The 57,671-nt window shown below is 31.2% G+C and carries 49 protein-coding genes and 3 tRNA genes (2 of these 52 cut by a window edge); 36 read left to right on the forward strand and 16 right to left on the reverse strand.

Going from position 1 to position 57,671, the window contains the following annotated elements:
- Positions 1-40, forward strand: the 3' portion of a protein-coding gene (locus tag ACSIGE_RS06575) for a rhomboid family intramembrane serine protease (RefSeq protein ID WP_440881972.1). Its footprint begins 620 nt before the window's first position; the window shows 40 of its 660 coding nt (coding positions 621-660); its start codon lies off the left edge, out of view; the stop codon is at positions 38-40.
- A gap of 16 nt (positions 41-56) precedes the next feature.
- On the opposite strand, the gene ACSIGE_RS06580 is transcribed toward ACSIGE_RS06575, so the two are convergent.
- Positions 57-509, reverse strand: coding sequence for an Lrp/AsnC family transcriptional regulator (locus ACSIGE_RS06580; protein WP_440881973.1), 453 nt, complete (start codon positions 507-509; stop codon positions 57-59).
- Positions 510-671: 162 nt separating this feature from the next.
- On the opposite strand from ACSIGE_RS06580, the gene ACSIGE_RS06585 reads away from it, so the two are divergent.
- On the forward strand, positions 672-1,817 hold the full coding sequence (locus ACSIGE_RS06585; protein WP_440881974.1) for a histidine decarboxylase: 1,146 nt from the start codon (positions 672-674) through the stop codon (positions 1,815-1,817).
- 63 nt (positions 1,818-1,880) lie between these two features.
- On the opposite strand, the gene trxB is transcribed toward ACSIGE_RS06585, so the two are convergent.
- Positions 1,881-2,819 (reverse strand): thioredoxin-disulfide reductase, encoded by a 939-nt coding sequence (trxB, locus tag ACSIGE_RS06590; protein WP_440881975.1) that lies wholly within the window; start codon positions 2,817-2,819, stop codon positions 1,881-1,883.
- A gap of 155 nt (positions 2,820-2,974) precedes the next feature.
- On the opposite strand from trxB, the gene ACSIGE_RS06595 reads away from it, so the two are divergent.
- The 5 genes from ACSIGE_RS06595 to ACSIGE_RS06615 all read left to right on the forward strand — a co-directional run bounded on the left by ACSIGE_RS06595 (position 2,975) and on the right by ACSIGE_RS06615 (position 6,114).
- Positions 2,975-3,049 (forward strand) — tRNA-Pro (locus ACSIGE_RS06595).
- Between the two features lie 173 nt (positions 3,050-3,222).
- On the forward strand, positions 3,223-4,245 hold the full coding sequence (locus ACSIGE_RS06600; RefSeq protein ID WP_440881976.1) for a phytase: 1,023 nt from the start codon (positions 3,223-3,225) through the stop codon (positions 4,243-4,245).
- A gap of 110 nt (positions 4,246-4,355) precedes the next feature.
- Positions 4,356-4,970: a DUF4230 domain-containing protein gene (locus ACSIGE_RS06605; RefSeq protein WP_440881977.1), complete on the forward strand. Its 615-nt coding sequence runs from the start codon at positions 4,356-4,358 to the stop codon at positions 4,968-4,970.
- 227 nt (positions 4,971-5,197) lie between these two features.
- The gene (locus ACSIGE_RS06610) at positions 5,198-5,563 is read left to right on the forward strand and encodes an MmcQ/YjbR family DNA-binding protein (protein ID WP_440881978.1); all 366 of its coding nucleotides are present in this window, start codon (positions 5,198-5,200) and stop codon (positions 5,561-5,563) included.
- Between the two features lie 2 nt (positions 5,564-5,565).
- Positions 5,566-6,114, forward strand: coding sequence for a 5-formyltetrahydrofolate cyclo-ligase (locus ACSIGE_RS06615; RefSeq protein WP_440881979.1), 549 nt, complete (start codon positions 5,566-5,568; stop codon positions 6,112-6,114).
- 54 nt (positions 6,115-6,168) lie between these two features.
- Here the strand turns inward: ACSIGE_RS06615 and rho are convergent, their stop codons facing one another.
- Entirely contained in the window at positions 6,169-7,875 is a 1,707-nt protein-coding gene (gene rho, locus ACSIGE_RS06620; RefSeq protein WP_440881980.1) for a transcription termination factor Rho, read from the reverse strand.
- A 199-nt stretch (positions 7,876-8,074) separates the two neighbouring features.
- Here rho and ACSIGE_RS06625 point away from each other — a divergent pair, with 199 nt between their 5' ends.
- The 5 genes from ACSIGE_RS06625 to ACSIGE_RS06645 all read left to right on the forward strand — a co-directional run bounded on the left by ACSIGE_RS06625 (position 8,075) and on the right by ACSIGE_RS06645 (position 12,288).
- Entirely contained in the window at positions 8,075-8,503 is a 429-nt protein-coding gene (locus ACSIGE_RS06625; protein ID WP_440881981.1) for a DUF4293 domain-containing protein, read from the forward strand.
- A gap of 316 nt (positions 8,504-8,819) precedes the next feature.
- Positions 8,820-9,473, forward strand: coding sequence for a response regulator (locus ACSIGE_RS06630; protein WP_440881982.1), 654 nt, complete (start codon positions 8,820-8,822; stop codon positions 9,471-9,473).
- Between the two features lie 268 nt (positions 9,474-9,741).
- A complete protein-coding gene (locus ACSIGE_RS06635) occupies positions 9,742-10,434 on the forward strand; it encodes a hypothetical protein (protein ID WP_440881983.1) in 693 nt (230 codons plus the stop codon).
- 4 nt (positions 10,435-10,438) lie between these two features.
- Positions 10,439-10,783 carry a hypothetical protein gene (locus ACSIGE_RS06640; protein WP_440881984.1) on the forward strand — a complete coding sequence of 115 codons (345 nt, stop codon included), beginning with the start codon at positions 10,439-10,441 and terminating at the stop codon, positions 10,781-10,783.
- A gap of 14 nt (positions 10,784-10,797) precedes the next feature.
- Complete coding sequence (locus tag ACSIGE_RS06645; protein ID WP_440881985.1) at positions 10,798-12,288, forward strand: tetratricopeptide repeat-containing sensor histidine kinase; 1,491 nt, start codon at positions 10,798-10,800, stop codon at positions 12,286-12,288.
- Here the strand turns inward: ACSIGE_RS06645 and ACSIGE_RS06650 are convergent.
- Entirely contained in the window at positions 12,263-12,760 is a 498-nt protein-coding gene (locus ACSIGE_RS06650) for a metallophosphoesterase family protein (RefSeq protein ID WP_440881986.1), read from the reverse strand. The two genes, ACSIGE_RS06645 and ACSIGE_RS06650, sit on opposite strands and share 26 nt — an antisense overlap.
- A gap of 181 nt (positions 12,761-12,941) precedes the next feature.
- On the opposite strand from ACSIGE_RS06650, the gene truA reads away from it, so the two are divergent.
- The 3 genes from truA to ACSIGE_RS06665 all read left to right on the forward strand — a co-directional run bounded on the left by truA (position 12,942) and on the right by ACSIGE_RS06665 (position 16,029).
- Positions 12,942-13,685: a tRNA pseudouridine(38-40) synthase TruA gene (gene truA, locus ACSIGE_RS06655; protein ID WP_440881987.1), complete on the forward strand. Its 744-nt coding sequence runs from the start codon at positions 12,942-12,944 to the stop codon at positions 13,683-13,685.
- Positions 13,678-15,441: an ABC transporter ATP-binding protein gene (locus tag ACSIGE_RS06660; RefSeq protein WP_440881988.1), complete on the forward strand. Its 1,764-nt coding sequence runs from the start codon at positions 13,678-13,680 to the stop codon at positions 15,439-15,441. Before truA ends, ACSIGE_RS06660 begins: the two co-directional genes overlap by 8 nt.
- 120 nt (positions 15,442-15,561) lie before the next feature.
- Positions 15,562-16,029, forward strand: coding sequence for a hypothetical protein (locus ACSIGE_RS06665; protein ID WP_440881989.1), 468 nt, complete (start codon positions 15,562-15,564; stop codon positions 16,027-16,029).
- A gap of 39 nt (positions 16,030-16,068) precedes the next feature.
- Here the strand turns inward: ACSIGE_RS06665 and cdaA are convergent, their stop codons facing one another.
- Both cdaA and folP read right to left on the reverse strand, forming a co-directional pair.
- On the reverse strand, positions 16,069-16,845 hold the full coding sequence (gene cdaA / locus ACSIGE_RS06670) for a diadenylate cyclase CdaA (protein WP_440881990.1): 777 nt from the start codon (positions 16,843-16,845) through the stop codon (positions 16,069-16,071).
- Between the two features lie 159 nt (positions 16,846-17,004).
- Complete coding sequence (gene folP / locus ACSIGE_RS06675) at positions 17,005-17,823, reverse strand: dihydropteroate synthase (RefSeq protein ID WP_440881991.1); 819 nt, start codon at positions 17,821-17,823, stop codon at positions 17,005-17,007.
- Positions 17,824-18,260: 437 nt separating this feature from the next.
- Here folP and ACSIGE_RS06680 point away from each other — a divergent pair, with 437 nt between their 5' ends.
- The 4 genes from ACSIGE_RS06680 to ACSIGE_RS06695 all read left to right on the forward strand — a co-directional run bounded on the left by ACSIGE_RS06680 (position 18,261) and on the right by ACSIGE_RS06695 (position 21,092).
- Positions 18,261-18,806 carry a DUF1599 domain-containing protein gene (locus ACSIGE_RS06680; RefSeq protein WP_440881992.1) on the forward strand — a complete coding sequence of 182 codons (546 nt, stop codon included), beginning with the start codon at positions 18,261-18,263 and terminating at the stop codon, positions 18,804-18,806.
- 18 nt (positions 18,807-18,824) lie between these two features.
- Complete coding sequence (locus tag ACSIGE_RS06685) at positions 18,825-19,796, forward strand: DoxX family protein (protein WP_440881993.1); 972 nt, start codon at positions 18,825-18,827, stop codon at positions 19,794-19,796.
- 215 nt (positions 19,797-20,011) lie between these two features.
- Entirely contained in the window at positions 20,012-20,383 is a 372-nt protein-coding gene (gene crcB / locus ACSIGE_RS06690; protein ID WP_440881994.1) for a fluoride efflux transporter CrcB, read from the forward strand.
- A 1-nt stretch (position 20,384) separates the two neighbouring features.
- Positions 20,385-21,092 (forward strand): crotonase/enoyl-CoA hydratase family protein, encoded by a 708-nt coding sequence (locus ACSIGE_RS06695; protein WP_440881995.1) that lies wholly within the window; start codon positions 20,385-20,387, stop codon positions 21,090-21,092.
- 24 nt (positions 21,093-21,116) lie between these two features.
- Here the strand turns inward: ACSIGE_RS06695 and ACSIGE_RS06700 are convergent, their stop codons facing one another.
- Positions 21,117-21,731 carry a DUF1684 domain-containing protein gene (locus ACSIGE_RS06700; protein WP_440881996.1) on the reverse strand — a complete coding sequence of 205 codons (615 nt, stop codon included), beginning with the start codon at positions 21,729-21,731 and terminating at the stop codon, positions 21,117-21,119.
- Between the two features lie 386 nt (positions 21,732-22,117).
- Between ACSIGE_RS06700 and ACSIGE_RS06705 the strand changes: the two genes are divergently transcribed.
- On the forward strand, positions 22,118-22,348 hold the full coding sequence (locus tag ACSIGE_RS06705; protein WP_440881997.1) for a hypothetical protein: 231 nt from the start codon (positions 22,118-22,120) through the stop codon (positions 22,346-22,348).
- 135 nt (positions 22,349-22,483) lie between these two features.
- Positions 22,484-22,558: transfer RNA gene (locus tag ACSIGE_RS06710), tRNA-Pro, on the forward strand.
- Positions 22,559-23,015: 457 nt separating this feature from the next.
- Here the strand turns inward: ACSIGE_RS06710 and ACSIGE_RS06715 are convergent.
- The 6 genes from ACSIGE_RS06715 to ACSIGE_RS06740 all read right to left on the reverse strand — a co-directional run bounded on the left by ACSIGE_RS06715 (position 23,016) and on the right by ACSIGE_RS06740 (position 34,304).
- Positions 23,016-24,323 carry a M20 metallopeptidase family protein gene (locus ACSIGE_RS06715; protein WP_440881998.1) on the reverse strand — a complete coding sequence of 436 codons (1,308 nt, stop codon included), beginning with the start codon at positions 24,321-24,323 and terminating at the stop codon, positions 23,016-23,018.
- 69 nt (positions 24,324-24,392) lie between these two features.
- Positions 24,393-24,983 carry a Crp/Fnr family transcriptional regulator gene (locus tag ACSIGE_RS06720; RefSeq protein WP_440881999.1) on the reverse strand — a complete coding sequence of 197 codons (591 nt, stop codon included), beginning with the start codon at positions 24,981-24,983 and terminating at the stop codon, positions 24,393-24,395.
- 368 nt (positions 24,984-25,351) lie between these two features.
- On the reverse strand, positions 25,352-27,433 hold the full coding sequence (locus tag ACSIGE_RS06725) for a beta-N-acetylhexosaminidase (RefSeq protein ID WP_440882000.1): 2,082 nt from the start codon (positions 27,431-27,433) through the stop codon (positions 25,352-25,354).
- Positions 27,434-27,563: 130 nt separating this feature from the next.
- Positions 27,564-29,480, reverse strand: a complete 1,917-nt coding sequence (nagB, locus tag ACSIGE_RS06730) for a glucosamine-6-phosphate deaminase (protein ID WP_440882001.1) — start codon at positions 29,478-29,480, stop codon at positions 27,564-27,566.
- A 152-nt stretch (positions 29,481-29,632) separates the two neighbouring features.
- Positions 29,633-31,210: a RagB/SusD family nutrient uptake outer membrane protein gene (locus ACSIGE_RS06735; RefSeq protein ID WP_440882002.1), complete on the reverse strand. Its 1,578-nt coding sequence runs from the start codon at positions 31,208-31,210 to the stop codon at positions 29,633-29,635.
- A 13-nt stretch (positions 31,211-31,223) separates the two neighbouring features.
- Positions 31,224-34,304, reverse strand: a complete 3,081-nt coding sequence (locus ACSIGE_RS06740; protein WP_440882003.1) for a TonB-dependent receptor domain-containing protein — start codon at positions 34,302-34,304, stop codon at positions 31,224-31,226.
- 669 nt (positions 34,305-34,973) lie between these two features.
- On the opposite strand from ACSIGE_RS06740, the gene ACSIGE_RS06745 reads away from it, so the two are divergent.
- From ACSIGE_RS06745 to ACSIGE_RS06815, 15 genes are all read left to right on the forward strand, one after another.
- Positions 34,974-35,723 carry a sensor histidine kinase gene (locus tag ACSIGE_RS06745; protein ID WP_440882004.1) on the forward strand — a complete coding sequence of 250 codons (750 nt, stop codon included), beginning with the start codon at positions 34,974-34,976 and terminating at the stop codon, positions 35,721-35,723.
- 5 nt (positions 35,724-35,728) lie between these two features.
- Complete coding sequence (locus tag ACSIGE_RS06750) at positions 35,729-36,442, forward strand: LytR/AlgR family response regulator transcription factor (protein WP_440882005.1); 714 nt, start codon at positions 35,729-35,731, stop codon at positions 36,440-36,442.
- A gap of 157 nt (positions 36,443-36,599) precedes the next feature.
- Positions 36,600-37,931 (forward strand): sugar MFS transporter, encoded by a 1,332-nt coding sequence (locus ACSIGE_RS06755; protein WP_440882006.1) that lies wholly within the window; start codon positions 36,600-36,602, stop codon positions 37,929-37,931.
- A gap of 10 nt (positions 37,932-37,941) precedes the next feature.
- A complete protein-coding gene (locus ACSIGE_RS06760; protein WP_440882007.1) occupies positions 37,942-39,033 on the forward strand; it encodes an acyltransferase family protein in 1,092 nt (363 codons plus the stop codon).
- A 260-nt stretch (positions 39,034-39,293) separates the two neighbouring features.
- Positions 39,294-39,367 (forward strand) — tRNA-Thr (locus ACSIGE_RS06765).
- A gap of 95 nt (positions 39,368-39,462) precedes the next feature.
- Positions 39,463-40,065, forward strand: coding sequence for a uridine kinase (gene udk, locus ACSIGE_RS06770; protein ID WP_440882190.1), 603 nt, complete (start codon positions 39,463-39,465; stop codon positions 40,063-40,065).
- Positions 40,065-40,385 (forward strand): FtsB family cell division protein, encoded by a 321-nt coding sequence (locus ACSIGE_RS06775; protein ID WP_440882008.1) that lies wholly within the window; start codon positions 40,065-40,067, stop codon positions 40,383-40,385. The genes udk and ACSIGE_RS06775 overlap by 1 nt, the downstream gene beginning before the upstream one ends.
- The gene (locus ACSIGE_RS06780; RefSeq protein WP_440882009.1) at positions 40,382-41,734 is read left to right on the forward strand and encodes a methylmalonyl-CoA mutase subunit beta; all 1,353 of its coding nucleotides are present in this window, start codon (positions 40,382-40,384) and stop codon (positions 41,732-41,734) included. Before ACSIGE_RS06775 ends, ACSIGE_RS06780 begins: the two co-directional genes overlap by 4 nt.
- 1 nt (position 41,735) lies before the next feature.
- The gene (scpA, locus tag ACSIGE_RS06785; RefSeq protein ID WP_440882010.1) at positions 41,736-43,799 is read left to right on the forward strand and encodes a methylmalonyl-CoA mutase; all 2,064 of its coding nucleotides are present in this window, start codon (positions 41,736-41,738) and stop codon (positions 43,797-43,799) included.
- Between the two features lie 1,062 nt (positions 43,800-44,861).
- Positions 44,862-45,740 (forward strand): archaetidylserine decarboxylase, encoded by an 879-nt coding sequence (gene asd, locus ACSIGE_RS06790; RefSeq protein WP_440882011.1) that lies wholly within the window; start codon positions 44,862-44,864, stop codon positions 45,738-45,740.
- Between the two features lie 199 nt (positions 45,741-45,939).
- Positions 45,940-49,089: a cytochrome c biogenesis protein CcsA gene (gene ccsA, locus ACSIGE_RS06795; RefSeq protein ID WP_440882012.1), complete on the forward strand. Its 3,150-nt coding sequence runs from the start codon at positions 45,940-45,942 to the stop codon at positions 49,087-49,089.
- Positions 49,090-49,143: 54 nt separating this feature from the next.
- A complete protein-coding gene (locus tag ACSIGE_RS06800; RefSeq protein ID WP_440882013.1) occupies positions 49,144-49,659 on the forward strand; it encodes a DUF2892 domain-containing protein in 516 nt (171 codons plus the stop codon).
- A 62-nt stretch (positions 49,660-49,721) separates the two neighbouring features.
- Positions 49,722-51,626, forward strand: coding sequence for a polysaccharide biosynthesis protein (locus ACSIGE_RS06805; RefSeq protein ID WP_440882014.1), 1,905 nt, complete (start codon positions 49,722-49,724; stop codon positions 51,624-51,626).
- A gap of 28 nt (positions 51,627-51,654) precedes the next feature.
- Positions 51,655-52,422 carry a polysaccharide biosynthesis/export family protein gene (locus ACSIGE_RS06810; protein ID WP_440882015.1) on the forward strand — a complete coding sequence of 256 codons (768 nt, stop codon included), beginning with the start codon at positions 51,655-51,657 and terminating at the stop codon, positions 52,420-52,422.
- Positions 52,423-52,428: 6 nt separating this feature from the next.
- Entirely contained in the window at positions 52,429-54,777 is a 2,349-nt protein-coding gene (locus tag ACSIGE_RS06815; RefSeq protein ID WP_440882016.1) for a GumC family protein, read from the forward strand.
- 55 nt (positions 54,778-54,832) lie between these two features.
- Here ACSIGE_RS06815 and ACSIGE_RS06820 read toward each other — a convergent pair whose 3' ends face one another.
- The 3 genes from ACSIGE_RS06820 to gldJ form a co-directional block, all read right to left on the reverse strand.
- On the reverse strand, positions 54,833-55,570 hold the full coding sequence (locus tag ACSIGE_RS06820; RefSeq protein ID WP_440882017.1) for a tyrosine-protein phosphatase: 738 nt from the start codon (positions 55,568-55,570) through the stop codon (positions 54,833-54,835).
- A gap of 27 nt (positions 55,571-55,597) precedes the next feature.
- Positions 55,598-56,845, reverse strand: a complete 1,248-nt coding sequence (locus ACSIGE_RS06825; protein WP_440882018.1) for a UDP-N-acetylmuramoyl-tripeptide--D-alanyl-D-alanine ligase — start codon at positions 56,843-56,845, stop codon at positions 55,598-55,600.
- A 74-nt stretch (positions 56,846-56,919) separates the two neighbouring features.
- Positions 56,920-57,671 carry the end of a gliding motility lipoprotein GldJ gene (gene gldJ, locus ACSIGE_RS06830; protein ID WP_440882019.1) on the reverse strand. The gene runs 955 nt beyond the window's last position, so the window shows 752 of its 1,707 coding nt (coding positions 956-1,707); its start codon lies beyond the right edge, outside the window — the gene reads right to left on this strand; the stop codon is at positions 56,920-56,922.

Consider the following 57,671-nt stretch of genomic DNA (forward strand, 5'->3'; position numbering starts at 1 on the left):
TTTCTTATTCATAATCTTGAAAAAAAACAATCTATTTTGATAAAATAGTACTCATATCACAAAGTGTATACCGTAGTATTTTTATTCGAATCCATCACAAACGAACTATGAATTGTAGAAATTCCATCAACAGTAGCCAGTTTTTCATTAATAAATACTTGAAAACTACCCATATTATCTACTGCTACTTTCAATAAAAAATCAAAATTACCTGAAACATGGTGGCATTCCATAACTTCATCTAAAAAATACATATGCTTTTTGAAAACTTCAATCATTTCTTTTTGATGTTTATGTAAAGTGATTTGACAATAAGCTATTATTTCCTTACCTACTAGTTTTCTATCCAAAATAGCGACGTATTTTTTTATGACGCCTTTTTGTTCCAATCGTTTGATTCTCTCATAAGTTGGTGTTACTGTTAAACCTATTTTCGAAGCGACTTCTTTCGTATTTTGCTTTCCGTTCTCCTGTAAAGCTCTCAAAATTTCTATATCTAACTGATCCATAAAGAACTATTTTCTAAATATACTATATCTAAATATCCTAAAAAGTTAAAAAACCTTTTAAATCAACAAAATAGTAAATATTTTCTAAAATTATATCAATTTTCAGTTAACTATTTCAAAATCTGTATTTTTACAGTGATATTTAATTAAATTAAATTGAGCATGAATACTAAAAAAGAACTCTCCAATCATTTAAACGACTTACTAAATAACATACAAAATGCAAGAGATACGTTTTTGGGTTATCCTGTATCTAAAGATTTTGATTATTCAGCACTATATGATTTTTTGAAGTATCCTATTAATAATCTTGGAGATCCTTTTGAAGACAGTACCTACAAAGTACAGACTCATGAAATTGAAAGAGAAGTAGTCAATTTCTTTGCAAAACTATTTCGAGCAAACCCAAAAGATTACTGGGGCTATGTTACAAATGGAGGTTCGGAAAGCAATCTATATGGTTTGTATATTGCAAGAGAAATGTATCCAAAAGCGATGGTGTACTACTCAGAATCAACACACTATAGTGTTAAGAAAAACATTCATTTATTAAACATACCTAGTATTGTCATTCGTTCACAAGAAAATGGAGAAATAGACTATAACGACTTAGAAGAAACACTTCGTTTTAATCGCCATAAACCCGCTATTATCTTAACCACTTATGGTACCACTATGAAAGAAGCTAAAGACGATGTTTCTAAAGTAAAAGATATTTTAAAAAAATTAGCCATTCAAGATCATTACATTCATTGTGATGGTGCTTTAGCAGGATCATTTGGCCCTTTTTTGGAGCCCTATATTCCATTTGATTTTATAGACGGAGCAGATAGTATTGCTATAAGTGGGCATAAATTTATTGGATCGCCAATTCCAGCGGGAGTAATAATTACAAGACGTTCTCTTCGTGATCGAGTTTCCAAAGGAATATCCTATATTGGTTCTTTAGATACAACCATTACAGGTTCTAGGAACGGACACAGTCCTTTATTTTTGTGGTATGCTATTCAACAAATGGGTATAGAAGGCCTTAGAGCCAGATACCAGGATAGCTTAGAAGTTGCAGAATATTGTAAACAAGAACTTTGTAAAATTGGTATAACTGCATGGAGTAACCCTGGTGCTATTACAGTTGTTCTCCCTAAAATGCCAGAATCTATTAAAAACAAATGGCAATTAGCTACAGAGGGAGAAATTACACACATCATATGTATGCCAAATGTTAGTAAGCATCAAATTGATGAATTTATAAAAGATGTTACCTCTATATCAGAGGAAAAGATGGAAGAAGAATTTATTTATTTTTAATAAAAAAATAGAAACAAGTATTGTATAATATTTGTTTCTATTTTTTTTTAAAAAACAACTTATTTATTCCAGGCCTCCTAAATATCGTTCCGCATCTAAAGCTGCCATACAGCCAGTTCCTGCTGCTGTCACAGCTTGACGATACTCTTTATCCTGAACATCTCCAGCGGCAAATATTCCTGGTAAATTTGTTTTTGTTGACTTTCCTTTGGTTATCAAATAACCTGTTTCATCCATTTCTAAAACATTCTTAAATAATTGTGTATTGGGCGTATGGCCAATTGCTATAAAAACGCCTGTTACAGAAATTTCCGTTTTTTCTCCAGTCTTATTATTAATTGCTCTTACACCTTCAACAACCTTATCTCCTAAAACTTCTTCAATTTCTGTATTAAACAATACTTCTATATTTTCAGTTTTATTAACTCTATGCTGCATTGCTTTAGAAGCTCTCATATAATCCTTACGAACCAACATTGTAACCTTAGTACATATGTTAGATAAATAAGTAGCTTCCTCTGCAGCTGTATCACCTGCTCCTACCACAACGACATCTTGTCCTTTATAAAAGAAACCATCACAAGTAGCACATGCCGACACACCGCCTCCCATAAGTCTTTGCTCGCATGGTAAACCTAGATATTTTGCAGTAGCTCCTGTTGAAATAATAACAGTGTTAGCCTCTATTTCTACAGACTCATCAACAACAACTTTATGTATACCCCCTTCCTCTTTTGAAAAATCAACTTTTGTCACCATTCCGAAACGTACATCGGTACCAAATCGTTCTGCTTGCCCTTTTAAATCTTCCATCATAGCTGTTCCGTCTGTACCATTTGGATAGCCTGGAAAATTATCTACTTCTGTTGTCGTTGTTAACTGACCTCCCATTTGTAATCCAGTATACATAACTGGTTTCATATCTGCCCTCGCGGCGTAAATAGCCGCTGTATATCCTGCTGGTCCAGAACCTATTATTAAACATTTAATTTTTTCTGCCATTTCTTTCTTATATATTTATAATTACAAATTTAGTTCTTTTTATTTTTCTTACACCCTCCAAAGATATGTTTTGACTATTGGTCAATAGCTAATAAAAATATTATATTTTTTTAGTTAGTTTTCTTTTTTTTATATATTTGCCATCCGCAATTAATCGGGGTGTAGCGTAGCCCGGTCATCGCGCCTGCTTTGGGAGCAGGAGGTCGCAGGTTCGAATCCTGCCACCCCGACATTTAAAGGCAAAAGAAAAATTTTCTATTGCCTTTTTTGCTATTTAAATACCTCATCTTTAAAATAATTCTATTTATTAAATTGAGAACTACTTCAACATTATTAAGAAGTAAACATCATAAAAAAAACAAATAATCGTTAATTAAACATAACATTCTATTTAAAGATACTCATGAAAATATTTAAAGTACAAATTCTAGTCACTTTTATCATATTAACTACATATAATTGTAAAAAAACAAACCATACAAAGAAAGTACTTCCTGATATAAGAACCGAGAAAACACTAAACGACACTGACGACCCAGCTATTTGGATCAATAAAACCAATGCGGAAAATAGTATTATTTTTGGCACAGACAAGAATGCAAATGGCGCTATATATGCCTTTGATTTAGAAGGGAAAATAATCACTAATAAATGTATAAGAAACATTAAACGCCCAAACAATATTGATGTTGCTTATAATTTTAAATTAAATGATAGCATTTCAAAAGATATTATTGCTTTTACAGAAAGAGAACTAAATCAAATAAGAATTTTTACTGTACCTGATATGAAATCAATTGATAATGGTGGATTTAAAGTTTTCAGAGATGAGAGAAAACCTGGATATAATCTTCCTATGGGAATTGCTCTTTACAAATCTTTTGGTAATAAAAAATTATACGCGATCATTAGTAGAAAAAATGGTCCTAAAGAAAAGTACCTATACCAATATGAAATCTACGCTGAAAATGGAAGTGTAAAACATAAACTTGTTAGGAAATTTGGTAAATTTAGTGGTAAAAAGGAAATAGAATCTATAGCTGTTGATGAAGAATTAGGATACGTATACTACTCTGATGAAAAACATGGTGTTCGAAAATATCATGCAGATCCTGAAAAAGGAAATAAAGAAATCGCTGTTTTTGGTGGTGAATTATTCAAAGAGGATATAGAAGGGATTGCTATCGCTAAAATGAATAATAAAAATGGATACATTATTATCTCGAATCAGCAACAGAACTCATTTAATATATTTGATAGGAAAACAAATACCTTTATTAAAAAAATAGACTTAACAACAACTAGAACTGATGGTTGTGAAATAACTACCACTCCCTTGGGCGATAAATTCCCAAACGGGCTATTTGTTGCCATGAACGATGATAAAGATTTTTACTTTTACGATCTAAAAAAATTAATCCCTTAGATTATATTTCTTCAAAGATTACTTAAGGCCAACTTATTTTTACAAGTTGGCCTTATTTGCTTTTTAAGTAGATACTAGAATATTCCGTTAGTTTTAGTAAATTCGTATCTATGGAATTACTTTTTTTAGGTCTAGCCGGAGGTGCTATTATATCGTATTTTGTTTTTAAGAAGTTCACCTACAGAACCAACAAAAACCTAACGGAAAAACAATCTATTGTCTTACTAGATAAAATAAAAAAGGTTTCCAAATTAATTACAGTAGAAGGAGAATTTGCAGAAATCTATCATCATCAAAACTCGAAAGAAAAATTTCTTGGACTTTTTACCAGTAAGAAGAAAGCAATCATTATTATCAATGCCAAAGTACATATTGGATTTGATTTCCGAAAAATTAAAATGAAAGCAGACAACAGTACAAAAACCATTCTACTCTCTGAATTTCCAAAACCAGAAATATTTTCTATTGAACCAAATATTAAATTTTATGACATTCAAAATGGCCTATTAAATAAATTTAGTTCGGAAGACTTAACCGCTGTAAATGAAGAAGCGAAAGAACATATTATTCAAAAAGTCCCCGAAAGCAATTTAATGCAAACTGCCAACCAAGAGGCAATGGACGCCATATTACTTATGCATAATTTAGTGGAAACTATAGGGTGGCGTTTAGACTATTCTGCTCTGAAATTACCGAACGGACACCAATCACTTCTAGACCAATAAAATACTTCCTAAAGCAAAAATTAAATTATCCATCCTTGCTATTACCTTTATAGTATAGTTATGCAATAGACCATTTCACCAGGCTAAAAATAGTGGAATTAAAATTGGATATGTATAATATTAGCCAAGAGTTGGCTTTTTTTTGTTGTATAAATCATAAAATATTTTTTACTTTTATCTTCCTTAATACCCTTTACTTTACTACTGATTAAATCCTTAAAAAAACGATGAACATTGAACAACTCCACCAATATTGTATTTCCAAAAAAGGAGCAACCGAACATTTTCCCTTTGACGAAGTCACCCTCGCATTTAAAGTAATGGGAAAAATGTTTGCATTGGTAGGATTACAAAAATGGGAAAATGGAGAACAAAAAATAAATCTCAAATGCGATCCAGAATGGTCGGAAGAATTAAGAGCTAACTACGACAGTATTTCTCCTGGATATCATATGAATAAAAAACACTGGAATACCATTACGGTTAATGCAGATGTTACGGACGCATTACTTTGTGAATTGATCGATCATTCTTACGATATTGTAATACAAAAGTTAACCAAAAAACTAAAACAAGAATTGAATTCACTTTAACTATGAACAAAAAAGAAGCTCGTCGATTATTCAAACAGAAGAGAAAAGCACTTACAACCAATATAATTGACACCTACTTAGATTCTATTTATGCGCAGGTATTTCAAATAGATTTTTCCAGATTTCAAAACATTCATATTTTTCTTCCGATTGCAAGACAGAAAGAAATAAATACGTTCCCTATTATTTCATACATACAAAACCTAGGAAAAAGAGTAATCATAAGTAAAAGCAATTTTGAAAATAACACCTTAGAACATTTTATTTTAACCAAAGACACCAAACTGGTAGAGAACACCTATGGCATTCCAGAGCCTGTAGCAGCAGAAAAGTTTGATGTAAAAAATATAGATCTTGTTTTTGTACCACTTCTTATATCTGATGAAATGAATTACAGAGTAGGATATGGAAAAGGCTTCTATGACCGTTTTTTAGCTTCTTGTAAAAAAGACGTGTATACCATTGGTTTAAATTTCTTTCCTCCAATTCCTACCATTACCGATATAAATAAGTTCGATGTTCCTTTACATAGCATCATTTTTTCCAAATAAAAAATCCCGCCTTTCTTAAAGCAGGATTTTCTTATATATTTTATATACTATTTATTATCCGTTCATAGAAATCAAAAACTCTTCGTTATTAATCGAAGTTTTGATTCTTTGCTGAATAAACTCCATAGCTTCAATAGGATTCATATCTGCTAAGTATTTACGCAACACCCACATACGCTGCACTGTCTTCTCGTCTAACAGTAAATCATCACGACGCGTACTTGATTTAATCAAGTCTATTGCTGGGTAAATTCTTCTATTTGCAATATTACGTTCTAACTGTAATTCCATATTACCAGTTCCTTTGAACTCCTCAAAGATCACCTCATCCATCTTCGATCCTGTTTCCGTAAGTGCTGTTGCAATAATAGTTAGAGAACCTCCATTTTCTATATTTCTTGCTGCCCCAAAGAATCTTTTTGGCTTGTGTAAGGCATTCGCATCAATACCACCGGATAAGATTTTTCCGGATGCTGGTGCTACCGTATTATACGCTCTTGCCAAACGCGTGATAGAATCTAATAAGATCACTACATCATGCCCACACTCTACCAAACGCTTCGCTTTTTCCAATACAATATTAGCTACTCGTACGTGTTTGTCTGCTGGTTCATCAAATGTAGATGCTACCACCTCACCTCGAACGCTTCTCTGCATATCGGTAACTTCCTCCGGTCTTTCATCGATCAATAAAACAATTTGATATACTTCTGGATGATTAGCAGCAATAGCATTCGCAACATCCTTTAATAACATGGTTTTACCTGTTTTCGGTTGCGCTACAATCATACCACGCTGTCCTTTACCTATTGGTGAAAACAAATCAATAATTCTTGTCGACAACGAGCTACCTTTTTGCGCTAAATTGAATTTCTCATTCGCAAAAAGAGGAGTTAAATGCTCAAAAGATACTCTATCTCTGACAATATTCGGACTTAAACCATTTATTTTTGAAACTCGAATTAGAGGAAAATATTTTTCTCCTTCTTTTGGTGGACGCACATTTCCTCGAACGGTATCACCTGTCTTTAAACCAAATAATTTAATCTGTGATTGTGATACATAAATATCATCCGGTGATGATAAATAATTATAGTCAGACGATCGCAGAAAACCGTACCCATCTGGCATCATTTCTAATACTCCTTCACTTTCAATAATACCATCAAACTCAAAATCAGGATCTCTATATTTGTTACCACTTTTGTACTGGTTTTTACTCTTATTTTGATGTTGATGATGTTTGTTTTTGTTGTGATTTTGAGTGTTATTTTGGTTATTTACCCCCTGATGATTCTTACTTCCCCGTCTATTATTATTATTACTACTGGAATTATTATTTTGATTTTTCTTATCATCTGCAACAACAACACTCTTCTTGACAACTTCTTCTGAACTGTTTTTAGGTGTTTTTACAGGCTGAATTTCTTTCTTTTTAGTTTTAATAAGTTTGGTCTCTTTAGGAAGCACTTTCTTATCACTAACAGTCTCTTCTACAGGTTCTAAAGTGGTTTCATTCTCTTTTTTTGAGATTCTCCTTCTCCTTGGCTTATTGTCATTTGCATCGACTACTTTTGATACTTTCTTTTCAGCTGGCTTTTTTTCTTCTTTCTTATTGTTTACGGCCTCTGCTTGAGCATCTAAAATTTTATAAACTAAATCTAATTTTTTCAACTGACTGATTCTAGTCAATCCAATAGTTTTAGCAATCGACTGTAAGTCAGTTAATTTCTTAGCTTTTAATTCCGAAATTTCGAACATTCGTTAAAATATTAGGTTAAAAATTCCCACTTCTAAAGAATTTAAAATTACTTGTTTGTCTTTCTTGATTGTATTGTTATTTGAAGTGTATAACAGTTAAAAATGCGGTAACTTATCGACACAAATATATACAAATATTTTAACTTGTTATATTTCTTTTTAAAAAAAGAAATATTATTTTTGTAGCGAAATAAATTTTATGATTCAAAGATTACAAACTATATATTTATTAATTGCCACTATTCTTTCAGCTTTATCTCCTATTTTTTTAAAGAGATTTGAAGCAGGTAAAGTTAACCATGCGCGAACTCTACTAGAGAATCAAAGTTTTACTGAAAGTTTAGTCCCCATACTATTTTTAGTATCCGCATTAATTATGTGTATTACTATTTTTCTGTTTAAAAACAGAAAACACCAAATTTTGTTATGTCAAATCTCTATAATGATAAACATTTTTTTATTAGGATTATTGATTTATTTATCACAAATATTATCTGGAGAACTTAACGGTTCTAAGAAAGATATTGGGATGTTCATTCCTCTTTTTGTTATTTTGCTTTTATACTTAGCAAAAAAAGCCATTAAAAAGGATGAAGATCTTGTAAAATCTGTTGATAGATTGCGATAAACCTAACATCTTAGTATATTTAGTGCAAAAAACCGAAAGTTTCCACTTTCGGTTTTTAGTTTTATTAAAGTTAATGTTTAAATATAATCCGCTTTAAGGAAATAATTGATCTTTTTATATTAAATTTACCCAAGAAGACCCTTTATTTAAAAAAAAAACGCAGCTTAAAAAGCTATACATTAAAACCTTATAATGTTAATTTAAGAGACAAATAAGGGTTATCCCTAAAGGGTTTAGTACAAACCCTTAACCTTATCTAGGGATTATGAGTATTGCAAATGAGCTGATTATCAAATAAATTTGTAAAAGCAAACAAATGAGTACAAAGATTAAAGTTCATATAGCCGACGATCACAAAATTCTTATAGAAGGAGTGATGGCTCTTATAAATATAGAGGATGATATTGAAGTAGAAGGCTTCTCTCTCACAGGTAAAGAAGTTATTAATTGGTCTGCCACGAATACTGCGGATGTTTTAATACTTGACATAAATATGCCAGAAATGGATGGTATTGATGTTTTAAAAGTATTTAAGCAACGAGATGTGAGGATTCGCACCATAATACTTTCGAGTTTAAGCGATCCTAAATTAGTACAAGAAATGATAGCCTTAGGTGCTAATGGTTTTTTAGAAAAAAGCTGTGCAAGTGAGTATATTGTGGATGCAATTAGAGCTGTAAACAAAGGATTACAATATTTCAACGAAGACATAAAAAGTAAACTATTTAATCTTTATGTAGCAAGCTCTAAAAGAAACATGGATAAGGATGATTCTCACAAAGATTTAACTGAACGAGAAATAGAAGTTTTAAAGCTAATTGCACAAGAAAAAAGTTCATCCGAAATAGCTGATACATTAAGTATTAGTGTTAAAACTGTCGAATCGTATCGAAGAAATCTATATAAAAAATTAAAAGTAAAAAACGTAGTAGGTTTAGCGATGTATGCGGTTAGGAATAAAATAGTATAGTCCTTTCATTCATATTATCTTTACCCCCAAAGATAATATAGACACTATAACTCCCCTAATTAATTACATCGCTAAGAGCTACAAGTAAAATATTAAATGGTGATGTACGCGTTATTAAAATAACATAGTTTAGAGAACCCCTTCATTTTGTTTTCTTTATCCCCTAATTATGAGAAACGTCCCCCGTATCTCCATCTGTCTACACTAAGTACATCACCTTTTAAAAATATTTCTCATCTATTCTTAAATTATTTAAAATGCCAAAATCATGAAAAAACTTGTTTTATTTTTCCTTTCTTTTAGTACTCTAATTTTAATTTCTTGTTCTTCTAACGAATCAGAAATCATATCAAATACATCACCGAATATTAATAAAGATAAATCTTCTAAAGTACAATCTTATACTATCGATAGAAATCCGGACGGATCCTATTTTATTAATTTCGATACTCCAAAAAACACCAAAATTGATACTTATAAAAATCCTGACAACACTAACGAAATTGTAATATCACAAACACATCACCTAAACAACAATAAAAAGGGTAAAACTCAATTTTTAATAGACGATGAACTACTAAAAATAAACATACTTGAGGCTACGAATAAAAAAAATTCTTATATTACAATCGAAGATGATTTTTACAACAAAAATAAATCTGATAAACCAAAATTCTTAAATGATTATAGTTTGACGAAAAATACGGATGGTAGTTTTACGTTAAACTTTGAAGTAAAGGATAATGTTATCGCTGATTTTATATACAACGAGAAAAATAAAACTCATGAAGTTCATTTAAAATCAGGCAAGTCAAAAAATAAGTATTTCTCAAGAAATATTAATGTATCCGATAAAAAAATTCTAAAAATAGATTTTGTTAATCATAAATACAACAAAAAAAGTAAACGCATTCATATTAATAAAAAGCCTAGGCAAATAATTGAGGAAGTTTTCATATAAATAAATGGAAAAAAAAATATTTATAACTTTTATATTGATCTTGTTTACGTTGTTTATTACTTATAACAAGATTGGTCTTACAAAAACTAGAACCGCTTCAAATGCGGTTCTTTCTAATAACATCAAAATCAAAGATTCTACCCCTATTGGTATAGATTCTATAAAAAAACTACTTAATTCTAAAAAATATTCAAACGCACTCAAACATACGCTTTTAGCACTAGACCATAGCAAGCAAGAAAAGAATTTAGAATTATCATATAAACTCAATAATATTATAGGCGACATTTTTAGGGAAATTCGCAGCTATGAAAAAGCCTTATCTTATTATAATAAGGCCCTGATATAAATAAAAAAATTAAATTGACACGTGATCAATTTACAGAGAACGGGAATCTAACACACCATATTAACACTAATTACCTAAACATTTTATTAAAAAAAGGAGCAGCTCATCATTCATTAGACCATATTGACAGTGCTAAATACTTTTATAAAAAACTAATTAAAAGCTCTTTAGAAAACAACAAAGTACTTTATTTAAAATCTAAAGCCTATAACAATCTCTCTAATTTATTTTATTATTACCCAAAAGGGAGAGATTATAAGAAAGCTGAAGAATATGCTCTAAAAGCAATTAATATTAAAGAAAAATTAGGAGATAAAGCCTCTCAAGCTGCCTCAATAGCTAGTCTTGCTAGTATATATATCGAACAAGAACAATATGAGAAGGCAAGGAAGTTCTACCTAAAAGCAATTAATTTAATTGAAAATAATAACGATCTAAAATCTTTGAGATTTAAAGAGGTATTTTTTGAAAATCTATCATGGGCTATGTACAATCAAAAAAACTACAAGGCTTATGACTATTTAGATAAATCTATTAATCTTCGTGATAGCCTCAAAGACACAGAAATAAAAGAGATCTTGTTAAGCATAGAAAGTAAGCATAAAGAGAATTTGGAAAAACAAAAAATTTCGTTGGTCAAAAACCAGACAACTCTTTTAAAACAAAGAAAAACAGTTACGACTTATCTTTTTGCTGCCATTACCCTTTTAACACTAGTCATATCTGCTGTTGTTATCTACAATATTCGTTTGCGTCAACGTAATCTAAAATTAAAACTTGAACAAAGTAAATTAGTTGAAAAACAAAAAATTGATCACTTAAAATCAGAAGCACAAGTAAAAATATTAAATGCAGCAATTGACGGAAAAGAAACAGAAAGAAAGCAAATAGCAGAAACATTGCATGATAGTGTAAGTGCATTATTGTCTTCTGCCAACATGCATTTACATGCATCAAAAAGACAGTTTAATGGTGAAATCCCCATTGAATTACACAAAGCACAAGAGATCATTCTAGAAGCATCACAAAAAGTACGAGATCTTTCACATAACTTAGTTTCTCCTGTTCTTCTAAAGTTTGGATTAGGATATGCTATTAAAGATATTGCCAAAAAATATTCAAATATAGAGCTTGAATTTCATGCTGAAATAACTAATATAAACCGTTATAATCAAGAATTTGAAATAAAACTATACAACGTAATACATGAACTTATAAATAATATTCTAAAACATAGTAGAGCTTCTAATGCTTATATTATACTCACTGATCAAAACAACTTTCTGTCGGTTCGTATTGAAGATGATGGAATTGGATTTGACTGTAAAGAACGTAATAGTAGTAGAAATAAAGGAGGATTAGGTCTAAATCAAGTCGAAGCAAGAATACAAATGATGAATGGAAACTTTCTTGTTGAATCAAGGCTGGATGAAGGATCTAAGATAACTTTTTCAGTACCCGTTCAAAATAACCTACAAACTAGTTTCGTTTACCCAACTCAATAATTTCTAAATTTTTAATTTGACCACCATCTAATTCAAATCGAAGCATTGTTCGTGTTTTATGAAAGCCATGTTTTCCAATTGCTCCTGGGTTTAAGTGTAATAAATTATATTCTTGGTCAAACTGGACTTTTAAAATATGAGAATGCCCACAAATAAACAGGTTTGGCCTAGAAGATGCTATTATTTCTTTTACCCTTGCCTTATATTTATTAGGATATCCCCCAATGTGAGTCATAAAGACCTTTACCCCTTCTAAAACAAAAATTATATCTTCGTGAAATTCTATTCTAACATCTTTATCATCAATATTTCCGTAAACAGCTCTTAAAGGTTTATTTTTTCGTATTTTTTCAGTTACCTCAATACTCCCAATATCCCCTGCATGCCACACCTCATCAGCTTTTTTTACATATTTTAAAATCTGTTCATCCATGAAACTGTGTGTATCTGACATTAATAATATTTTCTTCATTCAACACTTCTTTTTAAAATGATATCCCTGTATTTATATGCTACAAAACTACCCAAAATAGTGTAAATACGTTCTGCTATTTTTCATAAAATAAGTATGCTCCATAAAATTATAATAGAAAAAATTGTATTTATTTTTTCATTTTAAATTCCATAATTTTGCATATTAAACTATACAGCTATTGCGTTACTTTATTGAACTATCATACAATGGAAAAAATTATCATGGATGGCAGGTACAACCGCATTCTATTTCAATACAAGAAAAGCTAAATAAGGCTATTTCTACAATTCTCCAAGAACCTGTAAATGTAATAGGAGCTGGTCGAACAGATGCTGGTGTGCATGCATCACAAATGTATGCACATTTTGATACGAATAAAATACTGAAAGCTAACTTTTCTTTCAAGTTAAACGCACTATTACCAAATGACATTGTCATTCATAACACTACCTTGGTTAAAGATGACTCTCACGCTAGGTTTGATGCAATCAGTAGAAGTTATGAGTATAGAATATGGTTGGGCAGAAATCCGTTTTTATTAGATACAACTTGGCAGCTTCTATACACTGACATAAATATAAATGCAATGAACGATGCTGCAAAAATTTTATATCAATATGAAAATTTTCAGTGTTTTTCAAAAGTTAAAACTGATGTAAAAACATTTAACTGTAAAATAACGAGCGCTAATTGGGTTTTAACAGGGAATAGTCTTACATTTTATATATCGGCTGATAGATTTTTACGAAATATGGTAAGGGCCATTGTAGGAACTTTACTTGATATTGGTTTACAAAAAAAGCAATCTGAGGATATGAAAAAAATTATTGAAAGTAAAAATAGAGAGAATGCAGGTGCATCAGTTCCAGCAAAAGGCCTATTTTTAACAAATGTTTCATATAACTATAAACTAGGTGAGTAAAAATTCAGGAAAAGCATTTGATATTAGAATTTTTTCAAGGTTAATGAACTTTGCAAAAAATTATAAATTAAAATTTACTATTGCAGTATCATCAACTGTACTTTTGGCTGTAGCTGCTGCTGCTGACCCTTATATTTTAATTCATGCAATTAATGATTTCAGCAAAACAAAAAACCTTACCGAACTAATAAACAATTCGGTTCTCTTACTTATAATACTTTTAATTCAGGTAACCTTACAATTCTCTTTTATTTACTATGCCAACTGGGTTGGCCAGCATATTATTAGGGATATAAGAATCAAAGTTTTCCAAAAAATACTGGCTTTCAAAATGGGATACTTTGACAAAAACTCTGTTGGGAAATTAGTCACTAGAGTTGTATCAGATATTGAAACTATTGCTACCTTTTTTACTCAAGGTGTGTTTATGATAGTAAGTGATATTTTAAAAATGATTATAGTGACCATCCTTATGCTTATTATAAACTGGAAACTTACTTTTATCGCACTTGCCGTTTTACCTATTCTAATCTATGCAACAAAATTATTTCAAATAGCCATAAAAGCTACTTTTCAAGACGTAAGAAATCAAGTAGCGAACCTTAATAGCTTTATTCAGGAACGTGTTACTGGTATGAAAATAGTGCAATTATTCAATCGTGAAAAAATTGAATACAAGAACTTCATAGAAATAAACGATAAGCATAAAAAAGCACATATAAAAACTGTTTGGTATTATTCCATATTCTTTCCAATTGCAGAAATTTTATCCTCTATTGCAATCGGTTTAATAGTTTGGTATGGAGGCTTTCAAGTTATAAAAGACTCTAATGTTTCTCTTGGTTCCATTATAGGCTTCATTAAAATGGCCCAAATGCTTTTTAGACCACTACGCCAAATTGCAGATAAATTTAATCAACTTCAAATGGGAATTGTTTCAGGAGAACGTGTTTTCCAAATTATTGATACCGAAAGTACTATTGATAAAAGTGGTACAACTCCAGCGAATAATCTAAAAGGTCATATTTCTTTTTCGAATGTTCATTTTAGTTATGTTAAAGAAACTGAAGTTTTAAAAGGTATTAGTTTTGATGTAACTGAAGGGCAAACTATTGCAATAGTTGGATCAACTGGTGCTGGCAAATCAACTATTATAAACTTAATCAGTAGATTTTACGAAATTGATAGTGGCCAAATTTATGTAGACTCTATTCCCGTTAGTGAATATGATATTTCTTCTTTAAGAAGTAAGGTCGCTATTGTTTTACAAGATGTGTTTTTATTTTCAGATACAATATTTAATAATATTACTCTAAATGATAATTCTATCTCCCTAAAAGAAGTTAAAATAGCCGCCAAAAAAATTGGAATTCATGAGTTCATAATGAGTTTGCCTAATAATTATAATTATAATGTTAAAGAAAGAGGAAGCATGCTGTCATCTGGTCAACGTCAGCTAATTGCTTTTTTAAGAGCCTATGTTAGTAAACCTAGCATTTTAATACTAGATGAAGCAACTTCTTCCGTGGACTCTTATTCTGAGCAAATGATTCAATTTGCTACAGATCAAATAACTAAAAACAGAACTTCTATTGTAATAGCACATAGACTTGCTACAGTAAAAAAAGCTGATAAGATTATTGTAATGGATCAAGGAAAAATAGTGGAACAAGGCAATCATTTAGAGCTTCTTAAAATATCAAATGGATACTACAAAAAATTATATGAAGTTCAATTTAATGAAGTGTCAAGTTAGCCTTTATAAAATATATTAATTAAACTATTTTTTAACTTAATTAAATACTCTCATTGTTTGTTTCATTCAATCAAATGATTACATTTGTTTTTCAATCTTAAAACTAAAAATCACAAGATCATGAAGAAAGTAATTCTATCAGCTTTGATCGTAAGTTCAGTACTTGCGACCTCATGTAAACAAGCTAAAGAAGAAACTAAAAACGCTGTAGAAGCCGCAGTAGAAAAAACAGAAGGAGCTGTTGATAAGGTATCTGAATCTGTTGGAGACGCAGCTACGAAAGTTGCTGAAAAAACGGAAGAAGTAGCCGGTGAGGTTGCAAAATCTATCGAATCTGTTTTAGATGGTGTATCAATACCTAGTTTTGACAACAAAGAAGTAGAAGATCATTTAAAAAATTATGCTACTTATGCTAAAGAGTGTATTGCTGCTAAAGGAGATGCTCTAAAAAGTGCCTCTATTGCAAAAAAAGGCGCTGAATTGGCGAGTAAAGGTGCTGAATTAATAAAAAATTTAGACGCCGAAAGTAAGGAAAAATTCAACAGCGTAATGAGTGCTATTCAAGCTAAAATGTCCGCTTCCAAATAAAATAAATTATCATAAAAAAGGTTCTTAACAGAACCTTTTTTATGTAACTACATCTTTATCTAATTTTTTAATTAGTTCCTCGACTGTATCATACAATACAAATTCTCCGTCTTTTATATAGGATATTTCGCCAGTTTCCTCAGAAACGACAATACACAAAGCATCTGTTCTTTCCGATACTCCGATAGCAGCCCGGTGACGCAATCCAAATCTAAGTGGTATCTGTGAATTTTCAGCTATGGGTAAAATGACCCTTGTAGCAATAATATAATTATCTCTAATTATAATGGCACCGTCATGTAAAGGACTATTCTTATAGAAAATACTTTCAAGGATGGCAATGTTTACTTGTGCATTCATTTTATCGCCTGTATTGACCAGAAAGTCTAAATTATTCGTTCGCTCTATAACAATTAAAGCACCTGTTTTGGTCTTCGATAAATTAACAGAGGCCTTTAATATGGTATCAGCTTCTATTTCAACACTAATTTCTGATTTTAAAAACTTTAATTGATTAAGAAGACTTCGCTTAGTAGAAAAATTTGTAGTGCCAATCATCAACAAAAACTTTCTAATTTCTTGTTGAAAAACAATCAATAAAGCAATAACTCCTCCTGATAAGAGATATCCTAGTATTCCACTTAACATTTCCATATGCAATGTTTGCGTAATTTTCCAAATTACAAAAATCAATGCAATGCCAATGACTATATTTATCGCTACAGTACCCTTTAGTAATTTATAAGCATAATACATAAGACCTGCTACCAGTATAATATCCAATACATCTAAAATAGAAAAATCAATAAAATTCAAACCAAAATAGCTTTTAACTGTCTGGTAAATGTACTTATTTTATTCGAAGTAATGCTATAGCTTTTGTTCAGTAAATATATTAGTAATGAGAGGTTACTCAAGAGTTATCAGTCTAAATAAAATTCAAGTGCAACAAAAGTACACAATAATTGATATAAATTAAAGATAACTCACAACTTTAATTGCTTCAACCGCTGGCTTTACATCATGAACTCTTAAAATATTAGTTCCGTTCAACAAAGCGATAGTATTGGCAACTGTGGTGGCGTTTAAGGCTTCAATTGCAGTTATCTCGAGTGGCTTATATAGCATAGATTTCCTCGAAACTCCCGTTAAAATAGGAGCCTCCAAGTTAGAAAACAATGCTAATTTTTTTAATAACTCGTAATTATTTTCTAAAGTTTTTCCAAATCCAAATCCAACATCAATAACAACATCTTTTACTTGTAACTCCCTTAACCTTGATATTTTATCAGAAAAATAAAAGATTAGTTCTTTCACTATATCATTATAGTTAGGATTAGACTGCATACTCTGCGGAACGCCTTGCATATGCATTAAAATATAAGGCACTTGAAGTTCGGCTACTTTTTTAAACATATTCTCATCCATTTCACCTCCTGAAATATCGTTAATAATTGCAGCTCCTGCTCTTATTGTTTCTTCGGCAACACGACTACGAAATGTATCTATAGAAATTAAAATACCAGGAAACTCTGCTAGAATTGAGGAAACTGTAGCAACAACTCTTTTTAACTCTTCTTCTTCAGAAATATGTTTTGCCCCTGGTCTTGAGGAATACCCTCCAACATCGATAAAAGTAGCGCCTTCTTCAACCATTTTTTCAACCTGTAACAATACTTCTTTTTCGTTCTTATACTTACCTCCGTCATAAAAAGAATCTGGGGTTAAATTAAGTATTCCCATTACTTTTGGTGAACTCAAGTCAACCAACTTACCTTTGCAATTAATCGTCATCTACTAAATTTTTAATTTGTTTGGTAATTATTTTCTATATTTTAATCTTTTTATGATCTTAATTTACTTCAAAACCGCTTTTATATTATTGTTTTATCTAAATAGCTTATGTATTAATTGAATTGTTAGCTTCGTATAATTCCACACTACAAAATAACTTTAGTTTTACCTGATTGATTCAGCTATTATTTCTAATTAGCAATTGCTAAGCATTGTGTAATAATTATTGTTTTCAATACTATTTCTATCTTGTTTTTTTTTGCAAAAAAACACTTAAATTGTTGACTTCAATTTCTTTTGATAAAGAAATTTATTTAATTTAATACAAGAAACCATGATATTTTTTACCTTTAAAGACATAATTAATTTATTACACAAAAGTAAAGGAAAACCTATTTGATTTCTTATTTTTACGGTATTATTTCAGAATTAAAAAAATGAAGGACACATCAAATCAATACAATACCGTTGTAAAACAGTGTAAAGACTTATTTGTCAAAAAGATGGCTGATTATGGCGTTGCTTGGAGAATTTTGAGACTTCCTTCTTTAACGGATCAAATTTTTATCAAGGCACAACGTATCAGACAGCTTCAAGAGAATTCTTTGAGAAAAGTAGATGAAGGAGAAGTATCTGAATTCATAGGTATTATAAATTACTCTGTTATGGCTCTCATTCAAATTGAATTAGGGCATGCAGATCAACCTGACTTACTTAATGAAAAAGCTATTGAGCTTTACCATAAACACATTTCATTAACCAAAAAGTTAATGGAAAATAAAAATCATGACTATGGAGAAGCTTGGAGAGACATGAGAGTTTCATCTCTAACCGATCTAATATTACAAAAACTTCTTCGAGTAAAACAGATAGAAAATAACAAAGGAAAAACCATTATTTCAGAAGGAATCAACGCAAACTATCAAGACATCATTAATTATGCTATTTTTGCTTTAATTCACCACTCTGAATCAGATAGTTAAAAAATAAAAATCCCTATTATGATACTAAAAATAACCACCCATATTTCTAGAGTACTTGTCGGAGTATTATTTATTTACTCTGGCTTTGTTAAACTAGTTGACCCTATAGGTTCACAGTTTAAATTTGAAGAATACTTTAGTGAAAGTGTCTTGAATCTTGAATTCCTAATTCCTTTTGCACTTCCTTTTTCAATTTTATTAATTATTTCAGAACTTGCCCTAGGTATTATGCTACTGGTTGGATATAAACCGAAATTTACTGTTTGGAGTTTATTTGGTCTTAACCTAATTTTCTTATTCTTAACATGGTACTCATACACATACAATAAAGTAACTGACTGTGGATGTTTTGGAGATGCTGTCAAACTCACTCCAAAAGAAACATTTTATAAAAACGTCATATTTATGTTTTTCATTGTCGCTTTAATCTTAGGGCTTAAGCATATCCAAGCTATTGTATCAAATAAGTTTGCTTCTATTGCTTCTATTGCCTCTATTGCCATATCTCTTGTTATAGTAAATCACGTTCTAAATCACTTACCAATAATTGATTTTAGAGCGTATTCGATAGGTACCGATATAGCAGATAATATGGAATACAAAGAGAACGGAGAAATTCCTCCAATTCATGATTTTATGATTGAAACGGATGATGGAGATCAAATGGAAGCAATGCTTGCTCATGATAAAGCAATGTTAATCATGATGTACAACTTTGACAAAACGGAAGAAAAAGGTATTGCCCCTGTTGCAGAAATTGCAAAGGCCGCAAACGATAAAGGTTATCAAATCTATGTTTTAACAGCTTCATATATAGAAGATTTAGAGGCCACCCAAAGTAAGTATAATTTACCTTATCCTTTTGGTTTCTGTGATGAAACTGCCTTAAAAACAGCCATTAGAGGAAATCCTGGAATTATGACTGTAGAAAAAGGAATTATAAAAGGAAAATGGAATTGGACAGATGCTGAGGAAGTAATCTTAAAATAAAAATTCTAATCATGATCAATAAATTGGCTTACTATCTTCAATGACAGTAAGTCTTTTTTTTAATGATTGTTATAATTCTCCTTACTTAAAAAAGGATTACTTTTCCTTTTATAAAACAACATCAGTTTTCCACAAATAATTAAATATCTTTTGTTATGAAAGTATCTTATTATTATCCTTAGTTCTAAGTAAGAGTTTTAGTATATTCGCGAATAATGAAACAGTTCATCTTAGTTTTTTTAGGAGGAGGTATAGGAAGTGCTTTACGTTATTTTATAAGTAAACTTTTGAATAATACTCCAAATAGCATTCCTTATGGAACTTTTGCAGTTAACATACTTGGTAGCTTTTTAATTGGATTGATATTAGGGTATGCTACAAAAAATCAATCATTAACCCATAGCCAGACGTTATTTTTAGCAACTGGATTTTGTGGTGGCTTTACTACTTTTTCTTCCTTTGCTTTTGAAAATCATACTTTCTTAAAGTCGGGAGATTTTCTCTTATTCTTTACCTATACCCTATCTAGCTTAACTCTTGGATGTCTTGCTGTTTTTGGCGCAATTTTTATAACTAAAATAGTTTAACATGGATAAACTTACACAATATAAAGAGGATAGCAATTATGCAATCATTACACTTAATAATGGAAAAGTAAATGCTATTTCTCACCAAGTCATTGATGAATTGAATGCTGCATTAGACAGGGCAGAAAGTAATAAAAAGGTTGTTATATTAACAGGAAAGTCAGGTATTTTCTCAGGAGGATACGATTTAAAATCAATGATGACTTCTCCTGAATCAGCTCTTGAGTTGGTTACACGAGGATCTCAATTAGCATTAAAGATGTTACGCTTTCCGCTCCCTATAATTGCAGCATGTAATGGTCATGCCATTGCCAAGGGGGCTTTTTTACTTTTGTCAGCGGATTACAGGCTCGGTATTGACGGACAATTTAAAGTTGGGTTAAATGAAGTTATGATTGGTATGACAATGCATAATGCAGGAATTGAAATTGCGAAAGGCAGATTAAGCCCTGTGTTTTTGGAAAGAAGTGTTAATAATGCCGAAATTTATACCCCTAAAGAAGCAATTCATGCTGGTTTTCTAGATAAAATCGTCCCATCAGATGATATATTACTTCCCACTGCAATTAAGGTTGCTGAAATGTTTGGACAGTTGAATCTAAAAGCTCATGCTGAAACAAAACTAAAGGTAAGAGCTAAATACTTAAAAAGTATAGAAGAGGCAATTCAAAAAGATCTTAAAGAAGGACTGACACCTCCTTCAAAATAAAAAAAGCCCTCAAATAAGGGCTTTTTATTTTTTATAAATCATTACACCTGCTTTGATCTCTATATCAAGATAATTCTCTCTTGGTATAATAGGGCAAGAATAGTTTTCATTATAAGCGCAATAAGGATTATATGCATTATTAAAGTCGATGGTTATACTTCCATCAATTGCTATGTCACTTGTTTGAATATCTACAAACCTACCTCCTCTATACGAATAAGTTCCATTCGTTTTGTCCAAAAAAGGTAAAAAAAGATGTTGTTCAAATCCTCTTATTGGAAACTCATCCTTATAAACATTCAATTTTAAAGAGTTATTATCAATTGTAAAATAAAGCTCTCCATATTTTCTATAAACTACTACCCTCTCGGTTGTTGTTGGAAAGCTTTTTGGTGGTTCATTAGATGTTCTTACAAATTTTCCAACAACCTTATATTTTTCATCCACAGGGAAAAAATTCAATTCCTTAAATTTTTTTAATGCTCTTTTAGTTAAAGGTGTAGTAGAAGCGTCTTTAAATTTACGATTCATTTTTATTTGAAAAGCTGTCTTGCCGGCAACCTGCTTTTTATCTTGTGAGCTACAAGAGGTAAAAAAAACAGGGAATAGTAATATAAGTAATCGCTTATGTTGTTTCATGTTATAACTTAATTATAATGCTAAAATAACTCTTAAAATTAATTTCTATCAATTCTATTACATAGGATTTTTAAATTGCATCAAATAAATCTATATTTGTTGCGTTTATAAGAAATAATTATTATATTTGAGTTAATTGCATTAGAAATCAAGAAATCTACACTTAACTTATTGCACTCAATAATAAAAATTTATTACAAAATAAAATATTTTGATTATTTTTTAACATAAAAAAATCAAAGATAACTATATATTTGAACCCCATTTTTGTCATTATTATCATGATTACAAAATGAATTAAAATAGAGATTTATAGTATTTAATTAATTCGATAATGATATAAAACGGTGAAAAATGGTTTATAATTTAATACGAAAGAAGGAAATATGAATACAGAGTTAATTAGTAAAGCAGAAGAATTTGAAAATAGAAAATTCAAATTTGTTACTACCAGTGATAGAATTGTAGCTTCCAGAGAAGCAAAAGCTTTAATTTTGGAAATTAACGAAGTTTATAAAGAAACAAAAGATGTAACGTTAATGGACTTAATGAAGCGTTTGACTGTAGTAAAACAAAAAATAGAAAAAAGATTAAAAGGAGCACCGCTAACGGTTTAAATACTAAATCTAAATTTTAACCGTTAATATGATTAAGTTGTTAGAAGTTTTTAAAAGCTTCTCTCAAACAAAATTTATTCTTGAAAAAAAATCTAGGTTTACTCCTAGATTTTTTATTACTTTTGCCCCAGCCATCGGGATGTAGCTTAGTCCGGTTAAAGTGCTGGTCTGGGGGACCAGAGATCGAAGGTTCGAATCCTTTCATCCCGACTATCTTTTTGTAAAAAATTAAGAATAGTGTATTTAAAAATACTTCTCTTTTATTTTATCATACGTTCACTATTTACTAAGATTAAGGACTTAAGACACTTACTCTTTTAAGTCCACTCCTTAAACTGATCATAAATCCATTTTTTAGCCATAAAAGTAAAAACTGTAATAAATTTGACCTTTAAAAAATCTCAAAAATAAATTCTAAATACAAACTAGTTTTGTTTATTGACAGCAGTAACTAAACTACGTTGCTTGAAATCTTGTTATAACAACTACAATTTCGAATTCGGATTTTGAACTTAACCTGAAATAAATTATCATATTTCTGCATCGCTACTACTCCAAAGCTTCTTTTTTTATTAATTATAAATGGTCAATTCATGATTATAAAATAGCTTTAAAAATACTATACCCATGTAATAGTTTTGTTTTTATTAGTTTGCTATTTCCTTCCCTATTTTTCATTGACTCTTTTCATAAGTAACGAACTAAATGCGGTTACTCCAACTTTTATTACATTCGTATCTACAGTGAAATTGGGTGTATGGGGCATAGCTATCATCCCCTTTTTAAAATTTGAACCACCGATAAAAAAATATACACTAGGAATTTCTTTTTGAAAATACGCGAAATCATCTCCTCTACCATCAGGGATTACTCCGTACAAGGGAATTGTTGTAATCAAGGAACTCTTATTTTTCGATAGAATTTCAATAGCCTTTTCCACTAAAAAAGCGTTATTTGTTATGTTTGCTCTTTCTTTCGAATAAACAAACTTACTAGAGTTAAATTCGACTTTCTTTAATTTTTTAGCATAACGTGAAAATGCAATTTGTTGTTGTAATTGATGTCGAGCCCCTTCCATCAATTTTTTATTGCTTGCACTCAAATAACCGCTAATCGTAATTGTTTTATTGTTTTCAATTACCTCGAAATTCTCTTGCACCGTGATAAAGTCTTTAAAGATAGTTTTAGGACTCCCAATACCTATATCAGGACGCATTAAATTATCCATTCTCCAAAAATCACTATTTGGTGTCACATTCTGTAAATCTGACAAAATATTTTTAGTGTACGTTATCAATTCATCATTAAACTTCGTCTTTTTGAAGGTAATGTTAATTTGTTTATAATCCGCAAAAAGATATCCTTTTTTTGAAGCTATCAGACCAACAGGCATTGGCGAAATGTGAGCTGCATAAATCTCATCTGGTTGTATAATATCCAACAAACCATCGGCTAACATAGCTCTAGCTCCCTTATAATTTTCTTCAGAAGGCTGAAAAATAAAATATACTGTACCTTGAATATAACTTTTTCTTTTCGCTAAAATAGTAGCTATTCCTAAAGCTATTGTAGTATGAACATCATGCCCGCAATAATGAGCCGCATTACTATTTTCTGTATGGAGTTCATTTTCAATATGTTTATGATTTGATATTGCGTCCATATCTGCGCGCCAAGCTATTTTTTTTCCTTTTTTACCCTCATTCAATATCCCTACAACACCATACCCCCCTATATTTGTTTTAACTTCTAAACCTAAACTCACTAAATATTTCTCAATAAAAGAAGAGGTTATTTTCTCTGTACCTGCCAATTCAGGATTATTATACAAATACTTTCTAACCTCTAATAATTCTTGATATAAAGAGTCTGAAATAGTTTCTATCGTTGTCCCATTTTGTGCATTGAGATTAACGCTAAAAAAGATAATTACTGTTAAAAAAACGCATTTAATAAAAATATTTAATTTTTCCATAATTTTTAAATCTAATACTACAAATTTGAGAATCTGCTACTAAATGCACCTGACACATTTGTGACATAATTACTTCTTTACCAACTTTCCTCGAATTCGACTTAACGACTGACGCTCCACACCTAAAAAAGAAGACAGGTGTGTTAAACTTATCCGATTGGTGAGTTCTGGATTGTTTTGGATAAACTCTAAGTAACGCTCCTCTGCAGTATTGAACAAGAAACTTTCTACCCTATCTGTCAAAACATTAAGCACCTTTTCAGCGATAAGTCTTCCATACATTTGACCATTAGAAAACTTTTGATAACTCTCTATTATTTTTTCGTAGGGTAATAATAGAATTATGGAAGGCTCTAAGCATTGAATATAATATTTTGTTTGTCGTTGCTGTAAAAATGCTGGATAATCGGTAACATATTCATTTTCAGACACAAAACCAGTAGTAATATCTCTTCCTTTTTGATTTATATAATACCTTCTTAAAAGACCTTTAGAGACATACCCCATTTCTCTTTGAATACTGCCTTCTTTTAAATAAAATGACTTCTTACGGTATTCTTGGATATTTATATGCGGCCGAATAAATGCAAGTTCTTCTTTTGTTGCATACTTGAATTCTTGAAGATATTCAGAAATATATGCATTGTATTTTTCCTCCATAACAGACAAACTTATTGGTTAATTCAATGATTTAAAATCATCATAATAAAAACAATCTTTTTCTTTTACTGTAATTTCAAGTATAAATGGAAACACAATATTTTAGCACTTTAATTGTATTTTTTCAAATGTAAATATTTTTTTGTCAAAATTTTAAAAATTATTTTAGAGCTATGATCTAAATTTATCAAAAATATTGTAATTACTTTACAAAACAGAAAGAAGAGTTCTCAAATTTTAATATAAATAATTCTATAAACCTTTAACGCTTATAGAATATAATATCTTTCCTAAAAATAAAGTCAAACCTCAATCGATTCTTTAATATTCCTCTTTCAATCAGCAAACAAAACAATCATTTAAATAAACTACTTTAACACATTGTTAGTCTTAATACTATTAAAAAACTTTTGTATACTTGGCATTGCTGCCAATTCAGTGTCTACTAATGGCTTTTCTAATTCTTGTATCGACTCCTCTAGATCTTGAAGCATTAATTTAGTTACTTCCGTTTTCTCCTGAAGAATTTCTAAGCATATTGTAGAAAGCTTATTTAAATGGTAATAATGGATTTCTAATTCATTCAATATTGGATTCTTCTTTAAAGTTTTAAACTTTAAATATCCATCTCTCCATGCTGCAAAATATGATTGTAATTCAGTATTTTTAATCATATTGGGCTGCTTAATATAAGAATCAACTAGTAATTGAAAACTATGAACCATTGAAGCATCAGCCGTACAAGCATCAGCAAATAAGGTAAAAGGCGAAAATGTTTTATACTCAGTTCCACCTTTATTTCTCGTATAAATTTTTAATGGCTCGTATATAGAAGTAAGAATTTTCAAGGATTCAATTTCTTCTGACTTGGAGATATTTCTTAAAATTTGTTCTCTAAAACTATAATGCTTTAGCCCCAACTCCTCTAGTTGAAAACTCACTTTAGACAATCGTTTACGCATATTTTCTAGATTTTTCACTTTTTTAGGAGACCAAAATCTTTCAGCTATAGCAGCTGTTCTAGGCCAAATTCTAGAATCAATCGTTAAAGGAGTCACCAACTCACTCCACATAGTTACCTCACCTCCTAAAACTCTACTTTTCTCTTCACTTGTTAAGAAACTATCTCCTACTGGATCAAAAAGATAGTGGTGGTCTACTGATTGTACCCTATCAATATAATAATCATTTGATAAAACTGCTTGGTATCCTTTTTTAACAGCTTCAACCAAAGTTCCTTCTTTAAATCCTTCATTAATACCTCTCCATGAATGAATAATCGCACTTTTAGGCATTCCATCAGTCATGATCTCATCCCATCCCATTAGTTTCTTACCGTACTTTTTGAGTATTTTTTGAAGCTTTACATTGAAATAGGTTTGTAATTCATGATTATTCTTTAATCCTTTTTCTAACTTAAACTTCTGAATATTCTTATTTTCATCCCAATGAATCCCTTCGTTTTCATCTCCTCCAATATGAAAATATTCGTCTGGAAATAATGGAGCTATTTCGGCAAATAGACTATCTAAAAACACATACACTTCAGGTTCTATCGGATTTAATGTCGGATTAAAAATTCCTGAAAATCGCTCTATTTCGTATGTAAAATCTTTTTTACTGCTTAATTCAGGATATGCGGTTAAGATAGCCGTAGCATGACCAGGAACATCGATTTCCGGCACTACTCTTATCCCTCGTTTATCAGCATACGTAACCAAGTCTTTTATTTGATTTTTTGTGTAAAAAAAGCCATCTGAGCCCAATTCATGTAATCTAGGGTAGTGACTCGACTCAACCCTAAAACCTTGATCATCGGACAAATGCCAATGAAAAACATTCATTTTCATTGAGGCCATGGCATCTATATTTCTTTTTAAAACCTCTATTGGATGAAAATGTCTTGAAACATCAATCATTAAACCTCTCCAATCAAATCTTGGATAATCCTCAATCTCGACTCCCTTGAAAAAGAAAGCTGTATCATTATAATCAATTAATTGCATCAATGTTTCAAGTCCTCGAAGAGCCCCAATATCTGTATTTGCTAAAACCTCAACAACATCTTTCTTCACACGTAACTTATAAGATTCATCTGATCTTAGTTTTAACTCAGACATTTCTTTAAAAGTTACTTGAACGGTAGCTTTTTTAGAATTTACTATCGGAAATCCTTCATTTATAAAAACACCTGTTCTATTACTAATCCTCCTGATAATGTTGGTAGCATACTCATAAACACGCCCTTCTTTTTTATGGATAGAAATTATAAAATCTTTTGTAATATGAACAGTATTTTCATTCGCCTTAATTTGTTGCGGCCAAGGCATTAAATCATATTTGTTCGCTAGTTGATGCTGACCTCGCATTGATAAAGAAAGAAATAGCAAACCTACTATAACACTTTTCCACATATAATCTATTTCAATTCTTTTAGAAGTAATTAACATTTTATTTTTTTGATATTTTATTTTTTTACACTTGATTTCTAATAAAATAACCCTCTTAACTTTATTACTAATTAGTAGCTAAAAAGGCTATTCTCTTTGAAAACAACAATAAGTTTCGTAAATATTTATTTTAAAAATAATGACGCTTAAACGCTTCAACTGCTGCATAATCTGCCATACCTAGTTTTCTATATTTTTCTGCTGTTGACCTGTTTCTATCCTCGGCTCTCACCCAAAATTCTCTGGTGTCATTACCCTGAAACATTACTTTATCCTTTTGAGATTGATGATAAAAAATAGCATGTCTTTTTTTAACAACCTGATCTGGACTCATCGGAACCGCCATTTCGATTTCATGAGGCTGCCATTCAAACCACGCCCCCCTATACAACCAAACCCAACAGTCTTTCATATAAGTTTCAGTTTTCAATAATGCCAAGGCTTCGAAAAGAGCATCTAAGCATACTTTGTGTGTTCCGTGGGGATCTGCTAAATCACCTGCGGCATATATTTGATGTGGTTTAACCTCTTCAATGATACTACACATAATATCGATATCTATCTTAGATAAATTATCTTTTTTGACTCTGCCCGTTTCATAAAAAGGTAAATTCAAAAAATGAACATTTTCATCCGAAACTCCCATATATCTTGTGGCTCCTAGAGACTCTGCTTTTCTAATTTCTCCTTTCAACTTTCTTACGTCTAACGTATCTATCTCATTAGTTTTTTTATTCCTTAAAAAATTGATAATAGTACCTATTCTTTCCGAACCTGGGCTTAAAACTTTAGATACCTCGGCAAATCGAAGAGCATCTTCATCCGAAACTGCAATATTGCCTGAGGTCTGATAAGCCAGATGAACTTCATGACCTTGCTCAACTAATCGATCAAAAGTTCCTCCCATAGATATAACATCATCATCTGGATGCGGACTAAAAATGATGATTCTTTTTCTTTCTGGAAATTTTCTCTCAGGTCTTTTGGAATCATCAGCATTCGGTTTTCCTCCTGGCCAACCTGTGATTGTTTTTTGAAGACTATTAAATATTTTAATATTTAGTTCATAAGCGTTACCTTCTTCAACCAATAAACTAGCCATTCCTTTATCATTGTAATCTTTATCTGTAAGTTTTAAAATGGGCTTTTTAACTTTATTACTTAACCAAAAAATAGCTTTCTTTTTAAGCTCCTCTGTCCAAACACAAGAGGTTACTAACCAAGGTGTTTTTATCCTAGTTAGTTCAGAAGCTGCAGCCTTATCTATAACAAAAGTTGCATTTTGATGATTTTGAAGATAAGTTGCTGGTACTTTTGATGTAATATCTCCTTCAATAGTTCTTTGCACTACTTTGGCTTTTGTTTCACCCCAAGCCAGTAAAACAACTCTTTTTGCTTTTTTTATAGTACTAATTCCCATAGTAATTGCCTTCCTAGGGACATTATCAAGACCCAAGAAACTAGAGGAGGCATCTTCTCTTGTTATATGATCAAGGGTAATACTCCTTGTACTTGAATTGTAATGAGATCCTGGTTCATTAAAACCAATATGCCCTGTTCTACCAATTCCTAACAGCTGAAAATCTAACCCTCCTGCTTCTTTAATTTTTAATTCGTAATCTACACAATACTGGTATACTTCTTCTTGTTTAATAGTTCCATTGGGGATATGGATGTTTTCTGGTAATATATCTACATGATTAAATAAATGCTCATGCATAAAATAATGGTAGCTCTGAATATTGTCTGGTCTCATTGGCCAGTATTCATCTAAATTAAACGTAATAACATTTGCAAAACTCAACCCTTCTTCCTTATGAAGTCTAACCAACTCTTCATATACCTTTATGGGTGAAGAACCTGTTGCTAACCCAAGCACACATTTTTTATCTTCATTTGACTTGGTAATAATTAAGGTTGCTATTTCTTTAGCAACTATCTTCGAAGCTTCTGAAGAACTTTCAAATATTACGTTATGATTTTTTTCAAAACGTGTTTCTTCAAACTGCCCTGCAGGCTGAAAGTTTATCTCTTTAAAATTTGACATGACCATACTCTAGCTTAATTTAAATGCAATTCTAAATTTATAGGCACATTAAGTGAACGTATAGTTTTTTCGACAAAGTGCTTTAAAAATGCTACTAAAAACAATCGAGAATGCAAAACACATTCTCGATTTCGTATAACATGGTTTAGTAACTAAAAATTTGCATTTCCAGTATCCCACCATAGCCGAGTCCCACCGTTATCCGGTCCTTTTAATAATGTTTTTGCCTTTTGAACATTTATTCCATTTGTTGAATTCTCACTATCAACAAATGGAATCCTTCGTATTTGTATATTGGTATCTATGGTTCCCCCACTTTGATTACTCACCACCGGAAAAATTTTTGGATACCCTGTTCTTCTATATTCACTCCATGCTTCCTGCCCCTCTGGGAACATTGCAATCCATTTCTGTGTTATGATTCTTTCTAACTTTTCTTCATTTGTAGATGACTCATTCCAAGCAATAGTAATATCACTCATTGCTGCTATATTATTCCCTGAATTAAGAGGATCTTCGTAATCTACTGGTCTTGAAGTATTATCTGCTAAGTAAGCAGCAACACCTTCTGCAGCGTGCTGGTTAAATGATAAATTAACCCCTTGTTCATAATTTGATCTAGCATCTCCTGAGCCACTCCACCCTCTAAGAGATGCTTCTGCTTTTAAAAAAGCAACCTCTGCAGCAGTCATTAATTGAACATTTGTTGTGTGTATAGCATCGTTTAAGGCAGAAAAGCCAAGATATGCCGTCTTTTGTTTCTCTTCATCTGAATACCCAGCCATTAAAGAAAGTCCATTTCGAATACCTTTTAAACCTCCTCCTGTTGATTCAGTAAAATACTTTAATGCTCTTGGATCTTTATAACCTAATAAAATAGATTCCATTGAAGCATTCATTCGAATGTCCCCCCATGCATTATCAATAACCGATAAAGGGTGTGCTATATTTCCTTTTATGGTAAAATTAACTTCATTACTTTCCAAAACTCCTAGAGGGTGATTTAAAGCCTTTTCACCTTCTTCTTTGGCTTTCATAGGAGCTACTTTAGCTATTCTAATAGCTAAACGTAAACGTATTGAATTAGCTAATTTTATCCAGTTAGTATAATTACCTCCATAAACCATATCAAATTTATTAAATCTAATACTATTCAAATCTGCCATGATGTTTGCCGTTGCCTGATCTAAATCAACGAAAAAAGCATTGTAAGCCTCTTCTTGAGAATCATAGATTCCTGCTTTTTCAAAATCACCAAAGTTTCTGTACACAATGGGCCCGAAAACATCAGAAACCCTATGCATAGCACTCACTTTAAGAATCAAGGCAGCACCATACATTGTTGGATAATCATTACTAATCTTCTTAATCTTATTGACCCAATTCATAACTCCCTCATAAGGTACTGACCAAATATAATTATTCCACCCACTTACTAAGTTATAGGTTGTATTGTTTTGCCCTGCAACAAAAGGTCTTGGATTTGTCATATAACCAGAAAATATATCAGCGTTTAAATTTTGCTGCAACTGAAATGACCAAGCTGGATCAAATTGATAAATATTTTGAAATATTGGCTTAAACTTAGAACCTGCTATTTGAAAATCAGCAACCAACTGATCATTACTAATTTCTTTTTCGTTTATATTGTAATCTTCTAATCCATCACAACCAAAAAATGCACTCAATAAAAGGGCTGCGACTACGAATACTTTATATACATTACTCATAATAAAAACTTTTCTAAAAACTTAAGTTAACATTTAAACCGATACTTCTTGTTGATGGCAAACCTAGAACATCTACTCCTTGAAGGGCGTTCCCTGTACTTAAAGATAAATTTGGGTCATGTGGAGCTTCTTTATAGAAGAAAAATAAATTATTTCCTATTAGAGATGCTTTAACTCTCCTAAAGAATGAGTTTTCAGATAATTTAAAATCATAACCTAAGGCAAATTCTGCCAATCTTACATTTGTAGCGCTATAAATATACTCACCTGTAAAACTATTTCTCCCTCCTGTTAAACCATAGTAAGTTTGAGCTGGCAACGTAAATTCTTTAGTTCCAACAATATTATTATTAGAATCTCTGACATATTCTGCTACAGCAACATTAGCATTTGCAGTTTCTCTAGCTGAATTATTACTCCCTCCTTCAACTACGGCTTCCGTTAAACTCATTGTTTCTCCTCCAAACTTTCCATCAATCAATACATCTAATGAAAAGCTACCTAGTTGAAAGGAGTTATTCCATCCAAGAGTAAAATCAGGGTTGGCATTCCCTACTTTTGTCAAGCCATCGACTTCTGCATCTTCTCTTTGAATAACGTATGATGTTTGACCTGGCACAGAATTATCAACAGTAACGATCGGCAAACCATTTTCATTTCTTTTGACCACCTGAGCGTAGATGTCACCAAAAGAACCTCCTTCTACTAAATAGGAACCAAAAGTATTTACACCTTTAGGTGATAACGTAAAGAATTTAGGCTCTATTAAACCCGGAGCTTTTACACCGTTATAGATTTTATTAATTTTATTTCGATTTGCTGCAAAATTAAAACTGGTCTTCCACTTTAATTTTTCTTTGTCAAGGATAGTTCCAAAAAGAGAAGCCTCAATCCCAGAATTAGTTATTTCTCCTGAATTAAGATAGGCTATTGAATTACCCCAAATAGCAACTGATACAGCATAAGGGTAGTATTGATCTTTTGTTTTGGTGTTATAATATCCAAGATCAAAACCTAAGCGATTGTTAAAAAACTTCCACTCAGTACCAACTTCATAAGAAGTTTGTGTTTCTGGTAAAGGGTCAAAACCAGGAAAAACTTGTGGATTATCAATTAAAGGATTACCCCCAAAAGACACTTCATCATTAGGAACTATCTGATTAAAACCAAAGCCATTTCCTACTTCTGCATAAGAAGCTCTCACTTTTGCAAAGGAAATATTTTTTCCTAAGTCAAACATCTCACTCAACACACCTGTTAAACCTACCGAAGGGTAGTCAAAAGATTTTGTTAATGTTGACGACCAATCTTTTCTATACGTTAAATCTAAAAATAACTTTTCGCCATAGTTTAGTGTTGTACTACCAAACAATGAATTTTCTTTAATATCAGACCTGTTTTGCCCAATATCAACTCCTGCACTTGCATTAAAATTTTGGATTGCAAAGAAATTTGCAAACTGCAAACCTCCAATGGTACCAGAATCAGCTACAAGAGATTTACTAGTATTTCTCTTGGTAGCACCACCTATTATTGCTGTTAACGATAAATTATCGGTAATTTGACTATTTATATTGGCTATGATATCTCCATATAGCTGTACAAATTCATTTTCTCTAACAATATACCTCCCATTTTCGTGAGCTAAAGTTGCTTGAGTTGAAGCATAAATGCGTTTTTCAAATTTCTGTACAGATTGATCATAAGTTCCTCGAGTTTGCAAAGACAACCAATCATTAATCTTAAAATTCAGATTTAAAGAAGCTATCAGTTTATCATTTTGATCAGAACTTGCATTTCTATTTAAAATCCAATAAGGATTTTGTTCAATATCACTGGTACGGAATGTCCCCGGATTATCTTCTGGACCAGGACCTCTATACCAACGTTGTGTCATTCTGTCCCTGTATGGATTCCAGACTTCAAATCTTTTGTAATCTGATAAATTTTCTGTTAAAGATTCAAAATTATAAACCCCTACTAGAGGGTTAAAATATAGCCCTGATATAGGTCTATTACTGATACTTTGTGTTGACCCTAAAACATTTGCACTTAAAGTTACTTTATCTTCAAAAAGCTTCGCCGTTTCTCTAACGCTAAAAGAATGTTGTCTCAATGAGTTTGTAGGCAAAACTCCATCAACAAAACTATTACTGTAAGAAAAATATGTTTGAGCCTTATCTGTACCACCAGAAACTGACAAAGAATTAATATTTGTTGTTCCTGCCCTAAAGAAATCATCAATTACCCCATGGGCTTTCTCATTAAATTTCATAAAGTAGGCGGCATTTTCAACTACCAAATTGGAAGAAAAATCAACTTTAAAAGCACCAGATCTTCCTTTTTTTGTGTTAACTACTATTACACCATTTAGCCCGGCATTACCATATAGGGCAGATGCAGAGGCTCCTTTGAGTACGGTTATAGACTCAATATCATCTGGATTAATTAATGACAACACATCTCCTCCATCGGTATTTCCTCCGCTGTTACTTCCAAATGTAGAACTAGGTTGTCCCGATGATGGATTATTAAGAGGAATTCCATCCACTACATACAATGGTTGGTTATTACCTATTGACGAATTACCTCTGAGCACAACTTTAACTGACCCCCCTGCTCCTGATGAACTTCGCGTTATATTTACACCTGAAACCTTACCTGAAAGGCTATTTACAGGGTTCGTTTGTTTTACTTTACTTAATTCCTTTGCATCTATATCTTGAGCGGCATAAGTAAGCGACTTCCGCGTCTTTTTTATCCCCAACGCTGTTACAACAACCTCATCCAAGATGTTTGAATCTTCTAAGATTACATCCAAACTTTCTTCGCTTGAAATGACAATTGATTTTGTAATCATCCCAACATAGGTAAAAATCAATACATCTCCAATAGACGCTTTGATTTCATATTTCCCATCAAAATCGGTTTCGACCCCATTTGAAGTTCCTTTTATGTGAACTCCAGCTCCAGGTAAAGGCATTCCATCATTTTTTGACGAAACAATACCTGAAATGATTTTCTCTTGAGCAGTGACCAACTCAGTGAGAAAAAAAGAAAAGCATAGTAGTAATAAAACTTTGCTGTTTTTCATATGTATGTTAATTTTTTGCGGTCTAAATTTAACTAGGTTAAACAAATGTTAAAAAAAATACATCCAAACAACATCAATATAACAACAAACAACAGTCTAACACATACTAACCACAAATTAAATTATTCTTAAACCTTAATATTGCAAAATATCAAAAACTAAAAAGCAATATTTACGGATAAGCCTCGTATTTATTACTCTGAAAATAAAACAAATAAAAAAACATTTAAGCATGAGTTATTATTTATCTAAGAAAGCCAGTAATTATCAAATTTCAAATATCCGTGCAAATTAATCTTACTTGTATGATTCAAAAAAACAATTTAAATTCACCAAATAAACTTTCTTAACTCTGTGCTACCTTTTTTTAAAAAAATTCATAACAATAGAACAATAAAAAGAAAGTATCATATTATTTTCTGGATTAGTTATTTCACTTTTAACGTTATAAGATGGGGAAGTTATTTTGATGATTATTGGTATTCTTTAAAATCAAATTTGGTTGAATTTTTTTTACACATACTACTAGTTTATGCTAATATTTATTTCTTCATTCCTTTTTTTTTAGTACCAAAAAAATATAGCAAATATGTTTGTCTTATTCTTATTTCACTGTTTGGCAACTACCTAGCAAGAACAGGTCTTAATTATCTTTTAGTTACAAAAAACATGTGGCCAGAAGCAGAAGGTGTGAAAGATCCTTTTACATTTAACCATGTTATTGCTGTTACTTTAGGAGAACTTTATGTGCTTGCGCTAGCAACCGCTATCAAATTAACAGTTGATTGGATTAATCAAAAAACTAGAATTGATAAATTAAAAAAAGAGCATCTTGAAGGAGAATTGAACTTTTTAAAAGCTCAAATCCAACCACACTTTTTTTTTAATACATTAAACAATCTTTATTCCTTGACTCTTGAAAAATCAAAGAAAGCTTCTGATGTTGTGTTAAAATTATCAGATATAATGCAATATGTAATCTATGATATAAAAGACCCTGAAATATCTTTACTAAATGAAATTAATTATATACAAAATTATATAGATTTAGAATCCTTAAGATGCCACGAAAATGCACTAATCAATATAAAAATAAAGGGTAATATAAATGATGTAAAAGTTCCTCCACTAATTTTTTTATCATACATAGAAAATTGTTTTAAACACGGGAATAAAAACAATGATAAATTTTATGTATATATTAGATTCGAAAAAACGAATCATAACAGCTTAGTTTTTATACTAAAAAACTCTTATGATTTGACTAAAACAAACAATGAAACATTAAAAAAAGGAGTTGGTAATTGTAATTCCAAAAGAAGACTTGATCTAATTTTTGAAAAAAACTATCAACTAAAGATTTCAGAAGAAAACAACGTATATAAAGTTTACATAGAGATTCCTTTAACAAAAAATTAAAACCAGTGAAAATCAATTGTGTTATCATAGATGATGAACCCCTAGCCATAAATGTGATTAAAAATCACTTACAAGAATTTCAAAATATTTCCATTGTAGACACCTTCAACAACCCCCTTGAGGCTATTTACACACTAGAGAATAAAGATATTGATGTTTTATTCCTTGACATTAATATGCCTAAAATGAATGGATTAGATTTTCTTAGAAATACACCTGTAAAACCACATGTAATTATCACTACATCGTACAGAGAATTCGCTGCTGATAGCTATGATTTGGATGTTTTGGATTACCTTGTTAAACCAATCCCTTTTCCTAGATTTTTAAAATCAATCAACAAACTAACACAACGAATTCATAGTAACGACAGCATAAAAAGTAGTATAGTACAAGAGGAATCTTATATTTTTCTTAAAGTAGACAAGAAATTAGTTAAGGTAAAATATGATGATATTTTATTTATTGAGAGCTTAAAAGATTATATTAAGGTCAGCACAATTACCGGAAATTATATTGTTCACAAATCATTGACTAGTATTACAGAAGAGCTTCCAGAAAATAATTTTTTAAGAATCCACAGATCATATACCATAGCCATAGATAAAGTAAAGTCTATTGAAGGAAATTCAATTGAAATAAATGACAAAAGACTTCCTATAGGTCGTAAGTATGTAAATAACACAAAACAAATAATTTTAAAAATACCGAATGTTTAGCAAGAACAGTTTTGCTTAATAGCGTGATTTATTTTGTTCAGCTAAAATTTTATGTTGATGAGAGAATTTAAGTTCTTCTTTAATTTCAAATATTTATATTGGAAAACAATATTTCAAAGAATTGACCTAATTGTCAATTTATAAAACTAAACTAAATATGACCAACAGCACAAAGGACATAAAGAATCGTAATTCTACATTTATCCCTATCGTTATCATTGCGGGACTTTTTTTTATTTTTGGATTTGTTACTTGGATAAATGGTGCTTTAATTCCGTTTATGAAAACTATAAATGAGTTAACAGACGCACAATCATATTTGGTAGCATCAGCATCTTATATCTCTTTCGTTGTAATGGCACTACCCTCTTCTTTTATCATCAGTAAAATTGGTTACAGAAAAGGAATGTCTTTGGGTTTATTTATAATGGCTATTGGGGCCCTTATTTTTATTCCTGCCGCAGAGGCAAGGACTTACTGGATTTTTTTACTAGGTATTTTTGTTCAAGGAGCAGGAATGACACTATTACAAACTGCTTCTAATCCTTATATTACAATTTTAGGCCCTATAGAAAGTGCTGCAAAACGTATTGCCATAATGGGAATCGCTAATAAAATTGCAGGAGCCTTAGGCTCTACAATTTTTGCTGCACTACTTTTATCAGGAATTGCCGGCATAAAGGATAGACTAAGCACTGTTAGTACTGAAGAAAAAAGTGAATTATTAAATACGATGGCTGATAGTGTAGTCACTCCTTATTTAGTTATGGCTAGCGCTTTATTTATATTAGGAATATTAATACGAAAAGCGCCGCTCCCTCATGTAGAAGCCTCTAACAATGAAAAAACGGATAACAGCCATGCACATAAAAAAAATATTTTCCAATTTCCCCACTTATGGCTAGGAGTTGCAACATTGTTTGTTTATGTTGGTGCTGAAGTTATTGCTGGAGATACTATTATCGCTTATGGAATATCACTTGGAATCCCCATGGCAGACTCACAATTCTTCACAACTTATACTCTGATGGCAATGGTGATCACATATGCCCTTGGAATTGTTTTAATACCAAAGTTTATCAGTCAAGCTTTAGCTCTTAGAGTAAGTGCTATCTTAGGTATTATTTTTACTGTTTGTATCATATCAACAAGTGGTTATATTTCTGTTTTATTTGTTGCTGCGCTTGGAATTGCAAACGCTCTAGTATGGCCTGCCGTTTGGCCGCTAACTTTAAAAGGACTTGGAAAATTTACAAAAACAGCATCAGCTTTATTAATTATGGCCATTGCTGGGGGTGCAATAATCCCCCCTCTATATGGTCAGTTCGTTGACAACAAAAAGGAAGCTCTTATCAATCAAGGCATAGAGGCAAGTACGGCATTAATGGAAGCTTCCACTTCAAGCTATTGGATTCTCTTTCCATGCTATATTCTGATACTTCATTATGCGGTCTCAGGACATAAACTAGGGCTAAAAAAAAATAATTAATTCCATTTTTGTGAAACGGTTAGAGTCGTTAGATACACTAAGAGGTATTACCATCACTGGTATGATTTTAGTAAATAATCCTGGTTCATGGAGCCATGTTTACGCTCCCTTACTTCATGCAAAATGGCATGGCCTCACTCCAACTGATCTAATATTTCCTTTTTTTTTATTTATTGTAGGAGTTTCCATATCAATAGCCTATCGCAATAAAGTTATCAACCGAAATATCTATAAAAAAATTCTAACCAGAAGCTTTAAACTGATCGGTCTTGGCTTGTTAATTAATACTGCATCTCCTAATTTCCCATTTGTTGAAACTATAAATCAGATAAGAATACCTGGTGTTCTTCAACGTATTGGCATTGTTTTCTTATGTTCTTCGTTTATCTTTCTAAAATATGACACAAAAAAAATCATCATAATTATAGCATTCATTTTACTTAGCTATTATCTGTTCTTAAATTTTATGCCTCTTCCTGATGGCAAATCTCCTACATTTGATGAATCATCAAACAATTGGGTCAATTATATAGACCAAACGATACTTGGTAGTCATATGTGGAAACCTATTAGTGATCCTGAAGGACTTTTAAGTACAATTCCCGCCATCGCTACATGCCTATTAGGAATTTTAATAGGAAAAATAATTCTTTCTAGAAGAAACGATGAAGATAAATTAAAAAGATTACTTTGGTGTACTTTATTTCTTCTATTCTCTGGTTATCTATGGGGGTATTTATTCCCAATAAATAAATCTATTTGGAGTAGTAGTTACGCTTTGGTAACTTCTGGTTGGGGAACTCTTACATTAGCTATCGCATATTACATAAATGACTTAAAGAGGGTTTCTTCTCCAAAGCCAATAATATACGTCAGTCAAAACGCAATCATTATTTATTTTCTATCCATGATCATCTCAAAATTTTTCTATCAGATCAAAGTAAATGATAAGCAAAACATACATTCTTGGATCTTTGATACTATTTTTGTCTTTTTCAAAGATTTAAAACTTGCCTCTTTTAGCTACGCTTTATGTGTAGTGCTTTTTTATCTTTTACTAGCTTACAGTTTATACAAAAAGAAAATTTTTATTAAAATTTAAATTAACTGTTTATATATGTTTTCAGGCTAACGTTAAAACAACAAACACCTGTCTTACTTATTTTCATTTTTATAAAATGAATAGCTATTTTAAAACAGAATAACTACATGTTTTATTTGTATGTAAGCTCTCAACAAAAAAGTTTTAAAACCGTAAAAAACTGATTATAAGAAACATTTGAAAAACATTTAAAAAAAACTAAAAAAAAATTTCCCAATAATCAAAAACATTATATATTTGCCCCGTCTTAAAAGATAAAGGCCGATATAGCTCAGCTGGCTAGAGCAGCTGATTTGTAATCAGCAGGTCGTGGGTTCGAGTCCCTCTATCGGCTCTTAATAGAAGTGCTAACAGCTTAGTTAGCACTTTTTTTATGCACTTTTTTTTCTAAATTTGTTAAACATAATTTCTAAAATTTAAATGAAGAATATTTTTGTAATCGGTATTGCAGGAGGAACTGGAAGCGGAAAAACAACTGTGGTGAATCAAATAATAAACGAATTATTAGATGAGGTATGTGTCATATCTCAAGACTCCTACTATTGCAAAAATGATGACCTTAGCTACGAAGAGAGATCAAAAATAAATTTTGATCACCCAAGGGCTATAGATTTTGACCTTTTAGTAAAACACCTTTCCGAACTAAAAAATGGAGAAGTAATAGAACAACCTGTATATTCATTTGTTTCTCACAATAGAACACAAGACACTATAAAAACACATCCAAAAAAAGTTATTATCGTTGAAGGAATACTTATATTCAATAGCAAAAAGCTAAGAGATTTGTGTGATATAAAAGTATTCGTCCATGCTGACGCGGATGAGAGACTTATTAGACGTGTAAGGAGAGATATTAAAGAACGTGGTAGGGATGTAAATGAGGTTTTGGTAAGATATCAAGACACCCTAAAACCTATGCACCAACAATTCATAGAACCAACAAAAAATTATGCTGACATCATTATTCCTGGTGGCGGACATAATAAAGTTGCTATTGATATTGTAAAAACAGTAATCAATGACCGTTTGTGATGAATTTTAAATCAGCCAAGAAGAAACCTTTTTTTATTTTTTTTACGAATATTTATATTATTATTTTAACCGTATTTGTTTTTTGGATGCTCTTTTTAGACGAAAATTCTTACCTTACTCACAGAGAATTTAATAACGAAATAAAGGAACTAAAAACATGGATTGAATTCCATAAAGAAAAAATTGAAAAAGATAAAGAAGTAATTAAAAAACTAAAAGATTCTCTGGAACTCGAAAGATATGCTCGTGAAAATTATTTAATGAAAAAAGAAAATGAAGATATATATATAATTGAATTTGATACGATAAAAGATAAATGAAAAAATATTTGTTCGACGAATTTGAAAATGTCTCTCCCCAAACTTGGAAAACAAAAATTCAAGCAGACCTTAAAGGTGCAAGTTACAACGAAACTCTGTTATGGAAAACTAACGACGGCATAACTGTTAAACCTTTTTATACGAAAGAAGATAGAACTCTAGATCAAATAGACCTTCCAAAAAACGGTTTTAAAATATGTCAAACTATCGAAGTAGGTAAGGTAGAAGAAGCAAATTACTTAGCTATAGACGCCCTTAAAAGAGGGGCCAATAGTCTTGAATTTATTCTTAAAGAACCAATTAATATCAAAACTCTATTAGCCAATATAGAGGTGAAAAATATATTAGTTTTTTTTAAACTCCAATTTTTATCCTCAGAATTCACAAAAAATATTTCAAAATATGTAGGTATAAAAAACTGCTTTTTTAATATCGACATAATAGGAAATCTTTCATTAACAGGGAATTGGTTTAATAGCTTTAAAGCAGACCATTTAGAAGTTAAAAATATATCAAAAGAAACCAACAACTTTCTTGCAGTAAACACTTCAATTTACCAAAATGCAGGTGCTAACATACCACAACAACTAGCCTATTCACTAGCACATGCCAATGAGTATTTAAATTATTTCGGTCCAGAAATAGCAAGGCATATTCACTTTAATATATCTATTGGGAGTAACTATTTTTTTGAAATAGCTAAATTAAGAGCCTTAAGAATACTCTGGAGATCACTACTTAACGAATACAATTCTCAAGAAACACATACACTAATATTCTCCAAACCGAGTCTAAGAAACAAAACTTTGTACGACTATAATGTAAACATGTTAAGAACAACATCTGAGTGTATGAGTGGGATTTTAGGTGGCTCTGATGTAATCTCAAACCAACCATACAATAAAACCTTTCAAAAATCTGACGAATTCGGAGAACGCATTTCAAGAAACCAACTTCTAATATTGCAACAAGAAAGTGAGCTTAAAGAAGCACAAAATATTGCTGATGGCACATACTACATAGAGAGCATAACAAGACAACTCGCTAGCAAATCCTTAGATATTTTCAAACAGATTGAAAAAGGCGGTGGCTTCCTTCAACAATTAAAAAACGGAGTAATTCAAAAAAAAATAAAAGAATCTGCTAGAAAAGAACAGGAGCAATTTAACAATGAAGAACTTGTTCTATTAGGTACAAATAAAATTCAAAATCCCAATGACAAAATGGGAACAATAATTAATTCTCCTTCTTTCGTAAAATCAAGAAAAGAAAAAACACTCATAGAGCCTATTATTCAAAATAGATTAGCAGAACAACTCGAAAAGAATCGTTTAAAAAAGGAATCGTAAGATGAATAGAAAAAATGTATCAAATATTCGTTTGATCGAAAAAAAGCCAGACCATGCAACAACACTAAAACATGAGCATTTTGCTGCTGGTATTACTCCTAACTTAAGAGGCCCATACTCCACCATGTATGTCAGAAGACCCTGGACAATAAGGCAATACGCAGGTTTTTCAACTGCAGAAGAAAGTAATGCCTTTTATAGAAGAAATCTAGCTGCTGGGCAAAAAGGACTTTCCGTTGCTTTTGACTTAGCAACACACAGAGGATACGATTCTGATCACGAAAGAGTGCAGGGAGATGTTGGAAAGGCTGGTGTTGCCATTGATTCAGTTGAAGATATGAAAATACTGTTCGATCAAATACCGCTTGATAAGATGTCTGTGTCTATGACAATGAATGGAGCTGTACTTCCTATACTAGCATTTTATATAGTAGCAGCAGAAGAACAAGGTGTTTCTGCAGAACTTTTATCGGGCACCATTCAAAATGATATCTTAAAGGAGTTTATGGTACGAAATACGTACATCTACCCTCCGACTCCTTCTATGAAAATTATCGCTGATATTTTCAAGTATACAAGTCAAAAAATGCCAAAATTTAACTCTATTTCAATATCAGGATATCACATGCAAGAGGCTGGAGCTACTCCTGAAATCGAATTAGCATATACATTAGCTGATGGTCTTGAATATATTAGGACGGGTATTCAATCAGGAATGGATATTGACACTTTTGCTCCTCGTTTATCTTTCTTCTGGGCTATAGGAATGAATCATTTTATGGAAATAGCAAAAATGAGAGCTGGCCGGATGCTATGGGCTAAAATTGTAAAACAATTTGATCCAAAGAATCCAAAATCACTTGCGCTTAGAACGCATTGTCAAACAAGTGGATGGAGTCTTACAGAACAAGATCCTTTTAACAATGTTGCAAGAACTACAATTGAAGCCATGGCTGCCGCATTTGGAGGTACACAAAGCCTACACACCAATGCGTTGGATGAAGCGATTGCTTTACCAACAGATTTTTCTGCACGTATCGCTCGTAATACACAGATTTATTTACAACAAGAAACGTATATCACAAAAACTGTTGATCCATGGGCTGGAAGCTATTACCTTGAAGAACTAACTGAAACTATCGCAAATAAGGCATGGGAATTAATTCAGGAAGTTGAGGAGCTTGGAGGTATGACCAAAGCGATCGAGCAAGGTATTCCTAAAATGCGTATTGAAGAGGCTGCCGCTAAAAAACAAGCAAAAATTGATAGCGGTCAAGATGTAATTGTTGGTGTAAACAAATACCAATTAGAGAAAGAAGATCCGTTACATATACTTGAAGTTGACAACGAAGCTGTTAGAAAGTCACAAATTGAGAGGCTAAACACTTTAAGAAAGAATAGAGATAATAATAAGGTTAAACAATCATTAAAAATATTAACAGAATGTGCCAAAACAGGAGAAGGTAATCTTTTAGAATTTGCAGTAAATGCAGCTCGAACCAGGGCTTCCCTTGGTGAAATCTCCGATGCGCTTGAAAGTATATTTAATCGTCATAAGGCAGTTCATAAAACCATTTCAGGTGTGTATAGTAAAGAAATAAAGGACGATGAATTATTTAAGGAAGCATCTGAATTAGCTGACAAATTTGCTGAAATTGAAGGCCGTCGTCCAAGAATCATGATTGCAAAATTGGGTCAGGACGGTCATGATCGTGGTGCTAAAGTTGTTGCTACAGGATACGCTGATTTAGGATTTGATGTAGATATCGGTCCTCTTTTTCAAACTCCACAAGAGGCTACAAAACAAGCAATCGAAAATGATGTTCATATACTGGGAATATCTTCATTAGCCGCTGGGCACAAAACACTTGTTCCACAAGTTGTTGCTGAACTAAAAAAATACGATCGTGAAGATATTATGGTCATTGTAGGTGGCGTTATTCCTGCACAAGATTATCAGTTTTTATTTGATTCTGGTGCTTTGGGTGTTTTTGGACCTGGAACAAAAATAGCTCAGGCTGCAATTGATATGTTAAAAATTCTAATTGATAGTACCCAAGATTAGCTTATAAAAAGCTTATATTAACACAAAATATTATTTAACGTTAAATAAAAAAACTTAAATTTTCTATTTTATTAAAGTTTCTTGTCGATATTCATGAACCAATTTACCTCATCAATATGACACTCCAACCAGGTAGGAAAAGTGCACTTAATTTTATCTAAAAACCTAGGCACCTTTTTATAGCTTTCCAAAGCTATTTCTACCCCCCTTTAATATACTAGGGTATAACTCTTCGGTCATTACACACAGTTCTGGTTTTACTTGATCTAATTCAGTTTGAAATATCACAAATACCCAAATCCAAATAGAAAATTCTTCTTTTAAGCTCGTATCTAAATATTTATGATTCTTAGAATGATGTAATCTTTATGTTGAAAGAGATATAAAGAAAAATCCCACTCATTTTTGATTACCCGTGACCTTTTTCATTTTCACAAGTTAAGGCAACATAGATTCCACCCAAAATAATTACTATAACAGAATGAAGTCACGATATTGGTATCCAAATAAAACTATGTGAAAATAAAAAAATCAGTGTATTAGATAATTATTTGATTAACTTTTTATATTAAAACATTAAGCTTAACGGTTATAAAATATAATAAATACCATAACCTCTAATCAGCCAAATAAATTATTTTAAATTCAGATCGTCTGATAATGATTAAAAAGATCAGTGTCAGATAAAATTATAATTACCCCATATTTAGGTGAGAATTATTAAAATCAACAAATATTTTAAATAATAATACTTTTATATCACTCACCTCTTATACTAATACACGATACAGAAGGAATTAACATATAAGAGATTGTAATTAATAAAGTTTATCAAGCATAAATAACCAAACAAATGGCTTTAAACATCATCATAAAACTGTTTATTATGTTAATTCCAATTCCTTATTGTTAATTTTATTCATCAAAAAATATTCAATAACTATAACGTACATGTAAAATCAAAATAAAAGAAGATTTAATACTATTGTTTCTTTTTTAGACTAAACTAATTATCGGTTTGGTTATATTTGTAATTGGAATTAAGAAACGGATTTCTAAATAATGCAAATTCAATTTATTGATAGAGAAACAGGTCAATTAAAAACAGAAAAACCTCCAGGAGAAGGTTTTTTAAAACTACTTTACAATAATCCATTTGGAAAAATTTTACTAATTCCATTAATTAAAAGAAAGTTTTTTTCGTCAATATACGGCAGATTAATGAATAAGCCAGGATCTGTAAACAAAATCAAGACTTTTGTTAAAGAGCTAAACATTAATATGGAAGAAGCTGAACGATCTATAGAAGACTATGTATCTTTCAATGATTTTTTTAGTAGAAAGCTAAAAAAAGGAGTCCGTACTATACAAGAGGGACTTATTTCTCCCGGCGATGGTAAACTTTTAGCTTTCGAACGAATTGATAAAGTTGAGAACTTTTTTATCAAGGGTAGAAAATTTCATCTTACAGAATTCTTATCTGACAAGAAATTAGCATCAAAATTTGAAGATGGCTCTTTATTAATTCTTCGTTTAGCTCCAGATGATTATCACAGGTATCACTTTCCTTTTGATGGTACTCCCTCAAAAATTAAAAAAATAAAAGGGAACTATCTATCTGTATCCCCTTATGCTTTAGTTGACAACTTTACAAAAGTTTTCTGTGAAAACAAAAGAGAGTACTGTATTTTAAAAACCCCTAGCAACGGCGATATCCTTATCGCTCCTGTAGGTGCGACCATGGTCGGAAGCATTATAGAAACCTATACAGCCAATACTAATATAAAAAAGGGAGATGAAATGGGATATTTTGAATTTGGCGGATCAACTATTGTTTTGCTTACTGAAAAAAATCGTTTCTCAATAAACGAAGATATTCTCAAAAACACCCTAAACAAGAGAGAAACCTATGTGAAAATGGGAGATCAAATTGCTAATTAACTCTCTAACATCAGAATACTATAGTTAGCAACACATAATGAAGAGGCATTAATTTTGGGTAAAAAAGCCGCAAAAAATAATATTTTGTAGTTCGTGATTATGTCGATTCATTCTAAGTTACAAAAAAAGAAAAAACCAAACAAAAAATCTATGATTAATCCGTAAATTTGCAGTGCTTTATATATTTCACAAATCACAGATGAAAAAAATCTTTAATATTCTCTACTCTACCCGTTTAATGGCTTTTTTATTTTTCATTTTCGCTGTAGCTATGGGAGTAGCAACATTTATCGAAAATGATTTTGGCACTCAAACATCAAAAGCAATCATATACAATTCTTGGTGGTTTGAACTAATTATGATTTTCTTTTTAATCAATTTTTTTGGAAATATTTTTAGATACCGACTTTACAAGAAAGAAAAATGGAGTGTTCTTTTATTCCATCTAGCTTTTCTCTTAATTCTTACCGGAGCAGGCATTACTAGATATATAAGTTTTGAAGGATTAATGATTCTTGATGAAGGAGAAACTTCTAATATTGTTTTATCAGATACGAATTATCTGAATGTAGTTATTGATAATAACGAATTTCAAAAAACAACCCATCACAAGCTACTTTTATCAGCTTTAGGAAAGAATAATGTAAGTTTTGAAGAAAATTTTCAACCTCAGAAGAAAAATCAAAGAAAAAATATAAAATTCAACCTTGTTGATTACATCCCTTGGTCCGAAAAAAAATTAATTACAAGTGAAGATGGAACAGAACATTTATTTTTGGTTGAAAGCTCCTCTGGTTCAAGACATGAGCATTATATCAAGAGAGGTACCATTCAAAATATTCATAATATTCTTGTTGGATTTGACAGTCCTAAAAACAATGCTTCCATCAATTTTTTTTATGAAGGCGAAAATCTTAAGATAAAAACAAAAAATAACGGTGATTGGCTTAGAATGGCTGATCAAAAAAGTGGTAAAATTATAAAAGATAGCACCCAAAATTTTCAGTTTTTAACACTGCATAATATTGGAGGCTTACAATTTGTGGTTCCTAAAAGCCCGGAAAAAGGCAAAATGGAAATTGTTAGGGGAGAAAAAAATAAAAGTAAATACGATACGTTAATTTTTGATATTACAGTTGAAAACGAAACAAAAAGAATCAGCTTTTATGGTGGCCAGTTTAATGTGGATAACCAGGAAAGTTTTTCAATTAGAAATTTGAATTTTAGAGCATGGTATGGCGCTAAACAGTTAAAAACTCCTTTTAACGTTAAACTCAACGATTTTCAACTGGATAAATACCCAGGGTCAGAGAATGCAGCTTCATTTGCAAGCGAAGTTACGGTATCTTCTTCAGAAGAAACTTTTGACTTTAGAATATTTATGAATCATATTTTAAACTATAAAGGATACCGATTGTTTCAAGCAAGTTATGCCAACGCAGGAAAAGAGATTGAACAAACTCATTTATCTGTTAATCATGATTCATGGGGAACATGCATCACTTATTTGGGCTATTTTTTACTATTTTTTGGTATGGTAAGCTCTTTGTTTGTCAAAAATACTCGTTTTTATTCATTGAAAAAAAGTCTATTAAAAATATCAGAAAAAAAGAAAGTACTCACTTTACTCTTTGCAATCAGTACAACACTGATTAGCGCTCAACACAAAGAGGTACATAAACCCAATACACTTACGGAACAACAAATTGACTCTATACTGAATAAAATGATTGTCAGTAAAGAGCATGCAGATAAATTTAGTAGCTTAGTTATACAAGATGCTGGAGGTAGAATGAAACCAGCTCATACTTTTGCTTCAGAATTAGTTAGGAAAGTTGCCCATACGGATAATTTTAGAGGTTTAACCCCTAGTCAGATTCTTGTTTCTATTTCAGAAACACCAATGTTATGGATTAATATCCCTTTTATTTATTTAGAAAAACATAATAAAAAAATACGTAAAACAATCGGTGTTCCAGAAAATGCTAAATATGCTCGTTTTATTGATTTTTATACAGATAATGGACAATCCAAGATTGATCATTTAATTATAAAAGCTCAAAAAAAACGAATTCAAAATAAGTTCGAACAAGACGCTATTAAAATAGGAAGACGCTTATATTTATTATCTCAAGCAATTAGTGGTACAATTTTAAGAATTTATCCGATACCTAATAGTGATGAAAATAAGTGGGTAGCGCAACCAGAAACACTACAATCTGGATTTAAAGGAATTGATTCTGTATTCGTTAGACAATCTCTACCTGTTTATTTCCAATTATTGCAAAGTTCAAAAAAAACAGGCGATTATGTAGAGACTGAAAAAATTATTGAAGGAATTAAAAAATTTCAAAAAAAGTTTGGTTCTGAAGTAGTACCTAATAGTGATAAAGTAAAGCTTGAAATAGCCTACAACAAAGTAAATATCTTTGTTAAATTATACAAGTATTACCTCTTCACAAGTTTGTTGATGATATTCTTTGTATTTCTTCAGATTTTCTACAACAAAACTTGGGTTAATTATATGGTTAAAGGTTTTATCGGAATAGTAATCAGTTTAACAATAGCTCACATATTAGGATTGGCTGTGCGTTGTTATATTAGTGGCAATGCTCCTTGGAGTAATGCTTACGAAACTGTTATCTTCGTAGGACTCGCCTCAATGCTTTTTGGCTTAATATTAGGCCGACAATCCTCATTAACCATTGCAGCTACTACTTTTTTAACTTCAATAATTTTATTTTTCGCCAGCCAGCAATGGCTTGATCCAGAAATAGCAAACCTAGTCCCCGTGCTAAATTCATGGTGGCTGTGGGTTCATGTTTCTATCATCGTTGCAAGCTATGGGCCTTTTGCTCTTGGTTTTATTTTAGGGGTTTTTGCATTGTTTTTAATTATTTTTACAAATACCAAGAACAAAAATAAAATAAGTCTTCATTTAAAAGAACTAACTATAATCAATGAAATGGCCTTGACTGTTGGCTTAGTAATGCTAACCATAGGAAACTTTTTAGGGGGCATGTGGGCTAATGAAAGTTGGGGACGATATTGGGGCTGGGACCCTAAAGAGACTTGGGCTTTAATATCTATTATGATCTATGCTTTTGTTTTACATATGCGATTAATTCCAGGGCTAAGAGGTAAGTACACCTTCAATTTATGGTCTATTATTGCTTTTGCATCAATTATGATGACGTACTTTGGTGTTAACTTTTATTTGTCTGGACTGCATTCTTATGCTAGCGGAGACAAAGTGATCACACCTACTTCTGTATATTACTCTATTGGCTTTGTTTCTATACTGGGAATATTTGCTTGGATTAAGAATAATAAGTTTTATAAAAAATAGTTAAGTCATTTACCATAAATAAATGTACTTTTGTAAGCCTTTAAAAAAGAAATCATGTTCAATAAAAATATCAAGTTAGTATTAGCTGTTTTAACATTCACCTGGTCAATCTATGAGTTTTCTCAAGGACATATTGGAAATGGAATTGCTATTTTACTTTTAGTTAGTATATTCATTTTATTTTATTTTAAAAATGAATTTATATTACTTGCTTTTATACAACTCCGAAAACAAAACTTTGACGGTGCAAAAAAGTGGCTAACTTATATAAAAAATCCATCAACTGCACTTACGCGAAAACAAGAAGGCTATTATAACTACCTTCATGGCATCATGTTATCACAGACAAACATAACACAAGCTGAAAAATTTTTAAAAAAAGCGGTAAAGCTTGGCCTAGCTATGGATCATGACCTAGCCATGGCAAAATTACAACTTGCAGGCATTGCTATGACTAAGAGACGCAAAAGAGAAGCATCTATATTAATGAATGAAGCCAAAAAACTAGACAAACACGGCATGTTAAAAGAGCAAATGCAAATGATGAAGCAACAAATGAAAAAAATATAATTTACAAACACCACCCCTCTGTAAATTTAAAAAAATTGTAACTTTAAGCTTATTCAAAGCCTATGCTAAAAAACTTATTAATAAAAAGCATTGATAAATACGCTTCAAAGTGGATTGTATTAGTAATTGACGTAGTACTAGTTTGTATTTCTTTTGTATTAGCTTATACTGTTCGTTTCAATGCTTCCTTAAATTTCGACTTGAATAGTTTTTACTACCAGATACCTTTTATAATTATTGTTTCTACCATAAGTTTTTTAACTGTTGGCTCTTACAGAGGCATTATTAGGCACACAGGAACAAGAGATGCTTTTAATGTATTTGTAGGGATTACTTTATTATCAATGATTACTATTTTTATAGTCATTATTAATAGTGCTTTAAAAATCTTCCCTTCCTTTACCATACCAAAATCGATCATTATAATCCACTATCTTATATCAATAATTGTTCTCGTTATAAGTCGTTATATATTTAAAGCTTTTTTTGAAATCATATCAACAGAACTTGATGACATTACCAACGTTTTAATATATGGGGCAGGGGACTCAGGTTTGATAACGTACGGAGCTCTAAATCGTGATACCAAAAATAACTATCAAGTTATTGGTTTTGCTGATGAAAACTTGAATAAAGTAGGAAAAAAAATAGATCGCATTAAAATTTATAATGGTAACAGAATTAATAAAGACTTTATTCTTAAAAAAGAAATTAATGAAATTATCATCTCAATTCAAAATATAAAGTCCGAAAAACTTTTAGTATTAACTGATAAACTATTAGCTCTTGATGTAAAAGTTAAAATTGTACCACCCCTTTCAAAATGGATCGATGGTGATTTGGAGGCAAATCAAATTAAACAAGTAAAAATTGAGGATTTACTTGACCGAAAGCCAATTTCCATAGACAATCCTATTGTTAATCGAGATGTAAATGATAAAACGATATTGGTAACGGGTGCTGCAGGGTCAATAGGATCTGAAATTTCAAGGCAATTAAGTAACTACTCTTATAAGCATCTTATAATTGTAGATCAATCGGAATCTGCTTTATATGACTTGCAACAAGAATTAAATCAGAAAGGAAAAATAAACTTTACAGCCATTGTAGCTGATGTTAGAGATAAAGTAAGAATGTCTCATTTGTTTAAAGAATATAAGCCTGACAAAGTTTTTCATGCTGCTGCCTACAAACATGTTCCTTTAATGGAAATGAGTCCTTACGAGGCCGTGAAAATTAATATTGAAGGAACTAAAAACATAGCAGACCTATCTATTGAAAACAACGTCGAACGGTTTGTTATGGTTTCTACAGACAAAGCCGTTAACCCAACGAATGTAATGGGAGCTACCAAACGGGTAGCTGAAATGTATATTAGCTGCTTAAGCAATAGAACAGACCATACTACTAAATTCACGACTACAAGATTTGGTAATGTTCTTGGATCCAATGGTTCTGTGATCCCTTTATTTAAAAAGCAAATTGAAAATGGAGGACCTTTAACGGTTACACATCAAGATATTACCCGTTTTTTTATGACCATACCGGAAGCTTGTAGATTAGTTTTAGAAGCTGGTACTATGGGCAATGGTGGTGAAATTTATATCTTTGATATGGGGCAATCGGTGAAAATTTACGATTTAGCTAAAAGAATGATCCACCTTTCCGGTTTTAAATTCCCTGAAGATATAGATATACACATAACAGGATTAAGACCTGGTGAAAAACTATACGAGGAATTGCTAGCTAATGGTGAAAATACTACCCCTACCTACCATGAAAAAATCATGATTGCTAAAAATCAAAAAATTAATTTTCAACAGGTTTCTAACAAAATTACTGAACTGTGTTCGGCAAATAAAACTTATAATAACGATAAAACTGTTGTGCTTATCAAAGCTATTGTCCCCGAATACATTTCGAATAATTCAAAATACCAGAAATTAGATTCACCGGTAAAAAATTAAATTAGTACTTTCGTCAAAAATTTCAATAATGCAAAAAGTAAAAACATTCACTTTGGTTCTTGCTACTCTTATGTTAACCTCTTGTGTTTCGAAAAAGGAAATTATATACTTTCAGAATGACCAAATAGATCAGTCAAAGTTTACAAACAGTTATAAAACCGTTTTTAAACCAGATGATCTATTACAAATCACGATTTCTGCTCTTGACATAGAGGCTGTAAAGCCTTTTAACTTGCCTGCTGTATCTTATGCCACTACTACAAGTAGTGTTATAGGAACTCCGAGACAACAATTATATTTGGTTGATAGACAAGGGTTTATAGATTTTCCCGTATTAGGGAGAGTCAAAATAGGTGGATTAACTAGACAAGAAGCTATCAATTTATTAATCAAAAAACTTGACCCTGACTATGTTAAAAACCCCACCATAATCATAAGAATTTCTAATTTTTCAGTGACTATACTTGGTGATGTTCAAAATCCTGGAACCTATACCATTCCGAATGAGAGAATCACCATTCTCCAAGCCGTTGGTTTAGCGGGAGACTTAAATATATCTGGAATTAGAACTATTCAAGTAAAAAGAGAAGAAAACGGACGTATAAAAACTTATGATGTGGATTTAAGATCTAACAATCTGTTTACCTCTCCCGTCTACTATTTACAACAAAATGATATTATTTATGTGGCCCCTAACGAAGCAAAATCTCAGTCTGCTTCTGCTAATCAAAACACAGGTTTATTTATTTCTATAGCTGGACTTTTAATATCAATAATAACATTAATAGCAAGATAATTAAAAATGAAAAACGAAAAAACTGATTATTCAATGTTAGATAATGACACTATTAATTTAAGAGCTGAGCTTGAAAAATATATAACCCACTGGAAATGGTTCATTTTAGGAGTATTACTATCTTTGTTAGGCGCCTTTCTTTTTTTAACGTACTCAACACCTCAATATCTAGCAAAGGCTACTATCCTAATCAAAGATGATGAAAAAGGCGGTTTGTCTGATGGTTTGGCGGCATTTGGAGATCTTGGTATTTTAAATGGCGGTGGAGGCAATATCGATAATGAGATCCAAATTATCAAATCGAGAAGATTGATCGGTGAAGTTATTAAAAAGTTAAATCTAACTACCTCATATTTTTTACATGAATCAATCATCCAAAAAGAAATTTACAAAACAGCACCTATTAAAATATCTTTTGAAAACCTTGAATACAAAATAGATTCCGTTATTTCTATTAAGATAAATTCTGAAAATAGTTTTACCTTATTTGATCAAGACGACAATGAAATAAATACTGAAGTACCCTTTGGAAATCTTATTAAAAATAGCACTATTAATTCTTTAAGAGTTAATAAAACAAATTATTTTAATGAAGAGAAAGTAGGAAACACTTATACTATTGCGATAACACCACTCAACACGCTTATTGATTCTTATTTAGAAACTGTTTCTGTAAGACCTATTAGCAAAAAGTCGAGTGTACTTCAATTCTCTTTAAAAACACCTGTCATACAAAAAGGTGAAAATATTCTCGATGAAATTATTCAAGAATATAATAAGGAAGCTGTTGACGATAAAAAAGAGGTTTCTCACAAAACGAGTTTATTTATAGCCGAACGCTTAAAACATGTTACCACTGAACTGGCTTTAATTGATGATAAAGTAAAAGGATTTAAGAGTAAAAATAATATTGCTGATATTGAAGCCGAAGCCAAATTGATTCTTGAGACGAATGCTCATAATCAGAAAAAACTTATTCAGGCTACTACAGAGCTGAATCTTGTCAAAGCCCTTAGTGATGAAATAAAGGTAGACGAAAATCTATTACCCGCAAATCTCGGTTTAGAAGACCCTAATATTTCAAAAGCTATTGAAAATTACAATTCTTTGATTCTTAAACGAAGACGCTTAAGTCAAAGTGCTGGCCAAAAAAACTCAATATTAATTCAAATTGAAGATAATATCAGTAATTTAAAAAAATCCTTAAAAAGAAGTTTAGCCAATAGAGAACGTCTTTTGGAAATTAGCCTACAGAATATAAAAACTGAGTCAGGAAGAAATAACTCTAAAATATCACAAATTCCATCAAAAGAACGAGATTTTTTAGACATTGCAAGACAACAAGAAATTATTGCTGGTCTTTACTCATATTTACTTAAAAAGAAAGAGGAAACAGCCATATCTTTAACTGCGAATGCCATACCCAATGCTAAAATTATTGATAAAGCTTATGCTTCCGACAAACCCGTCAGCCCTAAAAATAAAATTATTCTTTTAGTTGCATTATTACTAGGTCTTATCATTCCGTTTATTATTATTTACTTAAAAGATCTTTTAGATACGAAGGTGCACACAAGGAAAGATATTGAAGAACTCACCTCTATACCTTTTGTGGGAGATATTCCTCATTCTGAAGTAAAGCAAAAAATTGTTATCGATGCAAATGCAAGGTCGAGCACTGCAGAAGCTTTCCGTTTAATTCGAACTAATCTTGACTTTATGTTACCTAAAAAGAAAGATAATAATGGTCGTATCGTATTTGTTACCTCTACTACAAGTGGTGAAGGAAAATCCTTTAGTTCTATAAACCTAGCAGCATCACTTACACTATCTGGTAAAAAAGTTGTTCTTGTTGGCTTAGATTTACGAGCACCAAAAATCACTGAATACCTTGAAATACCTGATAGAAAAGGAGTCACGAACTTTTTAACGAATGATACTATAACGTTGGATTCTTTAAAATTTTCAATTCCTGAAATTCCTAATTTGGATATTATCGCTTCAGGAGCCATTCCACCTAATCCTGCAGAATTATTAATGGCATCAAAAATGGATCTCCTCTTCGAAGAACTTGAGAAAAATTATGATTATGTTATGATTGATACAGCTCCTGTAAATCTTGTAACAGACACGCTTCTTATTGCTAATAGAGCTGATTTAGTTCTTTATGTAACCAGAGCAAACTATTTAGATAAAAGAATGCTTATCATTCCTGAAGGCCTTTATAGAGATAAAAAACTCCCTAATCTAGCAATCATTTTAAATGATACGGATTTAAATAGGGGTTATGGTTATGGCTACGGACTTGCCAGTGAGTTAGATCACAAACCATGGTACAAAAAAATATTCAGCTAAAGCAAACAAATCTAAAATAAATAAAAAGACCAACTTATATCTGAGTTGGTCTTTTTTATTTAAAAAAAGAATTATTCTTTACAAGAGTTTCAATTTTTTTGATATTTTTTTTATTTCCTATTTTAGTTAGAAGCTTTAAATGATTCATATGATGTGTGTCTGTACCAACAAAATCGTACAGTCCCTCGTCTAATAATTTATTCGCTATTTTCTGAACACTTTTACCATATTGCTCTGTTAATGACAATAAATTTAGCTGGAATAAACATCCCGATTTTTTCAATTTATAATACATTTGAAAATCAGCATGGTAAAAATTATATCTTTCTGGATGCGCTAACACAGGTTTATATTCTTTTAACTGTATATCAAACAAAATATCAAACAAATTAAAAGGAGGATTGAAATAAGACATTTCTACTAATACATAATTATCTTTTAGCGTTAAGATATCTTTTTTAGCTAGTCGCTCTACAAATTTTTCATCCATCATATATTCTGCGGCTGCACGAAATGTAATATTACTTAATCCTCTATTATTTAATTCATTATTTACTTCTAATAGTTTTTCAAGAATTAACTTACTAGAATTCGGATAAACATCACCAAGTACATGAGGTGTTGTTACAAAATTAGTAATTCCATATGAGGTCATCTTTGTAATCAGTTGTATTGAATTTTCAATATCCTTAGCTCCATCATCAATTCCAGGTAATAAATGAGAGTGAATATCTACAAAATCATTTGTAAATAATTCATTAAGTGGTATTTCTTTTTTCTTTAGAAAAAACATAGGTACTAATTTATCCTTTAAAAGATTTTAAATAAACTCTAAAACACGCTCTAAAGACATGCCTCTAGAACCTTTAATCAATATATTTCCTTTTTCTATAGGATTTTCTTTTATAAAATTTTTCAAATTATCAAAAGAATGAAATTTTTCAAATGGTGACCTTGTTTTGTAAAACAAATCACCCACAAGACAACATTTATCAAAATTGTGCTCTATTAATAGGTCTACTATTTTCTGATGCTCTATATCGCTATACTCGCCAAGCTCGAACATATCTCCTAGTATGACCATTTTATATTCGCCATTTATATTACTAAAACTTTCTATGCTATGTTTCATACTTGACGGATTAGCATTATAGGCATCCAAAACAATTTTTAACTCTCCTTTTTGTATAATCTGTGAACGATTATTTGTAGGAACATAACGCTCTATCGCTATTTTTATTTGTTGTGGAATAATATCAAATAGCGAGCCAATTGTTATTGCAATAGCGATATTATTAAAATTATAATCTCCAATAAGATTACTTTTTATAGTTAATTTTTCAAAGGAAAGATCAAGATAAGGTGATGTATTAATAAGTTTAATTGATTCACTAATAAATATATTATTTACACCTTTAGCGTTTGAGACTTGAAGGGCATCATTCAGATTTACAATCGCCGATTTACCATTGTCTCTCAAAAAATCATATAATTCTGATTTCCCTTTAATAATTCCTTCCATAGAACCAAATCCTTCTAAATGCGCTTTTCCAAAGTTTGTTATAAGTCCATAATCAGGCTGTACAATTTCTGATAAAAACTTAATTTCATTCTTATGGTTTGCCCCCATTTCTACGACTCCTATTTCTGTTTCTGGTGTCATTGATAGTAAGGTTAAGGGGACGCCTATATGGTTGTTAAAATTTCCCTTAGTCGCTGTTACCATAAACTTTTCACTTAGTACTTGATTGATCAACTCTTTAGTGGTGGTTTTACCATTACTCCCCGTTAGTGCTATGATAGGAATACCAAGTTTATTTCTGTGATAGGTTGCTAATTGTTGTAACGTTTTAAGCGAGTCTTTTACGAGAATTGTTTGATCGTTTATTTTATACTCGCTTTGATCAATAACTGCATAACTAGCCCCTTTTTCTAAAGCTTGTTCTACAAATTCATTTCCATTAAATTTTTCCCCTTTAATAGCGAAAAAAATAGATCCCTCTCGAATCGTTCTTGTATCAATATCAACTAGATACGATTCAGAGTATAACTTATAAAGCGCCTGCATTTTCATGTAGTAAAAATAATAAACCCCATTTAAATCAATGGGGTTTATTTATTTAATTTTATATGTAAAATATATTAATTTGAGTACTTCGGCACCGCTGTTTTTCTTTGGTTCATCATCATAGGCCCCATTTTATCTGTTGCACACCTAAAACCAATATAGTTTGTTGCCATATATTCAGGGAAATATCTTCTTTGAGCAGGATCTAACCAATACTCTCTATCTGCCCATGAACCTCCTTTAAATACACGGGACTTATCACTAATCAGCGTTGTTCTTGCTTTATCATCATATTTGTAATTATCAATAACCCTACCAAGAGAATCTTTCTCTGCTTCTGGTTTTTCTGGAGAATTATACATTCTTGGTGTGCCATTTAATTGGTCTTTATCAAAATCATAATATTTAGAACTCGCTAAATCTCCATCACCAACACTTGCATTATTGGCTAGGTTGTAGTTTCTTCTCATGTACGTATCCTCTTTTGTGATAGGAATATATTTTACAGAACCAGGAACCTCCTTTGGAATAATTCTACCATTTTCTAGTGTGTCATACTCTACCTCTCCTAATTCATCTCCTATGATTACGACTTTACCATCTTCATTTATTAATTTTTTTGTAAATATATTTCCTCTGAAATAATTAAAATCATTCGCTTCTGAATCAATTATAGGCCTATATACATCAGAAACCCACTCAGCAACGTTTCCTGACATATCAAACAAACCAAAAGCATTCGGTGGATAGCTTCTTACTGCATTCGGAATATCTGAACCATCACTACTCCATCCAGCAATACCTGAATAATTACCTCTACCCTGCT

Source organism: Tenacibaculum profundi, from assembly GCF_052050075.1.
Lineage (GTDB): Bacteria > Bacteroidota > Bacteroidia > Flavobacteriales > Flavobacteriaceae > Polaribacter.

Coding starts and splice junctions, on each gene's coding strand:
- ACSIGE_RS06625 (WP_440881981.1), top strand. CDS start 8,075: ATGATTCAAAGATTACAAACTATATATTTATTAATTGCCACTATTCTT.
- ACSIGE_RS06815 (WP_440882016.1), top strand. CDS start 52,429: ATGAAAAACGAAAAAACTGATTATTCAATGTTAGATAATGACACTATT.
- ACSIGE_RS06715 (WP_440881998.1), bottom strand. CDS start 24,323: ATGGAAAAATTAAATATTTTTATTAAATGCGTTTTTTTAACAGTAATT.
- trxB (WP_440881975.1), bottom strand. CDS start 2,819: ATGGCAGAAAAAATTAAATGTTTAATAATAGGTTCTGGACCAGCAGGA.
- ccsA (WP_440882012.1), top strand. CDS start 45,940: ATGAAAAAAATCTTTAATATTCTCTACTCTACCCGTTTAATGGCTTTT.
- nagB (WP_440882001.1), bottom strand. CDS start 29,480: ATGTCAAATTTTAAAGAGATAAACTTTCAGCCTGCAGGGCAGTTTGAA.
- ACSIGE_RS06630 (WP_440881982.1), top strand. CDS start 8,820: ATGAGTACAAAGATTAAAGTTCATATAGCCGACGATCACAAAATTCTT.
- ACSIGE_RS06805 (WP_440882014.1), top strand. CDS start 49,722: ATGCTAAAAAACTTATTAATAAAAAGCATTGATAAATACGCTTCAAAG.
- scpA (WP_440882010.1), top strand. CDS start 41,736: ATGAATAGAAAAAATGTATCAAATATTCGTTTGATCGAAAAAAAGCCA.
- ACSIGE_RS06615 (WP_440881979.1), top strand. CDS start 5,566: ATGAACAAAAAAGAAGCTCGTCGATTATTCAAACAGAAGAGAAAAGCA.
- asd (WP_440882011.1), top strand. CDS start 44,862: ATGCAAATTCAATTTATTGATAGAGAAACAGGTCAATTAAAAACAGAA.
- ACSIGE_RS06635 (WP_440881983.1), top strand. CDS start 9,742: ATGAAAAAACTTGTTTTATTTTTCCTTTCTTTTAGTACTCTAATTTTA.
- ACSIGE_RS06820 (WP_440882017.1), bottom strand. CDS start 55,570: ATGTTTTTTCTAAAGAAAAAAGAAATACCACTTAATGAATTATTTACA.
- ACSIGE_RS06775 (WP_440882008.1), top strand. CDS start 40,065: ATGAATTTTAAATCAGCCAAGAAGAAACCTTTTTTTATTTTTTTTACG.
- ACSIGE_RS06810 (WP_440882015.1), top strand. CDS start 51,655: ATGCAAAAAGTAAAAACATTCACTTTGGTTCTTGCTACTCTTATGTTA.
- ACSIGE_RS06605 (WP_440881977.1), top strand. CDS start 4,356: ATGGAATTACTTTTTTTAGGTCTAGCCGGAGGTGCTATTATATCGTAT.
- folP (WP_440881991.1), bottom strand. CDS start 17,823: ATGACGATTAATTGCAAAGGTAAGTTGGTTGACTTGAGTTCACCAAAA.
- crcB (WP_440881994.1), top strand. CDS start 20,012: ATGAAACAGTTCATCTTAGTTTTTTTAGGAGGAGGTATAGGAAGTGCT.
- ACSIGE_RS06585 (WP_440881974.1), top strand. CDS start 672: ATGAATACTAAAAAAGAACTCTCCAATCATTTAAACGACTTACTAAAT.
- ACSIGE_RS06600 (WP_440881976.1), top strand. CDS start 3,223: ATGAAAATATTTAAAGTACAAATTCTAGTCACTTTTATCATATTAACT.
- ACSIGE_RS06650 (WP_440881986.1), bottom strand. CDS start 12,760: ATGAAGAAAATATTATTAATGTCAGATACACACAGTTTCATGGATGAA.
- ACSIGE_RS06745 (WP_440882004.1), top strand. CDS start 34,974: ATGTGGCCAGAAGCAGAAGGTGTGAAAGATCCTTTTACATTTAACCAT.
- ACSIGE_RS06780 (WP_440882009.1), top strand. CDS start 40,382: ATGAAAAAATATTTGTTCGACGAATTTGAAAATGTCTCTCCCCAAACT.
- ACSIGE_RS06695 (WP_440881995.1), top strand. CDS start 20,385: ATGGATAAACTTACACAATATAAAGAGGATAGCAATTATGCAATCATT.
- ACSIGE_RS06705 (WP_440881997.1), top strand. CDS start 22,118: ATGAATACAGAGTTAATTAGTAAAGCAGAAGAATTTGAAAATAGAAAA.
- ACSIGE_RS06720 (WP_440881999.1), bottom strand. CDS start 24,983: ATGGAGGAAAAATACAATGCATATATTTCTGAATATCTTCAAGAATTC.
- ACSIGE_RS06735 (WP_440882002.1), bottom strand. CDS start 31,210: ATGAGTAATGTATATAAAGTATTCGTAGTCGCAGCCCTTTTATTGAGT.
- ACSIGE_RS06700 (WP_440881996.1), bottom strand. CDS start 21,731: ATGAAACAACATAAGCGATTACTTATATTACTATTCCCTGTTTTTTTT.
- ACSIGE_RS06740 (WP_440882003.1), bottom strand. CDS start 34,304: ATGAAAAACAGCAAAGTTTTATTACTACTATGCTTTTCTTTTTTTCTC.
- ACSIGE_RS06640 (WP_440881984.1), top strand. CDS start 10,439: ATGGAAAAAAAAATATTTATAACTTTTATATTGATCTTGTTTACGTTG.
- ACSIGE_RS06680 (WP_440881992.1), top strand. CDS start 18,261: ATGAAGGACACATCAAATCAATACAATACCGTTGTAAAACAGTGTAAA.
- ACSIGE_RS06825 (WP_440882018.1), bottom strand. CDS start 56,845: ATGCAGGCGCTTTATAAGTTATACTCTGAATCGTATCTAGTTGATATT.
- ACSIGE_RS06610 (WP_440881978.1), top strand. CDS start 5,198: ATGAACATTGAACAACTCCACCAATATTGTATTTCCAAAAAAGGAGCA.
- ACSIGE_RS06685 (WP_440881993.1), top strand. CDS start 18,825: ATGATACTAAAAATAACCACCCATATTTCTAGAGTACTTGTCGGAGTA.
- ACSIGE_RS06665 (WP_440881989.1), top strand. CDS start 15,562: ATGAAGAAAGTAATTCTATCAGCTTTGATCGTAAGTTCAGTACTTGCG.
- ACSIGE_RS06755 (WP_440882006.1), top strand. CDS start 36,600: ATGACCAACAGCACAAAGGACATAAAGAATCGTAATTCTACATTTATC.
- ACSIGE_RS06580 (WP_440881973.1), bottom strand. CDS start 509: ATGGATCAGTTAGATATAGAAATTTTGAGAGCTTTACAGGAGAACGGA.
- rho (WP_440881980.1), bottom strand. CDS start 7,875: ATGTTCGAAATTTCGGAATTAAAAGCTAAGAAATTAACTGACTTACAG.
- ACSIGE_RS06725 (WP_440882000.1), bottom strand. CDS start 27,433: ATGTTAATTACTTCTAAAAGAATTGAAATAGATTATATGTGGAAAAGT.
- ACSIGE_RS06800 (WP_440882013.1), top strand. CDS start 49,144: ATGTTCAATAAAAATATCAAGTTAGTATTAGCTGTTTTAACATTCACC.